The sequence below is a fragment of the Thermococcus barophilus MP genome (assembly GCF_000151105.2).
GTDB lineage: Archaea > Methanobacteriota_B > Thermococci > Thermococcales > Thermococcaceae > Thermococcus_B > Thermococcus_B barophilus.
Genome location: NC_014804.1, coordinates 944171 through 1000678 on the forward strand (window position 1 = coordinate 944171; position 56508 = coordinate 1000678).

Annotated in this window: 57 protein-coding genes, 1 rRNA gene and 1 pseudogene (2 of these 59 only partly in view); 27 read left to right on the forward strand and 32 right to left on the reverse strand. The window is 42.3% G+C overall.

Annotated elements, in window-relative coordinates; genetic code table 11:
• Together TERMP_RS05390 and TERMP_RS05395 are read left to right on the forward strand one after the other, a co-directional pair.
• On the forward strand, window positions 1-712 hold the 3' portion of the coding sequence (locus TERMP_RS05390) for a hypothetical protein (RefSeq protein ID WP_013467356.1). It extends 221 nt beyond the left edge of the window; the window shows 712 of its 933 coding nt (coding positions 222-933); its start codon lies off the left edge, out of view; the stop codon is at window positions 710-712.
• Complete coding sequence (locus TERMP_RS05395) at window positions 712-1506, forward strand: DUF5700 domain-containing putative Zn-dependent protease (protein ID WP_013467357.1); 795 nt, start codon at window positions 712-714, stop codon at window positions 1504-1506. Before TERMP_RS05390 ends, TERMP_RS05395 begins: the two co-directional genes overlap by 1 nt.
• Here TERMP_RS05395 and TERMP_RS05400 read toward each other — a convergent pair.
• A complete protein-coding gene (locus tag TERMP_RS05400) occupies window positions 1503-2522 on the reverse strand; it encodes an adenylosuccinate synthetase (RefSeq protein ID WP_013467358.1) in 1020 nt (339 codons plus the stop codon). The genes TERMP_RS05395 and TERMP_RS05400 overlap by 4 nt on opposite strands.
• Before the next feature lie 80 nt (window positions 2523-2602).
• Window positions 2603-4243, reverse strand: coding sequence for a DUF4932 domain-containing protein (locus TERMP_RS05405; protein WP_081452205.1), 1641 nt, complete (start codon window positions 4241-4243; stop codon window positions 2603-2605).
• A gap of 87 nt (window positions 4244-4330) precedes the next feature.
• Between TERMP_RS05405 and TERMP_RS05410 the strand changes: the two genes are divergently transcribed.
• Both TERMP_RS05410 and TERMP_RS05415 read left to right on the forward strand, forming a co-directional pair.
• A complete protein-coding gene (locus tag TERMP_RS05410; RefSeq protein ID WP_013467360.1) occupies window positions 4331-5257 on the forward strand; it encodes an SDR family oxidoreductase in 927 nt (308 codons plus the stop codon).
• Between the two features lie 54 nt (window positions 5258-5311).
• Window positions 5312-6028 (forward strand): hypothetical protein, encoded by a 717-nt coding sequence (locus TERMP_RS05415; protein WP_013467361.1) that lies wholly within the window; start codon window positions 5312-5314, stop codon window positions 6026-6028.
• Here TERMP_RS05415 and pfdA read toward each other — a convergent pair.
• The 6 genes and pseudogenes from pfdA to TERMP_RS05445 form a co-directional block, all read right to left on the reverse strand.
• Entirely contained in the window at window positions 6018-6464 is a 447-nt protein-coding gene (gene pfdA / locus TERMP_RS05420; RefSeq protein ID WP_013467362.1) for a prefoldin subunit alpha, read from the reverse strand. The two genes, TERMP_RS05415 and pfdA, sit on opposite strands and share 11 nt — an antisense overlap.
• Window positions 6465-6544: 80 nt before the next feature.
• Entirely contained in the window at window positions 6545-6781 is a 237-nt protein-coding gene (gene rpl18a, locus TERMP_RS05425; RefSeq protein ID WP_013467363.1) for a 50S ribosomal protein L18Ae, read from the reverse strand.
• A gap of 6 nt (window positions 6782-6787) precedes the next feature.
• Window positions 6788-7474 (reverse strand): translation initiation factor IF-6, encoded by a 687-nt coding sequence (locus TERMP_RS05430; protein WP_013467364.1) that lies wholly within the window; start codon window positions 7472-7474, stop codon window positions 6788-6790.
• 142 nt (window positions 7475-7616) lie between these two features.
• A pseudogene (locus TERMP_RS05435) lies at window positions 7617-7886 on the reverse strand (50S ribosomal protein L31e); the annotation flags it as partial.
• 6 nt (window positions 7887-7892) lie between these two features.
• Window positions 7893-8048 carry a 50S ribosomal protein L39e gene (locus TERMP_RS05440; RefSeq protein ID WP_013467366.1) on the reverse strand — a complete coding sequence of 52 codons (156 nt, stop codon included), beginning with the start codon at window positions 8046-8048 and terminating at the stop codon, window positions 7893-7895.
• A 103-nt stretch (window positions 8049-8151) separates the two neighbouring features.
• The gene (locus TERMP_RS05445) at window positions 8152-8757 is read right to left on the reverse strand and encodes a DUF7411 family protein (RefSeq protein WP_013467367.1); all 606 of its coding nucleotides are present in this window, start codon (window positions 8755-8757) and stop codon (window positions 8152-8154) included.
• Window positions 8758-8840: 83 nt separating this feature from the next.
• On the opposite strand from TERMP_RS05445, the gene TERMP_RS05450 reads away from it, so the two are divergent.
• The gene (locus TERMP_RS05450; protein WP_013467368.1) at window positions 8841-9257 is read left to right on the forward strand and encodes a YhbY family RNA-binding protein; all 417 of its coding nucleotides are present in this window, start codon (window positions 8841-8843) and stop codon (window positions 9255-9257) included.
• 2 nt (window positions 9258-9259) lie between these two features.
• On the forward strand, window positions 9260-9712 hold the full coding sequence (locus TERMP_RS05455) for a 30S ribosomal protein S19e (protein WP_013467369.1): 453 nt from the start codon (window positions 9260-9262) through the stop codon (window positions 9710-9712).
• 46 nt (window positions 9713-9758) lie between these two features.
• Here TERMP_RS05455 and TERMP_RS05460 read toward each other — a convergent pair whose 3' ends face one another.
• The gene (locus tag TERMP_RS05460; RefSeq protein WP_013467370.1) at window positions 9759-11447 is read right to left on the reverse strand and encodes a hypothetical protein; all 1689 of its coding nucleotides are present in this window, start codon (window positions 11445-11447) and stop codon (window positions 9759-9761) included.
• Window positions 11448-11551: 104 nt separating this feature from the next.
• Here TERMP_RS05460 and TERMP_RS05465 point away from each other — a divergent pair, with 104 nt between their 5' ends.
• The 3 genes from TERMP_RS05465 (at window position 11552) to TERMP_RS05475 (ending at window position 13203) form a co-directional block, all read left to right on the forward strand.
• Window positions 11552-11890 carry a DNA-binding protein gene (locus TERMP_RS05465; RefSeq protein WP_013467371.1) on the forward strand — a complete coding sequence of 113 codons (339 nt, stop codon included), beginning with the start codon at window positions 11552-11554 and terminating at the stop codon, window positions 11888-11890.
• 83 nt (window positions 11891-11973) lie between these two features.
• Window positions 11974-12252 (forward strand): hypothetical protein, encoded by a 279-nt coding sequence (locus TERMP_RS05470; protein ID WP_013467372.1) that lies wholly within the window; start codon window positions 11974-11976, stop codon window positions 12250-12252.
• Between the two features lie 51 nt (window positions 12253-12303).
• Window positions 12304-13203 carry a transcription initiation factor IIB gene (locus TERMP_RS05475; RefSeq protein WP_013467373.1) on the forward strand — a complete coding sequence of 300 codons (900 nt, stop codon included), beginning with the start codon at window positions 12304-12306 and terminating at the stop codon, window positions 13201-13203.
• Window positions 13204-13286: 83 nt separating this feature from the next.
• Here the strand turns inward: TERMP_RS05475 and fen are convergent, their stop codons facing one another.
• Together fen and TERMP_RS05485 are read right to left on the reverse strand one after the other, a co-directional pair.
• Complete coding sequence (fen, locus tag TERMP_RS05480) at window positions 13287-14315, reverse strand: flap endonuclease-1 (RefSeq protein WP_013467374.1); 1029 nt, start codon at window positions 14313-14315, stop codon at window positions 13287-13289.
• On the reverse strand, window positions 14315-14734 hold the full coding sequence (locus TERMP_RS05485) for a phosphate-starvation-inducible PsiE family protein (RefSeq protein ID WP_013467375.1): 420 nt from the start codon (window positions 14732-14734) through the stop codon (window positions 14315-14317). The genes fen and TERMP_RS05485 overlap by 1 nt, the downstream gene beginning before the upstream one ends.
• A gap of 229 nt (window positions 14735-14963) precedes the next feature.
• Between TERMP_RS05485 and acs the strand changes: the two genes are divergently transcribed.
• From acs to TERMP_RS05500, 3 genes are all read left to right on the forward strand, one after another.
• Window positions 14964-16352 carry an acetate--CoA ligase alpha subunit gene (gene acs, locus TERMP_RS05490; protein ID WP_013467376.1) on the forward strand — a complete coding sequence of 463 codons (1389 nt, stop codon included), beginning with the start codon at window positions 14964-14966 and terminating at the stop codon, window positions 16350-16352.
• A 136-nt stretch (window positions 16353-16488) separates the two neighbouring features.
• Window positions 16489-17529, forward strand: a complete 1041-nt coding sequence (locus TERMP_RS05495; RefSeq protein WP_013467377.1) for a hypothetical protein — start codon at window positions 16489-16491, stop codon at window positions 17527-17529.
• Window positions 17530-17532: 3 nt separating this feature from the next.
• A complete protein-coding gene (locus TERMP_RS05500) occupies window positions 17533-17970 on the forward strand; it encodes a hypothetical protein (protein ID WP_013467378.1) in 438 nt (145 codons plus the stop codon).
• A gap of 24 nt (window positions 17971-17994) precedes the next feature.
• On the opposite strand, the gene TERMP_RS05505 is transcribed toward TERMP_RS05500, so the two are convergent.
• Window positions 17995-19950, reverse strand: a complete 1956-nt coding sequence (locus TERMP_RS05505) for a PEGA domain-containing protein (protein WP_013467379.1) — start codon at window positions 19948-19950, stop codon at window positions 17995-17997.
• A 1-nt stretch (window position 19951) separates the two neighbouring features.
• Window positions 19952-21223 (reverse strand): PEGA domain-containing protein, encoded by a 1272-nt coding sequence (locus tag TERMP_RS05510; RefSeq protein WP_013467380.1) that lies wholly within the window; start codon window positions 21221-21223, stop codon window positions 19952-19954.
• Window positions 21224-21357: 134 nt separating this feature from the next.
• On the opposite strand from TERMP_RS05510, the gene TERMP_RS05515 reads away from it, so the two are divergent.
• Complete coding sequence (locus tag TERMP_RS05515) at window positions 21358-22281, forward strand: hypothetical protein (RefSeq protein ID WP_013467381.1); 924 nt, start codon at window positions 21358-21360, stop codon at window positions 22279-22281.
• On the opposite strand, the gene TERMP_RS05520 is transcribed toward TERMP_RS05515, so the two are convergent.
• On the reverse strand, window positions 22243-22713 hold the full coding sequence (locus tag TERMP_RS05520) for a hypothetical protein (protein ID WP_013467382.1): 471 nt from the start codon (window positions 22711-22713) through the stop codon (window positions 22243-22245). The genes TERMP_RS05515 and TERMP_RS05520 overlap by 39 nt on opposite strands.
• On the reverse strand, window positions 22703-23221 hold the full coding sequence (locus tag TERMP_RS05525) for a hypothetical protein (RefSeq protein WP_052296225.1): 519 nt from the start codon (window positions 23219-23221) through the stop codon (window positions 22703-22705). The genes TERMP_RS05520 and TERMP_RS05525 overlap by 11 nt, the downstream gene beginning before the upstream one ends.
• A 59-nt stretch (window positions 23222-23280) precedes the next feature.
• On the opposite strand from TERMP_RS05525, the gene TERMP_RS05530 reads away from it, so the two are divergent.
• Complete coding sequence (locus tag TERMP_RS05530; protein WP_013467384.1) at window positions 23281-23979, forward strand: metallophosphoesterase family protein; 699 nt, start codon at window positions 23281-23283, stop codon at window positions 23977-23979.
• A 12-nt stretch (window positions 23980-23991) separates the two neighbouring features.
• Here the strand turns inward: TERMP_RS05530 and TERMP_RS05535 are convergent, their stop codons facing one another.
• From TERMP_RS05535 to TERMP_RS05545, 3 genes are all read right to left on the reverse strand, one after another.
• Window positions 23992-24297, reverse strand: a complete 306-nt coding sequence (locus TERMP_RS05535; protein WP_013467385.1) for a PRC-barrel domain-containing protein — start codon at window positions 24295-24297, stop codon at window positions 23992-23994.
• Window positions 24298-24411: 114 nt separating this feature from the next.
• Window positions 24412-26916 carry a CDC48 family AAA ATPase gene (locus TERMP_RS05540; protein ID WP_013467386.1) on the reverse strand — a complete coding sequence of 835 codons (2505 nt, stop codon included), beginning with the start codon at window positions 26914-26916 and terminating at the stop codon, window positions 24412-24414.
• Window positions 26894-27679, reverse strand: a complete 786-nt coding sequence (locus TERMP_RS05545; RefSeq protein WP_013467387.1) for a RuvC family protein — start codon at window positions 27677-27679, stop codon at window positions 26894-26896. The genes TERMP_RS05540 and TERMP_RS05545 overlap by 23 nt, the downstream gene beginning before the upstream one ends.
• A 114-nt stretch (window positions 27680-27793) precedes the next feature.
• On the opposite strand from TERMP_RS05545, the gene TERMP_RS05550 reads away from it, so the two are divergent.
• Both TERMP_RS05550 and serS read left to right on the forward strand, forming a co-directional pair.
• On the forward strand, window positions 27794-28996 hold the full coding sequence (locus TERMP_RS05550) for a molybdenum cofactor synthesis domain-containing protein (RefSeq protein ID WP_013467388.1): 1203 nt from the start codon (window positions 27794-27796) through the stop codon (window positions 28994-28996).
• 82 nt (window positions 28997-29078) lie between these two features.
• Window positions 29079-30446, forward strand: coding sequence for a serine--tRNA ligase (serS, locus tag TERMP_RS05555; protein WP_013467389.1), 1368 nt, complete (start codon window positions 29079-29081; stop codon window positions 30444-30446).
• On the opposite strand, the gene TERMP_RS05560 is transcribed toward serS, so the two are convergent.
• Window positions 30443-30826 (reverse strand): ribonuclease P protein component 4, encoded by a 384-nt coding sequence (locus tag TERMP_RS05560; protein ID WP_013467390.1) that lies wholly within the window; start codon window positions 30824-30826, stop codon window positions 30443-30445. The two genes, serS and TERMP_RS05560, sit on opposite strands and share 4 nt — an antisense overlap.
• 9 nt (window positions 30827-30835) lie before the next feature.
• Window positions 30836-32350 carry a hypothetical protein gene (locus tag TERMP_RS05565; protein ID WP_013467391.1) on the reverse strand — a complete coding sequence of 505 codons (1515 nt, stop codon included), beginning with the start codon at window positions 32348-32350 and terminating at the stop codon, window positions 30836-30838.
• A gap of 55 nt (window positions 32351-32405) precedes the next feature.
• Here TERMP_RS05565 and rrf point away from each other — a divergent pair.
• From rrf to infB, 7 genes are all read left to right on the forward strand, one after another.
• A 5S ribosomal RNA gene (rrf, locus tag TERMP_RS05570) occupies window positions 32406-32527 on the forward strand.
• Between the two features lie 165 nt (window positions 32528-32692).
• Window positions 32693-33064, forward strand: coding sequence for a 50S ribosomal protein L7Ae (rpl7ae, locus tag TERMP_RS05575; RefSeq protein WP_048159770.1), 372 nt, complete (start codon window positions 32693-32695; stop codon window positions 33062-33064).
• Between the two features lie 92 nt (window positions 33065-33156).
• A complete protein-coding gene (locus TERMP_RS05580) occupies window positions 33157-33366 on the forward strand; it encodes a 30S ribosomal protein S28e (protein WP_013467393.1) in 210 nt (69 codons plus the stop codon).
• Window positions 33367-33371: 5 nt separating this feature from the next.
• On the forward strand, window positions 33372-33581 hold the full coding sequence (locus TERMP_RS05585; RefSeq protein WP_013467394.1) for a 50S ribosomal protein L24e: 210 nt from the start codon (window positions 33372-33374) through the stop codon (window positions 33579-33581).
• A 163-nt stretch (window positions 33582-33744) separates the two neighbouring features.
• Window positions 33745-34569 carry a hypothetical protein gene (locus TERMP_RS05590; RefSeq protein WP_013467395.1) on the forward strand — a complete coding sequence of 275 codons (825 nt, stop codon included), beginning with the start codon at window positions 33745-33747 and terminating at the stop codon, window positions 34567-34569.
• A 118-nt stretch (window positions 34570-34687) separates the two neighbouring features.
• Window positions 34688-35194: a nucleoside-diphosphate kinase gene (gene ndk / locus TERMP_RS05595; protein WP_013467396.1), complete on the forward strand. Its 507-nt coding sequence runs from the start codon at window positions 34688-34690 to the stop codon at window positions 35192-35194.
• Between the two features lie 109 nt (window positions 35195-35303).
• On the forward strand, window positions 35304-38738 hold the full coding sequence (gene infB / locus TERMP_RS11390; protein WP_013467397.1) for an intein-containing translation initiation factor aIF-2: 3435 nt from the start codon (window positions 35304-35306) through the stop codon (window positions 38736-38738).
• Window positions 38739-38741: 3 nt separating this feature from the next.
• Here infB and TERMP_RS05605 read toward each other — a convergent pair whose 3' ends face one another.
• The 3 genes from TERMP_RS05605 to TERMP_RS05615 are packed head-to-tail and all read right to left on the reverse strand — an operon-like array spanning window position 38742 to window position 42670.
• Window positions 38742-40121 carry an ATP-binding protein gene (locus TERMP_RS05605; protein WP_013467398.1) on the reverse strand — a complete coding sequence of 460 codons (1380 nt, stop codon included), beginning with the start codon at window positions 40119-40121 and terminating at the stop codon, window positions 38742-38744.
• A gap of 26 nt (window positions 40122-40147) precedes the next feature.
• On the reverse strand, window positions 40148-41410 hold the full coding sequence (gene rlmD / locus TERMP_RS05610; RefSeq protein WP_013467399.1) for a 23S rRNA (uracil(1939)-C(5))-methyltransferase RlmD: 1263 nt from the start codon (window positions 41408-41410) through the stop codon (window positions 40148-40150).
• Window positions 41411-41452: 42 nt separating this feature from the next.
• A complete protein-coding gene (locus tag TERMP_RS05615) occupies window positions 41453-42670 on the reverse strand; it encodes an aminotransferase-like domain-containing protein (protein ID WP_013467400.1) in 1218 nt (405 codons plus the stop codon).
• A gap of 91 nt (window positions 42671-42761) precedes the next feature.
• Between TERMP_RS05615 and gyaR the strand changes: the two genes are divergently transcribed.
• Window positions 42762-43772 (forward strand): glyoxylate reductase, encoded by a 1011-nt coding sequence (gene gyaR, locus TERMP_RS05620; RefSeq protein WP_013467401.1) that lies wholly within the window; start codon window positions 42762-42764, stop codon window positions 43770-43772.
• Window positions 43773-43873: 101 nt separating this feature from the next.
• Here gyaR and TERMP_RS05625 read toward each other — a convergent pair whose 3' ends face one another.
• Both TERMP_RS05625 and TERMP_RS05630 read right to left on the reverse strand, forming a co-directional pair.
• Entirely contained in the window at window positions 43874-44584 is a 711-nt protein-coding gene (locus tag TERMP_RS05625) for a DUF72 domain-containing protein (RefSeq protein WP_013467402.1), read from the reverse strand.
• Between the two features lie 57 nt (window positions 44585-44641).
• A complete protein-coding gene (locus TERMP_RS05630; RefSeq protein ID WP_013467403.1) occupies window positions 44642-45319 on the reverse strand; it encodes a diphthine--ammonia ligase in 678 nt (225 codons plus the stop codon).
• 99 nt (window positions 45320-45418) lie between these two features.
• On the opposite strand from TERMP_RS05630, the gene TERMP_RS05635 reads away from it, so the two are divergent.
• Window positions 45419-46705 carry a bifunctional L-myo-inositol-1-phosphate cytidylyltransferase/CDP-L-myo-inositol myo-inositolphosphotransferase gene (locus tag TERMP_RS05635; protein WP_013467404.1) on the forward strand — a complete coding sequence of 429 codons (1287 nt, stop codon included), beginning with the start codon at window positions 45419-45421 and terminating at the stop codon, window positions 46703-46705.
• Here TERMP_RS05635 and TERMP_RS05640 read toward each other — a convergent pair.
• Genes TERMP_RS05640 through TERMP_RS05655 form a run of 4 tightly spaced genes read right to left on the reverse strand, consistent with a single transcriptional unit; the run spans window position 46702 to window position 51249 of the window.
• On the reverse strand, window positions 46702-47784 hold the full coding sequence (locus TERMP_RS05640; protein ID WP_013467405.1) for an ABC transporter ATP-binding protein: 1083 nt from the start codon (window positions 47782-47784) through the stop codon (window positions 46702-46704). The two genes, TERMP_RS05635 and TERMP_RS05640, sit on opposite strands and share 4 nt — an antisense overlap.
• Window positions 47785-47794: 10 nt before the next feature.
• A complete protein-coding gene (locus TERMP_RS05645) occupies window positions 47795-48664 on the reverse strand; it encodes a carbohydrate ABC transporter permease (RefSeq protein WP_013467406.1) in 870 nt (289 codons plus the stop codon).
• Window positions 48664-49611, reverse strand: coding sequence for a carbohydrate ABC transporter permease (locus TERMP_RS05650; protein WP_013467407.1), 948 nt, complete (start codon window positions 49609-49611; stop codon window positions 48664-48666). Before TERMP_RS05650 ends, TERMP_RS05645 begins: the two co-directional genes overlap by 1 nt.
• Before the next feature lie 12 nt (window positions 49612-49623).
• Window positions 49624-51249, reverse strand: coding sequence for an extracellular solute-binding protein (locus TERMP_RS05655; RefSeq protein ID WP_013467408.1), 1626 nt, complete (start codon window positions 51247-51249; stop codon window positions 49624-49626).
• 393 nt (window positions 51250-51642) lie between these two features.
• Here TERMP_RS05655 and TERMP_RS05660 point away from each other — a divergent pair, with 393 nt between their 5' ends.
• A complete protein-coding gene (locus tag TERMP_RS05660) occupies window positions 51643-52794 on the forward strand; it encodes an inositol-3-phosphate synthase (protein ID WP_013467409.1) in 1152 nt (383 codons plus the stop codon).
• 8 nt (window positions 52795-52802) lie between these two features.
• Here the strand turns inward: TERMP_RS05660 and TERMP_RS05665 are convergent, their stop codons facing one another.
• Window positions 52803-54731: a helicase C-terminal domain-containing protein gene (locus TERMP_RS05665; protein ID WP_013467410.1), complete on the reverse strand. Its 1929-nt coding sequence runs from the start codon at window positions 54729-54731 to the stop codon at window positions 52803-52805.
• 71 nt (window positions 54732-54802) lie between these two features.
• Here TERMP_RS05665 and TERMP_RS05670 point away from each other — a divergent pair, with 71 nt between their 5' ends.
• The gene (locus TERMP_RS05670; RefSeq protein WP_013467411.1) at window positions 54803-55087 is read left to right on the forward strand and encodes a hypothetical protein; all 285 of its coding nucleotides are present in this window, start codon (window positions 54803-54805) and stop codon (window positions 55085-55087) included.
• Here the strand turns inward: TERMP_RS05670 and TERMP_RS05675 are convergent.
• Window positions 55077-56123 (reverse strand): M42 family metallopeptidase, encoded by a 1047-nt coding sequence (locus TERMP_RS05675; protein WP_013467412.1) that lies wholly within the window; start codon window positions 56121-56123, stop codon window positions 55077-55079. The genes TERMP_RS05670 and TERMP_RS05675 overlap by 11 nt on opposite strands.
• Before the next feature lie 124 nt (window positions 56124-56247).
• A protein-coding gene (locus TERMP_RS05680; RefSeq protein ID WP_013467413.1) for a proton-conducting transporter transmembrane domain-containing protein crosses the window boundary here: on the reverse strand, window positions 56248-56508 show its end. Its footprint extends 1302 nt past the window's final position; 261 of the gene's 1563 nt are visible here — the last part of the coding sequence; its start codon lies off the right edge, out of view — the gene reads right to left on this strand; it ends in the stop codon at window positions 56248-56250.

The window sequence follows — 56508 nt, forward strand, 5'->3', positions numbered from 1 at the left end:
ATTCTCAATAGTGAGCATCTCAGAAAGTGGGATTTCATTCCCGGAAGAACTCGAATTTGAGTATGGGATTTTAAACATGAAAGCATGGTGGAGCAGCAGCGGGAAGAGTAGAAGCTACCATGTATCGAGAGAATTTATTTCAGCTGGGACTGCAAGGGCTTCAAATATTCCGTTCATAAATGCCGAATTCAAAATGCTGATAACCGCAGATGGTTCGGGCTTTGTAAGTGCTCCTGCAGTGAAAATTCTCAGCGAGCCCTACAAGGATGTTGTCTTCTTATTCTTAACTGAGAAAGGAAAAGTAGATGCGAATGGAACCTTAGTTTTATCAACAGACAATGACTCCGCTCAAATAATAGTTAAAGGTGTTGAGGAAAACATAGCCGGTAGAGTGTACTCCACACTCAACAAAGCAAGAAAGGTCAAGATTGCAATTTCTGCTCCAGAGAGCACTTATGAAATCCCTATTGCAGAGGGAGACAACTTTGAGTTCTCTTACAGGATGCTCCCAGAAGAGAAAATACTTATCGCTGGGGGTTACAGTGTGGTTGACCCAAACAGGATCAGAAAATACCTGAACAAGAGAGAGGTAGCAATGGGTCACGGGGAGTTCATCTTAACGGGGACGCTTGATCTGCCATTAAGAAGGGATGTCTCAGAAAGCATCACATTTAACGTCTCCCTCGAAGAGAGAGATGAGTGGGGATTCTAATGCTCATTGACACTTTTCCAACTTTCCTTAAGCATTGGGATGGCACTGAAGAAAGCTGGCTACGGTATATTCAAGAGTATCCGGAGCTTCTTGAGAAAATTAAGTGGGACTATGAGCGCTATAAGATGGACTGGAGGGAATATCTAAAGCTCCTCACCAAGAGAAATACCGATGAGCTTAAGCTTGCATATGAGAATCTGCTGAAAGTTCTCCCGGAGGTAGAGAGTGAGATTAGGGCACGCTTTGACATCAAAGACTACAACATTGTAATCTATGTTGGTCTTGAGAACGGAGCCGGATGGGTAACCGAATTCATGGGAAAGCCCTCAATTCTTTTCGGCCTTGAAGCTATAGCAGAACTTAAATGGTACGACAGGCTTAAGGGGCTGATTGCCCATGAGTTTGGACACTTGGTTCACTGGATTTTACGAGGAGAGGACATAGAAAAGCTTGAAGATGAGCAGATAATGTGGCTCTACACGGAAGGATTCGCCCAGAGGATTGAAGATTTAATTACTGGCAGACCTTGGGAGGTCGAGAGTGAAGGCTGGTTTGAATGGTGCGAAGAACATGAAAAGCTCCTTAAAGAAGAGTTCTTGAGGAGGGTTAAAAAGGGAGAAGCTTTGAATCCATTTTTCGGCTCATGGTATCAGCTCTTTGGAAAACAGTTTTTGGGCTACTATCTTGGCTATAAGTTTATCCTAAAGCTTGAAGAAAAGTTTTCACTTGAAGAAATAGCAAAACTTGAAAAGGAGAAAATTAAAGGAGAAATCCTAAAGTTTTTGGAAGATTAGATGTTCTCCCTCAGGTCAATTATGTGCTCAAGCTCTGGACCCGTCCGTATCAAGCCAACTGGAACGCCAACTTTGTCTTCAATCTCCTCTATGAACTCCTTAGCCCTCATGGGTAGCTTATCATAATCTGTTACGCCAAAGGCTTCTTTGTCATATTTGTCAAGCATCGTTATTGCAAGCATCGTAGCGCCGTTAATCTTTGCAGAATAGCGTGCAAATTCAAAGTCAAACCAACCAACTCTTCTCCTTCTTCCTGTCACTGTGCCATATTCAACCAACCCCATTTTCTCTGCCTCTTCCATTGGCATCTCCGTTGGGAACGGTCCAGCCCCTACTCTCGTTGGAAAGCTTTTGAAGACCACTATGACATCATCAACCCTTGTCGGCCCAATTCCAACGTCACTTGCTATTGCTGAAGCCGAAGTGTCTTTTGAGGTTACATAAGGATACGTGCCAAAATACAAGCTCAGCCCAAAGCCCTGTGTGCCTTCAACCAGAACAAGCTTTCCTTCATCCAAGGCATCATTAACTTCCTGTGCAACATCTGTCAAATAAGGCTCAAGCTCTTTGATGTCTTTAGCTTGTCTTGCCTTCCTTAAAGCTCTGTCAGCGTTTGCCGGACCGCACCCACTTCCTGTTGTGCCTATCTTCCCATGCAAATAACCGTTTTTCCTGTCCATCTCCTTGTGGTGTGGCTCAATTATTGAACACCTGTAATCTATGCCAACCCTCCTGGCAACATCAAAATCTTTAAGATGCTCAAGCTCATGGAAGAAAACCTCTGGGTCAACTAAAACTCCAGCTCCAACCAAAAGTCTTGCTTCCCTGTTCATAAAACCTGTGGGCAGCTGTCTAACTGCGTATTTTTTTTCGTTTATAAAAACGCTGTGTCCTGCGTTTGTTCCCACGCCTCCGCGTGCAATGATATCTGGTTTGTCATGCAGAGCGAGATAGGCAATTACAGAACCTTTTCCCTCATCTCCCCATTGTCCACCAACAACAATAACACTTGGCATGGCTCTTACCCATAGATAAGTCAATAACACCCTTAAAACAGTTTCGGAAGGAGGAAAAATTAACAAGAAAATGTTAAAGTTCATCCAGCTTGGAAATAAAATCCCTCTTCGAAAAAAGTTCTCCCTTTGATCAGATAGCTGCTGTTGTAGTTAAAATATCGGAGCATTTTTCTTGTGCAGTACCTATCAACGCCAGCAATTACAATCATGAACTTTTCCTTGTTCCATGGGTTTCTTAAGGTCTGAACAACTCCTAAAGGATATTCTTGAGAGATCGGAGTATTCAGCTTAGCCATTCTAATACTGCCGTTTGAAAAGATGAACGAAATTGGATTTTCAACAGCTGTAAAGTTTTTTACAAGTCTCCACTCATCGTTAAAAGAAAATCTCACTACGAGCTCTTTGGTTAGGTTCTTAGTTAATTCATTTGCTGCAGGCCCTCCGATTACTATTAAATTACTCTTCAAATCTTCATTTGTGAGTTCTTTATCACTCTTAACTTCAACCGATATTCCAACACTTCTCAACCAATCAGCAAGCATTAGTGCAGACTCTTTATCGTATTCATTTCCCCTCTCATCAGGATTCTGCGTTCCGTAAACTATGATGACCTTCTTATCTTTGTAAATTTTATTTGTTGCCCAAAACCCATTTACAGGCATTTTTGAATTAAAGTATCTGCTTAGGTTATCTTTCGTTACCAGCTTTCCCACAACTTCCGGTATCTGTTCAAAAGAGATGTTCTCTTGAAATGCTTTAGCCAAATCCCCAACAAGAATATAGCCGATAGTTGCATCTTTTAGGATAGAGTATTCTGCGATGATATCGTTGTAGTGTTCCCCAAGATAATAATGGGTGAAAGCCTCAACCAAGTTTTCGTTTAGATATGCTCCACTTGTGGAAAAATCCCGCTCATATGCCATTAGGGGAAGCTCTTCCAAGATTTTTTGATATATGAAGCGGTACTCTGATGATATGCCAAGCCTATCAGAATCCAGAAAAGCGTGGGCAAACTCGTGGATGAAGAATGCTCTAAACGTGTAATTGATGATTGCTTGAACATTTGGCAAGCCAGTATATCGCAGATTTTCCAGATAAATCCTCGGTATAGATCCAATCATGTATGCTTTGGTCACCGTTTGACGTGAGTGAAGGTGAATGAGTAGGGAATATGAAAGTTCAACTCGGTATTCGGCATATTTCTCTCCAGAACGATTCTCAAGCTCCTCAATAAAATTCAACTCTTTGAAAATATCCTCAATTGGAGTAAGTGCTCTCTCATATTCCTCTCTGTGAGCGTTGTAGAACTCCATGAAGTTACTCTCCCTGGCAAAGTCTGAAAGCTCAGCATAAAAATCTGGCAAGTTCCCCTGATCTCCAAGATAATCTCTAACAGCCAAACTGCTTGCCCAGTTCCAGATGTTTTCATCTTTGATATAATTAGGGAGGTCTTTGGGAAACATTTGTTGCATCGATTTCACTGCTACATGACCTTTATAAGGTGCAAAGTAAGTCAAAACATTCCTAACATAATCCTGAGGGGCGGTTATGAAGTCATCACTCCCATTAAAGGCTAAAATGTAAACCACAGCGAACAGTTCTAGGTTTGGATTGACTTCTACCACAACCTGGGGCTGCTCTTCGGCTTTGATAAGAGGTGTTTGAGAGATGAGCAAGAGAAAGCACAAAATTAATGAAGCTCTCTTCACATTTACCACCATATCAAGTTTGGAAAGTTAAGAATAAAAGTTTTATTGCAAAGGGTAAAGGATAAAACTCGAAAATACAAATGCCCTTAGGTGTTTAACATGATAAAAAACAAGCTCATTGTGGTTACTGGTGGGGCTGGTTTCATAGGCTCACACATTGCCGAAGAGCTCAGCGAAGACAACGAAGTTGTTGTTATTGACAACCTCTATTCTGGAAAAGTTGAGAATGTACCAGAAAACGTAAAATTCATCCAAGCCGATATCAGGGACTATGAAAGCATAGCCGAGATAATAAGCCAAGCTGATTACGTATTTCATGAGGCAGCACTCGTGAGTGTTGTCGAAAGCGTAGAGAAGCCAATTTTAACCGAAGAAATTAATGTTCTGGGAACGCTGAACATCTTGAAAGCTTTAAGCGAAGGACATGGCAAACTTATCTTTGCCTCATCTGCCGCTGTATATGGCGACAATCAAAATCTGCCTCTGAAAGAGGACGAGAAGCCCAAACCCTTATCGCCCTATGGAGTAACAAAAGTCTCTGGAGAATATTATTGCAGAGTCTTTTACGAGCTCTATGGAGTCCCAACAGTGACTTTGAGGTATTTCAACGTCTTTGGTGAAAGACAGGGATACAACCAGTATGCCGGAGTTATAAGCATCTTCATCAACCGTGCTTTGAAAAATGAGCCGCTGATAATTTTTGGAGACGGAAAGCAGACGAGAGACTTCATTTATGTTAAAGATGTCGTTAAGGCAAACATTTTAGTTGCAGAAAAGGAGAAAGCAAACGGAGAAGTGTTCAATGTTGCTCGCGGTGAGAGAACGACAATCCTTGAGCTGGCTATGAAGATCATTGATGCAACAAATTCATCAAGCTCAATAATTTTTGATAAGCCGAGACCCGGCGATATAAAACACAGCCAAGCTGATATAAGTAAAATAAAGAAGCTTGGATTCAAACCAGATTACTCTCTTAAGGAAGGACTTTTGAGGACGATTGAGTGGTACAGGGGGCAAAAAGCATGAAAGTTTTGACCATAACCCCAAGCTTCAAACTGTCGTCCTTTCTAAGGAGGAAGCTTGTTAAAGCTGTTGAAGGGTTTTTCAAGCAAAATTGAGACTGAAGAAAATCTGATTATTCTGCCAAAGGAAGAAAAAGCCGAATTTGGAACATTCCTATGCTCAAGCACCATAATAATGGGAAAGCATATGAGAGGAACTTACCACGAGGGATTAGTGTTTTCCACATCGCGGAGATTTGAAAAGGAAGGGAAGATTACGGTAAAGGAACTGCTCCTTGAACCAAAAGAATGCAGGGTGGAGGTTGATGTAAGCGGAGTAGGAGCCTTAAAATTGCCTGGCTTCAGGTTGGAAAACGGCATTTTAATCCTTTACATACTGCCTAAATATATTTTTGAATTCTCACATGAGAACCTAACGCTGGCAACTCAAGAAGATTACGCCCAGATAACGTTTTTCCCGCTGGAATACGGATTTGGAGGGGAAGTTTCTCTGAGTCTGAATAAGGCGAAAGAGGTTAGAGTTCTTCTCAGGGGGAATAAAGCCGAGGAATTTCTGTTCTGGGATCATGAAGATGGCTCATTCGCTTACAATTTTATAGATGAATCGCTGGTGATTATCTCACATGAGAAGTTCATAACACCAAAAGAATTTGCCAGAAGTCTTGGAAGAGTCTCAATAATCAGCGGGCACGGAGAATTTGAGATTGTAGGAGAAATGGTGCTGTCCCTAAAGAAAGAGGTAAGGGAAAGCATAAAGCTGGCGGTTACTTTTTAGGAACCTTGAACCCCATTGCCTGCTCCTGCTGTATCTTTTGAGCTTTCTGTGCCAAATCTTGGAGCTTTTCTTGTATTTGTTGCAATGCCTCTTGAGTTCTCTTTATAGCATCTTCATATTCCTTGATTCTTGCATCCAAGTAAGCAACTGCATCCTCTAAGCTTTTCTCAACTGCATAGCCTGACCCTACGCTGATGATTGCATGCTCCTTATCGACTATCATGCCCTTGAGAAATGAGCCTGCCCCTACTGGAACAAGTATCTCAGGTTTCTCTTCTTCAACCTTTTTAAGCTCTTCAAGGGTTTCCTTTACTGCTCTAAACTCGTTCATTCCAAGAGTTAGGAGTTCTAAATTCTGAGCTAAAAGTTGAGCCTGAGCCTGTAAGAGCTGATACTCATAAGCCAACCTTTCAAGCTGCTCTTGATTCTGCGCCATTTTCACCACCAAAGAAAAATTGGAGAGTTGCCTTTTAAGAGTTTGCATGGATAGAACTATACAAAAAAGAGGAACAGAAGTTAAGCAAGTTCCAAGCTGAGCCTCCTAACCACTGGGTTTTCGGCTTCCTCGGGTTTTATTTCCTCAATTTTCTCAATCCATATTTTTGTTCTCTTTACCCTGTGCTTGCTTCCGATTTCTGAATAAACGAGCTCAACAACGTCTTCCGGCTTCACTGCCCTGTACTCCTTAGTGAACTTCTGCTTCTTTCCGTTCCTTTCAAAAATCCCCTTAACGCGATAAACCTTAACCTCCATCTTGCCTCACCCCAAAAAGCCCAGTGCTTCCTCAATCTTAACAATCTCAGGACCAGTGGTGAGATGTCCAACAACAACCCCAAAGGAATTGGCTAACATGCATGAGCCGACAAACGGAACACCCTGATTTGCTGTGCCAAGATAAATATCCACTTTAAACAGATCTCTCAGCCATTCAAGTTCTTCTTCAGTTGTTTCAGGGTGGACTAAACCACCTTTATTTGTAACAACGCCGACGCTTCCAACAGCGTGGAACTCAGCTATAATACCTCTCTCCACTTCCACTCCTAAGATATCCTCAAGTTGCTTTGCTTCCTCCCTTGTGAACTTCGCACTCACGAGAGCTGCTTTGTCGTTGGCTAAAATTAAGTTACCCAAGGCGGTCAGCTTGCTCAGGAAGGGTTCAATTCTAATATCGAGGTCGTATTCCCTTAAGGCGGCATTTATTCTCTCAAGCTCAGTGTCCCAAATGTAGTAGGGCACAACAATTGCATTCGAGTTTCCAGCAGCAAAGATACCAACTATCCTGGATTTCATAATGCTCGTTTCGATAATTGGGACTTTTAGAACCTCCCTCAAAACATTGAGTTTCTTTTCTTGAAGGCCCTCTCTAACCAGGAGTACTTTATCGGTAGCGACACCAAACACACCCAGATACGGGGAATTTTCAAAGTCAAGTCTTTCTATGTGCATTTTTCACCACTCACGAGAAATAAAAATTGAGAGATCAGCTCTCCGTTGCCTGTGCTTCGGGTTCCTTTTCTTCTTCCTTCTTTTCCTCAGTCTTCTTTTCTTCTTTTACTGTCTTCTTTGCCCCTGGGGGGAGCTCAACGTAGGCAACCCTGACCTTGCCTTTTCCTTCAACTTCCTCCTCGACCACCTTGACTTTAACTCTAAGCTTGCTTGGGGGCTTCTCAATTCCTCTTTCCCAGATCTTCTCGTTGACTTCCGGAGCTATGACAACCTCTTCAGCTTTTGCATGCCTTGCAATGAACTCCCTAACGAACTTAGCTGCTCTTGGTGCTCTCTTCCACCTTGGAACGATCTTTTTGATCTTCCTTATTGGGACAGTGAAAATAACCTCATCTCCGACCTTAATCGCCATTTTTCATCACTCCTTAAGCTTTGTCCTTCTCCAGTATCTTCTCTTGGGGTGAGTTATAACTCTTCTGTTTGTCTTAACAATAACCCACACAGGAACTCTTCTATTCTGTTTAGCAGCCTTTGCCAAGCGGAGCTTCTTTGCAAGAGGCTTGTACCTTGCCATTCTTATCCCTCCCAAAAGTTATCGTAATAAGTCCTAACCAAGCTTCAAGATTAAGCTTATTTAAATCTTCCCATTACTTCAGAGCTAACATTTCAGTTTCATTTTATAAATCTTGCTTCTTCCATCCCAAAACTCTCGACTGATAGTGCCTCTTTGGGAATATTGTCAGTGGATCTATTCCCCTAAGCCTTAAGAGGTGTCTCAGCTCAACTTCATAATCACTCTTTTCTAGTTTTTCGCTTTCCCTAATTTCAATGATGAAGAGTTTTTCTGCAAGCTCCCTTATTGTTTTGTAGCCCAATCCAAGCAAAGGACGTATATACTGAACGTTAAATCTATCTTCAAGGCTCCTTGTCCTTCTCAAATCTAAAAAAGGAACCCTGTCATCTCTCCTTGTGCCGTCGCTTATTCTCTCAACATCTTTACGGCTTGCGATCTCTTCGAGAGCCTTTTCGTGGATAAACTGGATTGCATTACTTGGATGTCCATCCCTAATGCACATCTCAGCAGCTTCTTCTAAAATTTCTCTACCTAAAACCACAACTTCGTGATTAAATCCCAACCTATCAGCAGTTTCCTTTGCATACTTCCAATTATCGAGAAGACCAAAGCTTATCGTGACTAACTTCACCTCATACCCCAATTTTTGCAGAATCCAAGCAGCTAAAGATGAATCTTTGCCTCCGCTGTAGAGGTGATAGACTTCCATCTTCCCCACGGCAACCTTTAAAAGCCAAACCCTTATAAACTCTTTTGCCTCTTTGCGAGAGGTTGAGATTTGAGGTGAGAGATATGGAAAAACGCCTACCTGGAAAGGTGAGAAGGGCTATAAGAGCCAAATATTACGATATTCAACCTAAAGCATGGATTGGAAAGAAAGGGTTAGAGGAGGGTGTGATTAACGAAATCAACACCCAGCTCAAGAAAGACGGTATTCTCAAGGTGGAAATAAGAAAAGGGGCACTTATTGCAACGGGAATGGACAGAAAGCGGATAGCTGAGAAGGTTGCCGAACTAACTGACAGCGAGCTGATTGAAGTAAGAGGCAAAAGATTTATATTATTCCGTCCGAGAGAGGGATGGGAAAAGTATTTAAGGAAGCTTAAGCTTAAGGAACTCTCAAAGGAGAAGCGGGAGGAGAAGCCCGTTAAAAAGGTCAGGCTCGATATCGCTCAATTCAGAAAGAAGTTCAAGAAAGGGAGGGATTAAGGATGGCGACAGTTTATGATGTTCCCGGTGATTTGCTCGTTGAGAGGGTTGCTCAAAAGTTGAAGGAGATACCTGAGATTAAACCACCAGAGTGGGCTCCATTTGTCAAAACAGGAAGACACAAGGAAAGACTTCCAGAGCAAGAGGACTGGTGGTATTATAGAGTTGCTTCAGTCTTTAGAAAGATATACATCGATGGCCCTGTTGGCATTGAGAGGCTCAGGACTTGGTATGGAGGAAGAAAGAACAGAGGACACGCTCCAGAGAAGTTTTACAAGGGGAGTGGAAGCATAATCAGAAAGGCTCTCCAGCAGTTAGAAGCAGCAGGATTCATTGAGAAGGTTCCAGGTAAGGGAAGAATCGTCACACCTAAGGGAAGAAGCTTCCTTGACAAAGCGGCAACCGAACTTAAAAAGGAGCTTGAGGAAGTCATCCCAGAGCTTAAGAAGTACTGAACTTTTTGAATCTTTTTATGTCTATGAATTTTTCACCGCAAAATCCTCACTCCTTTTTCTTCCAAAACCTCCAGAGTGTTACAAAAATTACAATTGTGGCAATTCCTGTAAGAAATGTGATGCTTTTTGTTGTCCCGTTTGAAACCTTGGTTTCCTCTTCTAAACATTTTCTATCCATCTCGCGATACAACTCTAGCATTCTATTCACATTTACCGGCTTTATCCATGGAGGCAGAATGAATGCTTCGTAGTATGTTATAAACAGGAAAGTACTATTTCCAACGACGACACTTTCAGTTTTCTTAGCTACAGTAAAGTTCACTGGGATTTTCTCCTTATCTGTTATGAGAAAAGCCGTTTTGTTTGGAATGTCAACTATAAGCGTTCCTGTTACGTTGTTCCATTTGCCCATGAGCACGCTTGAGGGAATTAGATTTTTACCCAATTCTTTCTTGTCAGTCGTGTTAATTATTACAAAGCCCCTTTCAGTAATCTCATAAGCAAAGTATCCTTTTTTCGCTTTCCGAGTCTGATTGTGCCATATTTCCCAAGGAAACACTATCACCGGGTGTCCATTCTTCTGATAAAGTTCCAGCGAAACATACCCTTTACGCCATGGATAATTCGTATTGTGCCCAAAATACATCCTCATTGGCGTTTTTACAGTGTAGTTTTTCCAGCTTAGCGTCCCATTGCCAAGGACAACATAATATCCCAGATAGCTGGCAAGGGGCAAATAATCAATCTCAAGAGGCACTGTGCAGTTTCCTTTGACTTCATAAGCCAGAGGAAGCCCGTAGAGATCATAGACAACAACCCATTCCTTCTCGTCCTCATTCCAGAAGCCTATAAGTGAATACAGGGGCTCAACGCTTTCAGCAAGCTTCTTTATCTCATCTGTAACGTCCTTCCTTCTATCATTTTCTATAAGGATGTAGCGAGTCGGAACGTACACAGGAGGAAATTTTGGAAGATAATACATTAAGCCCCTCTGAATTTCAATTTTAAATGGTCCGTTCGGCGGCTCATATGGGTGAAGCTTTGGTGTTTCGTTGGTCATGACGAAATTTGTCCCATCGTAAAGATAGTAAACGGTTGTGTTTGGAAATATCATATCAACCTTTGCCCACAACTTCCCGTTATCATCCAATCCAAGATGGACCCAAGCATAGGGAGTATTACCAGCGTTCTCTGGAGCTATGGTATTTCTAGCGTTCCAGGCAAGACTCCACGTTTTCTCAACTTTGAGTGTTCTTGGGTTCAACTGAAAAACCGAATCGCTTGCATAATGAGGTCCGCTGCCTGTTTCAGCCACAAAGAAAACACTGCCACTGTAGAATACAAAATCTCTTGGCTTCCAAGAATACCACCCTACAACAGGCTTCATCCTAATCGGAATACTGCCGTTATAAATTCCCATGTATATGGAATCGTGGTAATTGGAATAGACTAAAACCACATCCCCAACAGTAGTAACTCCTAAGTTTGAAATGAACTCTCGAATGTCCAAAGGATCACTTATTCCAGCTTCCAAGTGCCACGTTAAATCTATAAAATCACTACCATTGTAAGCAAAGAGTCCTTCATTTGCAACGAGAACCTGATGGCAGTCTTCACACCATGCCGTTGAATGCGCACTCACTGGTGACAGCAATAACATGGAAAGCAAAATCACTGTCATACATTTCTCTACTACTTTTCTATTTTCCATAATTACCTCTTTAAACTTTTTCATTTTTACCCTAACATATAGTGTGCACCAACAGTTTAAATCTTTTGCAATCTCTGCAATAACTTTTTAACCATCTTATCATAAATCCTCTTGGCGAGGTGATAGAAATGGCTGAGGACATTGAAGAGATTAGAAAGAGAAAGCTCATGGAGCTACAGAGAAGGCTTGCCGAGCAGCAAAAAGCTCAAGAAGAAGCCGCAAGACAGCAAGCTGAACTTGAAGCCCAAATACAGGCAATTCTAAGGAGAATCCTTACTCCAGAAGCAAGGGAAAGGCTTTCAAGAGTTAAACTTGTCAGACCAGAACTTGCACAGCAGGTTGAGCTTATACTGGTTCAGCTTTATCAAGCTGGACAGATCAGGGAAAAAATAGATGATGCAAAGCTCAAGAAAATTTTGGCTCAGATTGATGCGAGAACAAGGAGAGAATTTAGGATTAAATGGTAGTGAGAGACATACTTTCCCAATTTGACATCCTTAAAATTTATATACCTTTTGTGTGTAAATAAACAAAGGCGAGTGGGAAGAGCATGGATATCAAGAGGGTCATAAAAGAGCTGAACGAAAAAGGTGAGATTAGCTTAGAGACCTGGAAACCGCTCTCCGCCAAGAAGAATGGTGACGGTACTGTTGATATTCTATACCGCAATCTACTGCTTGGAGATGAAAACGATCCCGTATTCCTCTGGGTTTATGTTAACATTATAGAGGAAGATGAAGAGGATACAGAAGTTAGAATTTTGGAAAGGATGACATTTAAAAAAGAGGACCTTGCATGGGTGGCAAAGTTCGTATCAAAGTTTGGTTAATTTTATATAGTATGAATTTATTAACCGTAACCCGCAGATGGGGGTGTCAAAGTGGAAAAGCGTAGGGTCTGCCCAGTTTGTGGTTCAACTGAATTCATTTATGATCCCGAGCATGGAGAAATTGTTTGTTCCAAATGCGGATTCGTCATAGAAGAAAATATAGTTGATATGGGACCGGAATGGCGTGCTTTTGATGCTTCTCAGAGGGAAAAGCGTTCAAGAACTGGCGCACCTGAGAGCATTCTGCTCCACGATAAAGGTTTATCCACAGACATCGGGAGCGACAGGAATATTACCGGCTTGATGAGAGAAAAGATGTACCGTTTGAGAAAGTGGCAGTCTCGCTTGAGAGTCAGTGATGCCGCCGAGCGTAATCTCGCCTTCGCTCTCAGCGAGCTTGACAGAATTGCCTCACAACTCAAGCTTCCGAAGCATGTTGAGGAAGAAGCGGCAAGACTTTATAGAGAGGCTGTGAGGAGGGGACTTATCAGGGGGAGATCCATTGAGAGTGTTATTGCTGCCTGCGTTTATGCCGCCTGCAGGCTCTTAAAGATTCCGAGGACGCTTGATGAGATTGCCGACATTGCAAGAGTTGATAAAAAGGAAATTGGAAGAAGCTTCAGATTCATTGCAAGGAATCTTAACTTGACTCCAAAGAAGCTCTTTGTTAAGCCAACTGATTACGTGAACAAGTTTGCTGACGAGCTTGGCTTAAGTGAAAAAGTAAGAAGAAGGGCAATTGAGCTTTTGGAAGAGGCTTATAATAGAGGACTAACGAGTGGCAAAAGTCCAGCTGGATTAGTTGCTGCCGCATTGTACATTGCTTCTCTGCTTGAAGGTGAGAAGAGAACCCAGAGGGAAGTTGCTGAAGTTGCAAGGGTTACTGAAGTAACCGTTAGAAACAGATACAAAGAATTAGTAGAAAAGCTTGGACTGAAAATAACACTCTGAGTACTTTTTACTTTTTTGAGCTTACAAGTCGATTAAATGCTCAAATACTAAACCGGTATTATGATTCAAAGAATAAAGGGAAATCATTTCTTTCTCATGAACCAGCTCTCCAAAGTTGACTGTTTTCCGGCTCTTATTGCTTTCTTCAGCCTTTCGAGACCGTTCTTTACTCTTTCCTCGCTGAAATCGTGCTCATCACATAAGAACTTTAAAATGCCTTCTTCATCTGGCATCTTCCAGACGAGCTTGTAATCATCCGTAACAGGGGGATTTAGGAAGAACTCCTTGATTGCATATAAATCAACGTCGCTCATCTTCTGATACTTCTTTAGGGGATCTTTTGAATATCTGACAATCTCCAGAGCTTTCTTTGGACCAACTCCCTTAATGCCACCTGGATTATAATCCGTTCCAACCAGAATAGCAAGTTCTATGAGCTTTTCCCTGTCAATTTTCAGTTCTTTTAGAACTTCTTCCAAAACAATTAGCTCTGGCTTTACTTCAACATAAACATCTTTTCCGGGAAGCTTTCTTCTGCCCGTTATTGTCAAATTCCTAACAAGCCTTGGTGCTCCAAACAAAAGTGAGTCATAGTCCTGAGAAGCTGAAGCCCAGACTTTACCCTTTGATGCCATATAAGCCGCTTGAGCCTCACCTTCACTCGGAGCCTGCACCCATGGAATGCCCATAAGCTCTAACAATTTTTTAGCATCCTCTATCAGCTGCTCATTCACCCTTGAAGCTCTCTGGGCATATTTCTTTGCCTCCTCCAGATCACCTCTTGCTAAAGCCTCCTGCCACTTTTCCTCAGCTTCTTCCCTTGCTTCCGCTCTTTTTTCAAGCTCCTTCTTCTTGAATTCTGGCGGCTTTCCATCAAAGACATAAGCTGGCTTTATTCCTGCTTCCATGAGGTTTATCGTCCTGTAGAACAGCCCAGAAAGATGTGAAGTTATCCTCCCCTTAGAGTCCATGAGAGGTGTTCCATCTCTTTGTCTGATAATGGAGAGGAACTGATAAATTGCATTTAAAGCATCAATGGCTATCTTCCTTCCGTTTAGATTTTCAATCTCAATTTCTTTTCTTGGAACAAGCTCACCTATCTGAACTCCCATCACTCCTCACCTATCTTAATGTATAGATATCCTAACACAAATATAAGGCCTGCGATTGCAAAGAGCTTTATGGCATCCAGCTCTCTAAAATCGGAAGCAACAACAAGCTTTTGAATGAGAGCAACTATTCCAACTTCCAATATGTGGGTCAGGCTAACTCGGTGCTGTCTTAAGTAGATTATCAGAATTCTATAGGTTTCTATGAGGATTATCGTAACGAGGACATTTGCAATCAACAGCTTAGGCTCGGCAACTTTGTATGTGAGCTTGAAGTTCAAATAAATGGAGTACATGGTAAGATATAGTATGAAAAACAAGAATACCATAACCACCATATCAAAGCATATCTCAAGGGTCTTTCTGAAGGCTTTGTGAACCTGAGTATATTGGGCGACTTTCTCTTCTTCCATCTTTGCCATTTTCATCAGCCTACCGGTGTGCTCATCACCCCTCAGATGAGGGGAAGGATCATCATCACTTTTATTTTCTGTCTTTGACTTTAAAATCTTCTCCTCTTATTATCCAACAATCGTTCAAAACCATTAGTTCTTTTAACGAACGCCGATACACAAGTCGGCAAATCAATAAGAGAAAAGTTATAACTGATTTTTCAGATTAACCTTTGTAAAGTTTATTGGGGTGAAGGAAATGAGTATTGAGGCACTATTCAAGCCAAAGAGCGTTGCCGTCATTGGAGCTTCTGGAAAGCCAGGAAAGATAGGCTATGCAATCATGAAGAACCTCATCGAGTACGGTTACGAAGGGAAAATCTATGCAGTTAACATCAAAGGGGGAGAAATTGAGATAAGCGGGAGAAAGTTCAAGGTCTACAAGAGTATTCTTGATGTTCCCGATGAGGTTGATATGGCAGTTATCGTTGTTCCTGCCAAGTTTGTTCCACAGGTTGTCGAGGAATGTGGAAAGAAAGGGGTTAAAGTATTACCAATCATAAGCTCAGGATTTGGTGAACTTGGGCCAGAAGGCAAGAAAGTCGAAGAACAGCTTGTAGAGACAGCTCATAAGTATGGAATGAGGATTCTCGGTCCAAACATTTTTGGTGTCGTTTACACACCAGCAAAGCTCAACGCAACCTTCGGTCCAACAGATGTCATGCCAGGCAGCTTAGCGTTAATCAGCCAGAGCGGTGCTCTCGGTATAGCCCTTATGGGATGGACAATTCTTGAGAAAGTTGGTCTCTCAGCAGTTGTCAGTATTGGAAACAAGAGCGATATTGACGATGCTGACCTCTTGGAGTACTTTAAGGATGATGAAAACACAAAGGCAATCCTCATCTACATGGAAGGCGTCAAAGACGGTAGGAAGTTCATGAAGGCTGCAAAAGAGGTCAGCATGAAAAAGCCAATTATAGTCATCAAGGCTGGAAGAAGTGAGAGAGGTGCAAAGGCGGCAGCATCACACACTGGTTCATTGGCAGGTGCTGATAGCATTTACACCGCAGCATTCAAGCAGAGTGGTGTTCTGAGAGCATTAACAATTGGCGAAGCTTTCGACTGGGCAAGAACACTCAGCAACTTACCAGAACCACCAGGGGAGAATGTCGTCATCATCACGAACGGCGGTGGAATTGGAGTCATGGCAACAGATGCAGCCGAAGAGGAAGGATTAAAGCTCTACGACAACCTTGAGGAGCTTAAGGTCTTTGCAAATCACATGCCACCATTCGGAAGCTACAAGAACCCGGTTGACTTGACCGGTATGGCAGATGCAAAGGCTTATGAAGGTGCTGTTAGAGATGCTTTAGCTCATCCAGAGATGCATGCAATAGCTGTTCTCTACTGTCAGACCGCTGTTTTAGATCCAAGAGATTTAGCAAGAATAGTAATTGATGAGTACGAAAAGAGCGGAAAGAAGAAGCCAATAGTTGTTGCAATCGTGGGTGGAATTGAGGCAAAGGAAGCAATTGACATTCTCAACGAGAACGGAATCCCGGCATATCCAGAACCGGAGAGGGCCATCAAGTCATTAGCCGCTCTGTACAGATGGAGCAGATGGAAGGCAAGCAAGAGGAAAGAGTGATTTCCTTTTTCTTACTTCCTGTTTTCTGCTTCTCAGATATCCGATCAATATTCTTTTTGTTTATCCTTTTGGGACTTTAATTTTGACATAAAGTTTTAATAGGATAACGAACATATGTTGTATGGGGAATCAATAAATGGGTAGAGCTCTCAAAGCTCTATCTATCCTTGCAGCTTTTGCGGCTGTCTCATTCCTCCTCTTAAAGCCTAACAACATATACCTCGAGGTGTACTACCCCGGAAGTTTAGAATACCTCGGCTACAAACACGGATCTTTTGAATTCGAGTTAGTAGAGAGAAGTGATGAGATTAATATAATAACAGTTAAGGATAGGATATGGACACTCATAGATGAAGACTTGAAAAATAATCCAATGTATGTGAGAGTTAATGGAGATAAATTTAGAGCTGTTCTTCGCTTCTGGCATGAGTTACCGATAAAGGGAGAAGATTTGATTTACATTGCATCTCCATACAACTTCACAGAGCTTGCGGTTGTTCATCTTCCTGAAAATTACACTCTCAAAGGCTGGGAATTCGAGAAAGGAGCATTAATCCTTGAGATTGAACCGGCAGATAGAAATGAAGGAAGAGTCATTATACACAATGAAAAACTTAGAGAAGTACAGGCAAAAATAAAGTACCAGTACGCTCCAGTATTCTACACATACAGGGGTAGAATAATCGCGAGAGGAGAAGTTCACGAAAGAGTCCCGGGAGTTCCTCTTTACATATATCCCGGAGAAATAACACAAGGAATTTTCCCTCAACATGACCTTTATGATTTAATAAACGTTAAAAACATCCTTCTGAGCCACTATGAGGTCAGATTAAAGCAAAATGAAACGATAACAGTTGAAGGAAGAATTCTCCCTGCTCCATGGAAGTTTAACTATACAAGAGGCGTAAATGCCGGCAAAGTAAGGCTTGAAGCTTATTGTGGACCGGATAGAGAAGAGTGGGAGTGGTCGTACTTAAGGAGAAGCCTTTATGAACCAGAAGGTCTGAAAATCCAGATTACACCAGAAGTATTCGAAATTCCAGTTAATGGAAGTGCAGAGTTTAAAGTTCAAATAACAGCAGAGAAGGATTCTTTGTTCTGCCCGCTCTTCATAATAGCCTTTGCAGATGAAGGCTGGAAGAGCTGGGAAAGGGTTAGGATTATAGTTGGGGGGTAAATAATGAACTGGGAAAAGACTTTAAGAGATTATGAAAGGACAAATCGGAGAATAGGACGAATTTTTATTTTACTGGGAATTGTAATTGCCGTATTTGGAATTATAAACGTCTACCTGAATTTTGAGTACCTCTGCATTCAAGCGTTTGGGACGGTGTATCCAAACACCAGCAGTGCTTTAGCTTTTACAGCATTTCTGCTTCCCTATCTTTTTACAGGCACTGGGCTTGGATTGTTAGGAATAACAATTGAGAGAAAACTGAATTTAAAGAATGCAGAAGTTCCTTTAGTTGTGTTGATACTTCTCCCCATAATGTATTCCACGACAAAATTTCTGCTGAGCTCTCTAATGGAAACATACTACTCCCCAATTAGTATGATTGAAAGCGTTCTGATCAGTGTGTTTTTGATTGCTGGATATTTGTTCACAAAAAAGATGTAAGTTAAAAACTGACTAATCCAGAGGTTATTGTTTCTCCCTCATAACTTCCCTAAAAACCAGAAGTGCAAGGAACAAAGCAAGCACAACTTCAAACCCAAAAACCCTTTGAAGTTCTGAAGCTCTCGTTATGGCTACCGTTGTGGTATATGTCCTTCTTGAACGGTCAAGCTTAAGGACAAGAACTTCATTCTCCTTGAGGCTCACTCTAAGAGCTCTCCCGTAAAGTTCTATCTCATGCTCCCCTGCACTTAATGGCAGCATAAAGATGTTTCGCAAAGGTTTACCATCAATGGCCACTTCTGTTATATTACAGGGAAGCATCAGGTATCCAATTGGGTTTTTCAGGATAGAGGTGTTGATAAAGATCATGGTGGTCTCATTTTCTTTTATTCTGACCCCATAATACAGCTCTCCGAAATAAGACATCCTGCCAAGACATCCGAAGCAGTAAAAAGTTATGTTGTAATTTCCGGGGGGAAGATAAAACTCACCCGGACCTTTCCCCAAAGACTTGTTGTCTGTTTTCAGCCAAGCCTCTACAGCTGAAGAAACATTCAGAACACCGGCGGCGAACTTAAAAGTTATGTTCATGTCATAATCATTAACATCAATGACTTTGCTCTTCATTTTTCCAAAAGCTACAACCGTTATGTTATGCCTGCCCCTTTCAAGTCCCGTCCTTAGGGGAGTTTCTCCTGCAAACTTTCCATCAATATACACCTTTCCTTCGAGATTTGAAGTGATGTTTATATAACCTCCAGGAGCTTTCTTCAGGAGCACAACACGGTAATCCGGAATATAAGCAAAGTCCCTGGTTGGAGTGTCCAGCCTCTCTTGGAGATAGCCTATTGTTATGACAACCAGATTTCCCCTGAAAAATCCAGCAAATCCAACTGGGCCGGGAAATTCAATCAGTTCACTTCTGTTATCTTTTAACAGCAGTACAAACCCGTAAGGCTTCTCTATCGGAAATCCAACACTTGGAGAACCCCCATAAACTAAAACTGTGCCATTATACACTTGGGCTCCGAAGATCTGTCCTTTTCCAACGCTTATGCTTAAATTTTTTATAAGCCTACCATCGTTTGAATAGACTTCGACTCTATCATTCCAGACCATGATTATCCCTTTTTCCGTTATCTCATAGCTTGTTGGACTTGCACCCAGCAGATTAATCCTCGAAATCCTCAAATTGGCCAAAAGGTTTCCGTTCAAATCAAAAATCATGAGCACATCATTTGTCCAGTCCGACACATATATTCTGTTTGAGACTGCATGAACCCTTATGTAAGGCTTACCAAAATCCTTAATCCACCTTAGAGTCCCGTTCAGAGAATAGGACATCACCCGTGAGACTGAGCGGTTTCTCTCCAAGATTATCAGACTGTTTCCAGCACATTCTGCCCCATCAACAAATTCATCAAACCTTAATCTCAGCTCTGAAGAGTTGTCAAAAACAACAACCTGCGATCCATTGCCAGCAAATCCATATACGACAAGCTTCCCTGAACATGCAGTAATCCACTGTGCATACCTAAATTCTCTGCTCCACAACAGACTTCCATTGGTATCAAAAACCTTAACTTTTCCGTTTCGGCTTAAGGTTACCGGATTATTGCCCAGAAATGTAACACCCATTATGTATCTCTCGTGGACGAGTGTCTTTCTTACGATTCTTTTGGAGAAATTGAAGAGAACAGCGGAATCATAAAAGCTTATGAGCAATAAATCGTCTTTCTTCACAACCCTGGCAATGGAGAGGAATTTATTTTCGTAAACAACGCCACTCTCATTGAAGATATAAAAACCCGCGATAATGCGGAGAGGTATGAAGTAGTTTCCAACTGCAATTATTTCTGGCATAATCATGGGAAAGCCGCCCTCGATGCCATCAACTTTCTTTTCCCACATTTCCACATAAACAGCGCCTGCTTGGGATGAGCATACCAGCAACAGCAGGAGCAAAGCAAGCTTTTTCATGTTACCTCCTCCTGAGAAGTAAATAAATTCCAAGTTCCACTAAAATAACCACAGCAAAAAGTGTAATAAGCTTTGAATACATTCTGTTCTCTTGCGGTTGTGTTTGAGTTAATGTAACTGTCATTGTAGGGTTATCACTTTCAATTTGAATTATGCTCGTGATGTAAGATAACTTTCGTGTATTCTTACTCTCAGGGGTTCCTATCCCAAGCATCTCTTTCGCGATCTCCAGCCTTGTTGTTTTTCCAGCTTTAACCGCCACCTGAAAGTTCGCTTTTATGCCGCTGTATTTCTCGTCAGGGCATCCGATGCAGAAAATCGTAACGGTATGATTGCCAGCTGGAAGCTCTATTCTCTGGCTGGAGTCGCCTATGACTATCCCATCCACTTTAACCCATGCATGAACCGGCAGGAAAACTTCCAAGTAGCCGGTCTGATACGTGACGTTTAGTGCCGTGGTTTTGTTCTCCTCTATCTCTACGCGGTATTCTTTTGGAACTCCAAAGGATACAACCCTAACATCATGTTCTCCAGCAGGCAACGGAACTACAGCGGGAGCCCATCCTTTATCTTTTCCATCAACAAAAACTTTAGCTTTGACGTTGGACTTTATGGACAAATATCCTCCGGGAACGTCTTTAAAGAAGTAGACTATCCCAACATATGCATAAAATGGTCCCATTTCGCCCCACGTTCCGGCGCGGTTGAAATATTCATAGCCCTTTGTCCCAATGAAGATGCCGTTTTTTATCAAAGCAACAGCACCAACCGGATATGGGAGCGTTATTCTCTGAGTATCTCCATGTTCTGTGGTTATCTCAACATAGCCACTTGGCTGACCGAGCGGCAGTTCAACTATCCCTGAACCCCCATAGCTAACTTTCAGATTTGGAGGATTAACGTTTTTGACATTCAAAGTTATTGTAAAATTTGCCCATGTTTCATTACCGTAAAGCACGGAAAGGGTACCATTTCGGTAAGCAAAGGATATGCTGTTACATTCCTCCTGAGACCTCACACGTATTGGGTTTTGAAGCTGAAATTCAGCCACCAGACCGCTTTCATTGAACACCCACACTTTATCAAACTCAAAGAGCCTACAGGCAACTGGAAGGGCATAATTACCAAGCAATACAATTTTTGAAACCTCCCTTTCAGGCCATCTTAATCCACTGTTTAAGTCATAACTCCACATTTCCACATACACGGCACTTGCATAATTTGCAAAGATGACGATCATGAGGAAGAATGCGAGCGCATAACGTTTCTTCATCAGTTTCACCCATTATTACTAAGTTCCTGAATTATAATAAACCTTTTGCTCCAAAGTAATAATTGGAAAGTTACAAACAGAAAAAGCGACATAAACTTTTTAATCCCAAGTAGAGTTTTAACTTTGGTGAGTAAATGAAAAAGGCTGCTGGTGTTATCTTCGTGCTCCTCGGTGCATTCATGCTTTATGCAGATCATATGTACTTCAGGCCACCATACAGATGTGTCTCCGCCTATGTTTTACCCTTGCCAGTTCTTGAAGTTGGAGTTAAAAACATCACAAATGGAGAAGAAGTTTACACGATTATTCTGGCGCTGGGAATCGATTCAAACAAAAGCGAAATCATGGTCCATGATTCAGAGCAGAATTTGAGTGTTCCCTTCATCCGAAAAGGGGAGTTATATTATCCTCCCGAACCCCGCTATATTAACAAAATCACAATTAACGAAAATGCCTCCACAATAACGGTTTATTATCTCAATTATTATAACTCAAGCTCAACAAATGTAGAGAACATTTCGCTGAAGATTTCGCCTTCAGCTTTCACACTCAACACTACCCTAAGAATAAAGCCAACAAAGGATGGCTTTTATCTCAACATTACCCTGCCAACGGGAAACATAAGCATAAATGGAAATCCAGAGACATTTATCTTCTTTGGCAACAATATTACAGAAGTCCCCATACTCAATGAAATATTTATAGGAAAAGTTCTTAACGCCACTTTGGCATACGACACCCATGATCCTGTCGTCAGAGAGAAGCTCTGGCTTCTCATGGATATCAAAGTATACAGGGGAGGTTTTGAATTTCATACTCATGGATTGAATGTTCAAAACATTAAAAGAGTTGAACTCCAAAAAGGCTTTTCATTCAAAAATTTGATACTTTACGACAATTACACGGCAATTGAAAGAATGTATGACGTTAAGTCAGGCAGATACCAAGAAGAGTGTTATGAATACTTCCCAGGACTTCTCGCTTATGTTGGGGGCTTAGTGACTTTGCTGGGCATTACACTATTTGCCGATGCCGTGAAACATGGCAAAGTAAATTAAGGCGGCGTAAACGATACCTGAAAGGAACACTCCAAAGGTAAGCTTTTTCTTCTCAATTTTTCCGTAATTCACAAAGAGAAACGCTAAAGAGCCAACCAAAAAATTAACTAAAGATAAGCTGCCTCTCCTTGGGAAGAACAGTATTGAATCAATCATGATTATGAGAAAGTAAAGCGGAATGAAAAGGAACTGTGTCAGAGCAAATGCCCTGATTATGCTCATCTTGTTCCTTGAAATTAGTGCCGGTAGCGAGGTCAGGATGGATAATACTATGGATGCCTCAAAGAAAGGCCAAAAGAATTCAAGCACACTAATGCCAAGTTTAATGTTTGTGGCATAATCAAACTCGTAAAACATTGAAGCAACGCCCAACTGCATCAAAATGCCAGCAATCAAGAAAAAGACATAAAGTCCCTTTTCATCATCCTCCATTTTTCATCAACTCCTCTGAAAGCTTAAAAAATTCATCAGCCAGCTCATCCGGAATTTCCCAGGGAGTATTGTACTTAGAAAGCTCCTTAAAGAGATCATCAAACCTCTTTAAAGTTTCAAGATTTTTCTTCAGGTCCTCTTGAAGCTCTCCGGGTGGCTTACGCATATGATTTAAGGCAACCGATAAATCCACCAGTGCGGCATTCAACTTTCTGAACTTCTGCTCATTAGTATAAGCTGCCAATATACCGAAAGTCCAGTACAAATTCCGCACATGGAAATAGTAAATGTCGAGATAGAGCAAAAGAACTTCATAGGAAGCATTATTTCTAAGCAGGTATTCAAAAGTTCCTCCCATGTAGCTGAGCTCTATGCTGCTTGTTTGAAACTTCCAATAAAACTCAGCTAAAACCTCCTTCTTCTCCTTCTCGGCTTTCCACCAAGAGTAGGTTGAAAAGACTGAGATCAAGAGCAACACCATTAAGATAAATGAGCCACTCTTTTTCATTTCACTCCCCATAAAAACTTTATAACACCACATTATATTAAAAATTCCTGGTGAAACAAATGCTTATCGGTTTAATCTCCGATATCCACTCCAATTGGGAAGCTCTTCAGGCTGTATGGAGGGAAGTGAAGAAGGCAGATGTAATATTCTGCATGGGTGATTTAGTTGGTTATGGGGCAAACCCCAATGAAGTCGTTGAATTCTTCAGGGAGCAGATGAAAAAGAGAGAAGTTCTCTGTGTGAGAGGAAATCATGACAACGCTGTTGCTTTTGGCATGGATTGGGGATTTAATCCATATGCAAGAGCGGCTGTGAGATGGCATCAACAGGTTATGAGCATTGAGAACCTTGAGTTTTTAAGGAGATTGCCGATAAGGCAACTCTTTACTGATGACACTGGAAGGAGCTATCTCATAATCCACGGTTCGCCAAGAGCACCTTTGGACGAGTATTTGTTTCCCTGGTTCCCAGACAGCGAGCTCAAAGATGTTCTGAGCTATGTGAAGCAAGATGATCTTATTGTGGGGCATACCCATATGCCGATGCTAAGGGAAATTGACGGAAGGAGAATAATAAACCCGGGAGGAGTTGGACAGCCAAGAGACGGAGATTGGAGGGCTGCTTATGCCTTCATTGATACAGAGACCCGAGAGGTTATTTTTGAGAGGGTTGAGTATGACATTGACAAAGCTGTTAGAAAAATAATTGAAGCTGGGCTACCCAAGTTTCTGGCTTACAGACTTTACGAAGGATATTAAACAGAAGAAGAATCAAGGAGACTGAACCCTTTCTTTTACAGTCCTCAACCTTCTGAGCTTAGACTTTACTGCCAGCTTTGAGGAGTCAATTATTATCACTTCTCCAATGCTTTTAACTGCACTTATTGGGATTAAAAGCAATCCCTCATGATCAGTAACGAATTCACTTGTATCTAAATCTTCATCCGGTTCAGCTACAATTACAAGCAGATCACCAGTTTCTTCATCAAAGCTCAAATCGTAAACCCATCCAAGTCTTATTCCCGTGTCTGTAATGAGCTCAACATCCCTAAGCTTTGACGCCTTTATCTTTACCATCTTTGCCACCTCAGAACTTTAAACTATACTATTAGTCGGGTTTTTTGTATAAAAATCTTTTCTGCATGAGCAAAAACCGAAAAGTGAGATGAAAAATAAAAGGCAAATCCCCATTCAGCCTGTGAAGTAATCCATCTCCTTTCTCTCTTTAGGTGCCTTTCTGCTCTCTTCGAACTGTTTGTAGTACTCAATCATGTATTTTGTAACACTCGGCCTTATCTTCTTCATAGCTTCTTCAAAGTCCTTCCGTGAAACTTTGAGTTTTTCAAGGAACTCTTCACTTTGCTCTTCAATGAGCTCTCTGGGTATTTTTGCAACAGTTCTTCTTAAAGCGTTCATTGCCGCTTCTCTTACAAGAGCTGCTATATCCGCTCCTGTATAACCTTCAAGTCTCTTGGCAAGCTCTTTTAAGTTTACATCTTCCGCTAAGGGCACTCTTCTCGTGTGGACTTTTAGAATTTCATATCTTGCTTTCTCGTCTGGTGCTGGAACTAAAATCAGGCGGTCAAACCTTCCCGGTCTAAGCAGGGCTGGATCTAAAATGTCCGGTCTGTTGGTTGCTGCAATAACAACAACCCCACTATTCTCTTCCAGTCCATCCATTTCTGTCAACAGTTGGTTAATTATCCTATCGGTTACTCTGTTTACATCGCTTCCCCTCATTGGAGCAATTGCGTCAATTTCATCGATGAACACCACTGTTGGTGCCGCTTGTCTCGCTTTCCTGAAGATTTCTCTAATTCTCTTTTCGCTTTCTCCCACCCACTTGCTTAAAACTTCTGGGCCTCTGATTCCAATGAAGTTAGCCTCGCTCTCCGTTGCCACAGCTTTAGCGAGCATGGTTTTGCCTGTTCCCGGTGGTCCGTAGAGGAGAATTCCCTTCGGAGGATTAATTCCCAAACGCTGAAACGCTTTTGGGTATTTGAGCGGCCACTCAACTGCCTCTCTGAGTGCCTGCTTCACATCTTCCAATCCTCCAATGTCCTCCCAGTGAACGTTTGGAACCTCAAGCATCACTTCTCTCAAAGCTGAAGGTTCAACCATTTTCAATGCTTCGTAGAAGTCTCTCTTAGTGACTTTGAGCTCCTGAAGGACTTCTGGTGCAATCTTTTCCTCTTCTGGATTAATCTTTCCTTCTTGGATTAGCCTCCTCAGAACGACCATTGCAGCTTCTCTCGCTAAAGCTGCCAGATCCGCTCCAACAAATCCGTGCGTCTTTTCGGCTAACTCATCAAGCATCTTGTCAATCAGCTTCGCCTTAACTTCGCGGTAAATTTCCCCATCACTCTTGAGGATTTCTTTTATCTCATCTTCATCTTTGGCTTTCTCAACTTTCTTGATGATCTCCTCAAGCTTCTTTTTATCGAAGCGCTCTTCTTTAAGGAATTCTTTAAGAACTTTCAAAACTGACGGTTTATCGTAGTCCGGCTCGAGAGGCATCCCCCTTGTGTGAATCTGGAGGATTTCTTTTCTTCCCTGCTTGTCTGGAACGCCAACTTCAATCTCTCTGTCGAATCTTCCTGGTCTTCTTAAAGCCGGATCAATTGCATCAGGTCTGTTTGTTGCGGCTATAACTATGACCTTCCCCCTCTTCTTCAGTCCATCCATTAAAGTTAAGAGCTGACTAACAACTCTCTTTTCAACTTCTCCGGTAACCTCTTCTCTCTTTGGTGCAATCGCATCAATCTCGTCAATGAAGATTATGCTCGGAGCGTTTTCCTCAGCCTCCTTGAAGACTTCCCTCAAACGCTCTTCACTCTCACCGTAGAATTTGCTCATAATTTCTGGACCGTTGATGGCTATAAAATGAGCATTTGTCTCGTTAGCTACAGCCTTTGCGAGCAAAGTTTTACCGGTTCCCGGTGGACCATAAAGCAAAACTCCCTTAGGCGGCTCAATTCCAAGACGTTCAAAGAGCTCTGGATGCTTCAAAGGCAGCTCAACCATCTCCCTGATCTTCTGAATCGCATCCTTGAGACCACCTATGTCTTCATATGTAACCTCTGGAACCTTCTCTTCTCTAACTTCGACCGCTTGAGGAAGAACTTCAATTTCGGTGTTGTATGTTATCTGAACTATTCCCTTGGGATTTGTGTTCACGACAATGAACTTTAATTCACCAAATGCTAATGGAAGTGCTTCAAAGAACCCCCTAAAGAACTCATCGAAAGGAGAACCTGTGTAGAATTCCTCCCTTCCACTTGCAACTATAATGTCGCCTTTCACAACTGGTCTGCCAAGAAGGTTCTGCTTGATCATATCGCCAGGAATCTGAATTAGGACTCCTCTCTGGGCAGGTGCAAGAACAACTTTTTTTGCTTCTTTGACTTCAGCTCTCCTAACAGTCACATAATCCCCGATGCTGACCTTAGCATTTCTCCTGATGTAGCCGTCCATCCTGATTATGTCCAGCCCTCTGTCGTCTGGATGGGCATTTGCAACAATTGCTGCTGTACTCCTCTCTCCCTCAAGCTCAACTATGTCCCCCGGTTCAACACCCAACTCCCGCTGATATTTTCTGTCAAATCTGACTATCCCTCTCCCAACGTCCCTTTTCAAAGCTTCGGCGACTCTGAGTTTAATCTCATCTTTAACCTCATCTCTTTTTCCTAAAATCATCTTTATCCCTCCTTTGGTAAATCTCAATTGCTTCCTCCAACGTTAAATTACCCTTAGCAACTTCACGTGCAAGCTCAGATGAAATTGTAATCCTTCCTCCACTCATAATTCTACTTTTGCTTTTTATATGCTCAATCTCCCTTTTAGTCGGCTCGTTTGTGTAAATCAATTCTCCAATTTTAACTTCTCTCCCTTCCCTTAAAGCTATGTTGATTGATGCAACTATATCTTGAACCTGAGAGCCTTCAATACCGCCGACTTTAGGTGTCGTCCCTCTCTCGTTTACAATGATCACTGGATAGCTCTCACCTAAAACCCTTGCAAGTGCTTTAAGCATTAATATGCGGTGCCTCTTTGCTCCGTGCCCAATCTTAATCCTCGCTTTTGGATACTTTTCAAGAAGATCAAGAATCACATCCACGTCTTTGGGGCTCTTCAGATGGTAGACCTCAACCACCCTGTTATCTCCAACGACTGCAACTCCGGGCCTCTCTCCAGGATCTATTGCAATGAAGACCTTTTTGAATCTCTTCCTTCCCTCAAGTCTCGCTAAAAGTTCATCTATGAAGTTCTCGTTCTTAACAATTATCTTGACTGGAAAGTTTATTTTATCGTAATCTTCTTCACCTGTCAGAACAACCTCAACGTCAAAAGGGATCTTCTCATCTAAGCGGAGGCTGTAAAAAGGGATTCTATACTCTTTAAGCACCTTTGAAGCGATATAGTACACGCGAGCATTTCTTGTTACAATTGCAACTCTCATGGTTTGTGATACGCAGTTAGGTATTAAAAAGGTTGAGGCTTGGAATGACGAGGTAAATTAAAGTGCTTACCTAAAGCTTTTTTATTAAAGTGATGAGCTTTTTAAGGTGGTGACATGGCATTCCTGAAGGTTGTTCCACTCGAAGAGGCTTTGAAGGTTATTAATTCATTTTCCTTAAAGCCCAAAATTGAAGAGATCAAGCTTGAAGAAGCCTTGGGAAGAGTGCTGGCTGAGGACATAGAAAGTCCAATGGATGTTCCTCCGTTTGATAGGTCGACTGTTGATGGATACGCCGTAAAAAGCAAAGATACATGGGGTGCAGGTGAAACAAATCCTGTAAAATTAAAAGTCGTTGGGGAAATAAACGCTGGAGATATGCCAAAGATAGAGCTGAAAGATGGAGAAAGCGCTTACATTTCGACAGGTGCACCTCTGCCAAAGGGAGCAGATGCCGTCATTCCTTTTGAGGAAGTTGACAGAGAAAATGAATGGGTAGTCATATACAAACCAGTGTATCCTGATTATGGAGTTATGAAGGCGGGAGCAGATGTACCAAAAGGAAAGCTTCTGCTGAAGAAAGGAACAAAGCTGAGCTTCAAAGAAACTGCCCTGCTTTCTGCTGTCGGTTTTGAAAAAGTCAAGGTTTTTGCAAAGCCCAAAGTTGCCGTGATAAGCACGGGAAATGAGATTATTTTGCCGGGCAAAGATCTGAAATACGGTCAGATTTATGACATAAACGGCAGGGCGATAAGTGATGCCATAAGAGAGCTTGGTGGAGAAGCATATTTCTTGGGAATAGCAAGAGATGACAGAGAGAGCTTAAAAGAGAAAATACTTGAGGGACTAAAGTACGATATGATAATCCTTTCAGGAGGGGCAAGCGGAGGAATTAGGGATTTAACAGCATCAATAATTGAAGAACTCGGCGAGATAAAAGTTCACGGCATAGCTATTCAGCCGGGCAAACCAACAATAATCGGACTCATAGAGGGAAAACCAATCTTTGGTCTGCCGGGTTATCCAACAAGCTGTCTAACAAACTTCACTCTGCTTGTAGCACCGCTCATCAAGAAACTTCTCGGTCAGAGTCAGGAATACAGAAAAGTCAAGAAAAAGCTTGCTCACAAAGTTTTCTCGGTAAAAGGAAGAAGACAGTTCTTGCCGGTGAGGATTGAAGATGATAAAGCCGTGCCAATACTAAAGGGAAGCGGTGCTGTTACGAGCTTCATTGATGCAGATGGGTTCATAGAGGTGCCAGAGAACGTTGAGATACTCGACGAAGGAGAAGAAGTTGAGGTGATATTGTTTGGTGTCTGAATTTTTGCTTTATCATTTTATCAATCCCACTAACAAATGATTTTTAAACTTCTCCTTCGCTTTAAATTCTTAGGTGAATGCTATGCTCGACATAAAGCTCATTCGTGAAAACCCCGACATTGTTAAAGGTGACCTTATAAAGCGCGGTGAACTTGAAAAGCTCAAATGGATTGATGAAATTCTTGAGCTTGACAAGAAATGGAGAGAAAACCTCAGAAAGATTAACCAGCTGAGAAGAGAGAGGAACAGAATAGCTGTCGAGATAGGCAAAAGAAAGAAAGCGGGAGAAAGCGTGGATGACCTCCTTACAAAGAGCAAAGAGATAGTCAAGCAGATTGAAATACTGGAGAAGGAAAACGAAGAAATAAGGAAGAAAATCGACTTCTACCTCTGGAGATTGCCAAACATAACCCATGAAAGTGTCCCAATTGGAAAGGACGATACCGAAAATGTTCCGATAAAATTCTGGGGCAAGGCAAGAGTCTGGAAAGGTCACCTTGAGAGCTTTCTTGAGCAGAGTCAAGGAAAGATGGAGTACGAGGTTTTAGAGTGGAAGCCAAAACTTCATGTTGATTTGCTCGAGATTTTGAGAGGTGCAGATTTTGAAAGAGCTGCAAAGGTCAGCGGTTCAAGATTTTATTACCTTCTCAATGAGATTGTTATCCTTGACTTAGCACTAATCCGCTTTGCTCTTGACAGGCTGATTGAGAAAGGATTCACACCAGTTATTCCTCCCTATATGGTCAGGAGATACGTTGAAGAGGGTGTTACAACTTTTGACGACTTTGAAAACGTCATTTACAAGGTTGAAGGCGAGGACTTGTATCTGATCCCGACAGCAGAGCACCCATTAGCTGGAATGCATGCCAACGAGATCATTGATGGAAAAGATTTGCCACTCCTCTATGTTGGAGTCTCACCGTGCTTCCGTAAAGAAGCGGGAACTGCAGGAAAAGATACAAAGGGGATTTTCAGGGTCCACCAGTTCCACAAGGTTGAGCAGTTCGTCTATTCAAGACCAGAAGAGAGCTGGGAGTGGCATGAAAAGCTCCTCCAGAACGCTGAAGAGCTGTTCCAAGAACTTGAGATTCCGTATAGAGTGGTCAATATCTGTACTGGAGATTTGGGCTATGTTGCAGCTAAGAAATACGACATTGAAGCATGGATGCCGGGCCAAGGAAAGTTCAGAGAGGTTGTCAGCTGTTCAAACTGTACCGACTGGCAGGCAAGGAGGTTGAACATCAGATTCCGAGACAAGACTCATGAGAAGCCGAAGTTCGTACACACCTTAAATTCAACAGCGATAGCAACCTCAAGAGCAATAGTTGCCATTTTGGAGAACTTCCAGGAAGAGGATGGAACGGTTAGGATACCAAAGGCACTGTGGAAGTACACAGGATTCAAGGAAATTGTACCAGCAGATAAAAAAGAGAAGTGCTGTCAAAGTTAACTCTTATTTTTAACCCTCTCTTCAAGTCTTCTCCTACGCCTTTCTTTCTGCTCTCTTAGATATGGATACCTCATAATATGTCCGCATTCAAGACACTTGATAACAACATGCGGCATCCTCTTCTGCCTCAGCCTAACTTGAGCATTAACCCCCGGCAGTAAAAAGGAATGACATTTTTTGCAATACCGCCGCTTCCACTTTCTTGGCATCCTCACTTTAGCCTTCTGCTGCACAGCCAAGGCGATTTCAACATATCTATTAGCCAACTCCTTATCATAAGGAAAAACTCTCTCAGCTAATGTAAAGAGTATGTTAATTCTCTCCAGAGCAATTTTCCTCTTCTCTCTCTGCTCCTTCTTCCTCAAAAACTTCTTTGACATTTCAACCACTCACTCTGGCTTTATCATTTTAAGCTTTCCAAAGAAAGGTTCATAAAGGTGCCCTTCTGCAATTAAACGCTCTATGATCTCTTTAGCATATGCCTCTTTAAATCCATATTCAAGCAACGCTGTGTAGAACTCCTCTCTACTAACAGTTCCGTCAAGAGATGTTGCCTCCAAGTCCATAAAAATATTCAGTGCAGTGTTTGCCCTTTTATCCCCACTAATATATCTCTCGTAAGTTTCCACGGCACTCAATATGACTTTCTCTGGCAGTTCATTCATCCATAAGTCAAGAATTTCTTGGTTTATAAGCAAGACATCATGGATAATGCCCGTATCAATTTTCCCCTTAAATCTACCAATCGAACCCAAAATATGAGCGCTCAGCAGATATCTTGTATTTGTTTCAAATATCATGCCTTTGATCATCAATGCGTCAAATTTCTCACCATATTCATGGCGATTTTTCATTATCCACCGCTCAAATCTGTCCCTGAATTTCTGCATAATCTCATCCCCAGCACTAAGCGATGCTATTTTCTCCCTTTCTTTGAAGATTGTTATGATAACATTTGGAATCAGCTCTTCAAGTTCCTTATTCCTCTCATAACCAATAGGTTCACTAAGGATGAACGGAGTTTCAGAAGAGTAAGCCAGTGGATCGTCTGGTGATAACAGGCTGTATCTCTTTGGCGTCAAAAACACAGCATTTTTGTTCTCAAAATATTCAACAGCCCAATTTGGAGCCGGAATTTCTTTGCTGAGGATCTTCTTGTTGTATGGGACATAGTATTTCAGGTTTGTATTATTGGGATTAAATAGGACGAAATCTAAATCAAGCTCTGGATCAACAAAAGAGTCCTTGTTGTCCTTTCTTAAGTGCAGTTCCATAGGGAAGAGTGAATAAAGATAGCGAACAGTTTCCCAGACTGATAGGATAATTTTCTGCTCATTCTTGAATACGGAAAAAGTAACCCCTTCCCCCCAGTTCTTTTTTGTGCCCACAATTATTGGAGAGGCAAAGAGGGAGTAAATTACAGCTTTCTCAAGGTCGTAATTGGCATATATTGTTTTCATAAATAAGTCCTCAAATTCTTTCTTGCTCAATGCCATTTCCTCATATTCGAGCCAATAATCAGAGTAGTTTGCACTCTCAAGAGATTCAACATGGATCATACGCAAGTTTCCATATGGGTAGCTGTCGATAATTCCACTGACTTTTACGTATTCTCCGCTCCTAAATCTAGCATTAACTTTGCTGTTTTCGGTGATTCTGAGAATAAGATACGCTCTCAGCCCAGCTTTTTTAAGCTCGCTTGGAGAGAGGGGCGAAAGGATGTAGTAGAGAGCATCCTTTGGAGCATAAGGGGGCTGTCTGAGGAGTAAAAAGCCCTGAACTTCAACAGGCTCACCATTCTTTGAATTCTGGATCTTACTCTGGAAATCCCTAACCCTTTTAGCTGGTGTAAGCTTTTCTCGCCTTCCTGCAAATCTCAGAAGTTTAAACACGTAATCCTCCATCAAACATAGCATCTACCGAAATGTTTATAAATCCTCCTTTAAAGGTATGTACTGGTACGGCGGTCATAGCGGCGGGGCTACACCCGGTCTCGTTTCGATCCCGGAAGTTAAGCCCGCCAGCGATCCCGGTTGTACTGCCCTCCGAGAGGGGGCGGGAAGCCGGGGACGCCGCCGGCCACTCAAACTGTTTTTCTGTTGAGATTTTAAGAAATCAGTACACTTTAGTTGGTGAAGATTTTTAGTTTCGAGCAAACAGCGTCTGTTAGGGAAAGGTTTAAAAACTAAATTCTCCTTTGCTATCTTGACAGCTCGATGAACGATGAAGTTTTGGAGGGATGTGAAATGGCAAAGCCAAGTTACGTAAAATTTGAGGTTCCAAAAGAGCTGGCTGAGAAAGCCCTTGAGGCTGTTGAGATTGCAAGAGACACTGGAAGAATAAGGAAAGGCACAAACGAGACAACAAAAGCCGTTGAAAGGGGACAGGCAAAGCTTGTCATAATCGCAGAAGATGTTGATCCAGAGGAGATTGTCGCACACTTACCACCACTCTGTGAGGAAAAGGAGATTCCATACATCTATGTTCCAAGCAAGAAGGAGCTTGGGGCTGCTGCTGGTATTGAGGTTTCAGCTGCAAGCGTTGCTATAATCGAGCCGGGTAAGGCTCGTGAGCTTGTTGAGGAAATCGCTATGAAGGTTAGGGAGCTTATGAAGTGAGCTCCCTCTTCCTCCCCTTTACATTCACACTCATCGAAAGATTTAAAGGTCATTGAGTGAGGTTTTTTATAGCTATAATAGAGGTGTGAGGAATGAGCGACGAAGGATACGCTGCTGAGGTTATTGAAATCGTTGGAAGGACTGGAGTTACAGGTGGCGTTACTCAGGTTAAGGTTAGGGTTTTAGAGGGCAGAGATAAGGGAAGAGTCATCAGAAGGAACATTAAGGGCCCAGTGAGAGTTGGCGACATTGTCATTCTCAGAGAGACTGAGAGAGAAGCAAGAGAGATTAAGGCAAGGTGATGTAAATGGCAAGGTGGAACGTCTGCTCATATTGTGGAAAGGAATTCGAGCCAGGAACAGGAAAGATGTTCGTCAGAAACGATGGCAGAGTTTTCTTCTTCTGCTCAAGCAAGTGCGAAAAGTACTTCCTCATGGGCAGAAACCCAAGAAAGCTTAAGTGGACAAAGGCATTCCAAGAGGCAAGGCTCCAGAGAGCAAGGAGCAGAAGAAGGTGAACTTTCTGTTCTTTATTTTTTGAATCGTTAGCGGGATTACTTTTATCGATAGTTTCAAAATTCTGCAGTTATACTATGGCTTTGTTGTCTAATAACCAGCCGAAAATCTTAAATATTATCAGTGGTTTATAAAGTTTTGAAATACCCCTTGGGGAGGGGGCGAATGAAGCAGAAGATTGTATGGTTTATATTTGGGATATTATTGGGTAGTATGTTTCTTGTATATGCAGACAGTGGATTTAGGAACAACTCTTGTAAATGCAGTACAAACATTGAAGAATTACACGCAAGTGGGACTCTCAATTATACTATTAAGGGACCTTACAATCTGACTCCAAGGGAAGTTATGCTCTCACTACCTTTAGAGGGAGCAAAAATACTAAACAAAAAAATTCAAGGAGCAAAACATATAGCAACATTTCCAGTAAAAGGGGCATATTATTCTATATTCCAGAAATCGTCTAATCCCTTAACAGACTCATTTTACGTCATTTGGGATAAGAATGGAATCAAAGAAATTGACAAATTAAAATTCAAAATACTGGAAGAAAAGACAGAAACAAAAGCATCTGGTAAAGAAACATTCTATTATATTAAAGCTCAGGTATCTAATGTAGAAGCACTAAGCACAGTTTATGTAATTACTGCAGAATATACTTACACTTGGAGCATAGGTGATGCTGTTTGGTCAAAAACAGTTGCTAAAGGTACTTTTTGGGTAGATTATGGAAATAAGATTCTTAGTGTTAATGATCTTTCATATGAATATCACCCATGGGGAGTTATCAAGTGCTCATTCAGCTCCCATACCAGTGGAGTTGGTACAGTTTCTGCTGGAGTTTATGCAGACGCCAGCTATATGTTCTGGGATCTATTATCCCCAGTTGCTGCCCATTGGGACGCACACTCTAGAGTTTTTGTAGACGCATGGACAAATATTAACGGCTATGGCTGGGGTAATAAGTGGATTGGTGGACCATGGTGCTGATTTCCAAATTTTTCTTTTAGCTTTAGCGTCTTCAGCTCTTTCAACTGCCTTACTGAATGAAATATTTATGACCAAAAAGCATTTTAACACTTCATGCTAAGCTCTTCTGGTGTTGCCAATGGCTGACAATAAGGTTGAGCGCACATTGGTTATAATAAAGCCAGATGCCGTTGTTAGGGGATTAATAGGAGAAATCATCTCAAGATTTGAAAAGAAAGGCCTTAAAATCGTTGGAATGAAGATGATTCACATTGATAGAGAGCTGGCGGAGAGACACTATGAGGAGCACAAAGGGAAGCCGTTCTTCAATGCCCTCATTGACTACATAACAAAGGCTCCAAGCGTTGTCATGGTGGTTGAGGGTCGTTACGCCATCAGCGTCGTGAGAAAGATGGCTGGTGCAACTGATCCAAAAGACGCAGAGCCGGGAACAATAAGGGGAGATTTAGGTTTGGATGTTGGGGATGCAATCTATAATGTTGTCCATGCAAGCGACAGCCCGGAGAGCGCTGAGCGTGAGATAAACCTCTACTTCAAGCCCGAAGAAATCTTTGAATATTCAAAAGCCGCTGACTGGTTCTACAAGACGCACTGGGATAAGGAAAAGGGCGAGTGGATTGAGTAGTTTTTCTTTTCTACCAAACTTTTAAAAGTCAATTTTTTAAATTAGCTTGGAGCTTGCATTAAGTTGACGCTCATTTAATAATTTGACAAACGACAAGAAGGTGGGAAAAATGAAAAGAATTAGACAGCCAATTATAGCTGTTCTTGGTCATGTTGATCATGGAAAGTGCCTCTTACCAGATGAAAAGATAATAGTTCCAGAGCTTGGTGAAGTTACATTAAAAGAGCTGTTTGAGCTTGGAGGAGAAGTTATTGCTAAAGATTGGGAAAAAGAAATCAGAAAACTTAACATTGAGGTTCATGTTGTAAGTCAAGACGGGACTATTCGGAGAGCTAAAAGTCCCTATATCTGGCGGTTGAAGCACAGGGGCAAAATCCTTAGGGTGAAGCTAAAAAACTGGCACTCTATTAGTGTAACCCCGGAGCATCCGTTTCTAACGAACAAAGGATGGAAACGAGCCGACCAGCTTAAGCCAGGAGACTATGTTGCAGTTCCAAAGAGAATCGAGGGGAATGAGAGCTACGAGCGTTTTATGGAGTTCGTTTACTCGAAAATTCTAACGAAAGAACTAATTGTAAAGATAGGTGAGGATAAGCTCGAAAAAATTAGGAAGCACTTTAGAGAATATAAGATATACAAGGTCCAAAAAAATGTCTTCAGAAAAGAGGACATTGAAAAATTGAATCTCAACGATAGCATTGAAAAAATAGCTTTTACTCCCCGGGTTCATCGCTCTGGAAAGCCTCTATACTATCTGGAAATGCCAAAAAGTATGGGCGAGTGGAAGGCTGTGTTCTACTTTGCTGGAGTCATGTTCGGTGATGGAAGTCAAGAAAAAATAGCAAACAACGATGAGGAAGTCTTCGAGAGGCTCAAAGGTCTTGAATCCCTTGGTGTAGAGCTTGTTAGAGTCAAGAGGAGAACTTCCTACGAAATAGAACTGAGAAAAGCGAAAAATGCCCTGCTTAGATTGATAAAAGTGCTTTTCGAGTATCCGGAAGAGAAAAAGGCTCATAACATCAAGGTTCCAAAAGTCCTCTTCATTGCTCCAAAGGGGCTCGTGGCTGAATTCGTTAGGGGCTACTTTGATGCAGACGCTTATGTCAGCTTGAAGGATGCAAGAATTGAAGTAACGAGTGCATCAAAGGAGTTCATTGAAAAGCTAACTCTCGTGCTTCTCAGGTTTGGAATCCTGTCGAAAATTTATGAGAATAAAGGATACTGGACACTGATAATCTCAGGAAGAAGGAACCTTATTGAATTTAGGAGACATATCGGATTCACAGTAAGAGCCAAGGCTGAGAGGCTTGATGAGATAATTAAGAAGAGTAAAAAGAGCGAGCTTTATCCAATTCAGGAAGAGCTCAAAAGGCTGAGGCTTTTATTTGGATTTACAAAAAGCGAACTCAACAGCGAAGTTTCTTATTACTCAAAATATGAAAGCTCAGAGCTTCCGAGTTATGAAATCCTCAAGAAGATTCTTGCTGCAATCAGGCGGGGCTCAAAAAACCTTGATACAAAGCTCAGTACCCTTGAAGGCTCAAAAATAGATCACAACTACATTAAGGCTTTTGAAGCAGACGGTTTAATCAAAAACGGAAAGCTTACAGAACTCGGCAAAGAGCTCGTCGAAGTCTGGAAGAACAAAGAGTTCGATTCAAAGGACGTGGACTACATTGAGAACATAATTGAGAACCTTGCCTTTATACCTGTGGAAAGTGTTGAAGAAATAGAATATGACGGCTATGTCTATGACCTCACAACCGAAACTCACAACTTCATAGCCAACGGAATCTTAGTCCACAACACCACTCTGCTTGACAAAATCCGTAAAACAAATGTCGCCGCTAAAGAAGCCGGGGGGATAACCCAGCACATAGGTGCAACTGAAGTCCCTATCGATGTTGTTAAGCAAATTGCTGGGCCTCTCCTAAAGCTCTGGAAAGGCGAGATAAAGCTTCCTGGCTTGCTGTTTATTGACACTCCAGGTCACGAGGCATTCACAAGTTTGAGAGCGAGAGGAGGCAGTTTGGCTGATTTGGCCATTCTCATTGTTGACATAAATGAAGGCTTTCAGCCCCAGACAATTGAGAGTATTGAAATCCTGAGAAGATATAAAACACCGTTCATAGTTGCTGCAAACAAGATTGACCGTATAAAGGGCTGGAAAATCCAGGAATGGGAGCCTTTCTTGGTGAACATTAAAAAACAGGATCAAAGAGCTGTGCAAGAGCTTGAGACAAAGCTCTGGGAGCTTATTGGAAAGTTCTATGAGATGGGCTTCCAAGCGAACAGGTTTGATAGAGTTCAAGACTTTACACGTGAGCTGGCTATCGTTCCAATTTCAGCCAAGTATGGGATAGGTGTTCCGGAGCTTTTAGTCCTCATAGCTGGTTTATCTCAGAAGTATTTGGAGAAAAAGCTCAAGATTGAGGTTGAAGGTCCAGCGAGGGGTACGATCCTTGAGGTTAGGGAAGAGCCGGGATTGGGGACAACTATTGATGTCATAATCTACGATGGAACACTCCACAAGGATGACATCATAGTCGTCGGTGGAAAGGACAAAGCAATAGTAACGAAGATCAGAGCTTTGCTCAAGCCGAAGCCCTTGGATGAGATTAGAGACCCAAGGTTCAGGTTTGACCAAGTTGATGAAGTCGTTGCAGCGGCGGGTGTTAAGATAGCCGCACCCGATTTGGAGGAGGCCTTAGCAGGTTCACCGGTGATAGCGTGCAGGAGTGAAGAGGAAATCGAAAAAGCAAGGCAGGAAATTCTTAACCAGATTAAAAGCGTTGTGATAAGCACGGACAAGGTTGGGGTAATAGTTAAGGCTGACACTCTTGGAAGCCTTGAAGCGTTAAGCAAGGAGCTCCAGGAGAAAAACATCCCCATTAGAAAAGCTGATGTCGGAAACATAAGCAAAACCGATGTCATGGAGGCTCTAAGCGTAAAAGAAGAAAAGCCTCTCTACGGTGTCGTTCTTGGATTCAACGTCAAAGTCAACGAAGATGCGGAGGAAATTGCAAAGGCCAAGGGGGTGCCAATATTCGTCGGGAACATCATCTATAAGATAATTGAGGACTACGAAGCATGGGTAAAAGCGGAAGAAGAGAAGAAGAAAAAGGAGCTGTTAGCTAAGACAACTTTCCCCGGCGTTATAAGACTGTTCCCAGATGAACGTTACGTCTTCAGGAGAAGTCATCCAGCAATAGTTGGTGTTGAAGTCCTTGAGGGAAGAATTAAGCCTGGCTACACTCTAATAAAGCAAAACGGACAGAAGGTCGGAACAATAAAGTCCATTAAGTCCAAAAATGACTTTCTCCAAGAAGCCAAAAAAGGTGAAGCCGTTGCCATTGCCATTGATGGCCCAATAGTTGGAAGGCACATCCATCCAGGAGAAATTCTCTACGTTGATTTGAGCAGAGACGATGCAATAAGGCTTGTGAAAGAGCTTAGAGATATGCTTGACGAGACCGATATAAAGGCTTTGAAGATGATTGCAAAAGTTAAGGCAAGAGAAGATCCGTTCTGGGCGGCTCTTTGATTTTTATTTTCTCACATCTTTCTTTTCAATAAGCCTTTCGAAATCCTCCAAATCCCAGACCAGCCAGCCTTTGCTCCTCAACTTTTCTTTTCCTTCTAAGCTCTTGGCCACCAGTCCGTAAGCCTTTGTCCAGCCGTCCAGCCCAACGAGTTCTGCCTTCCGCTCAAGATCTTTGAGAACTCCACGAGCTTCCCTATCTTTCAAATCCTTCCACTTGACCTCAACGAAGAGCGCCTTCTTTTCCCGCTCGTTCAAAGCCACAAGATCAATCTCCTCATTCTTGTGCCACCACTTCCCGATCTTCGTGAACTTAAATGGGAGCTTTTCTCTCCTGTTCAGCTCCCTGAGGAACTGCTCGACAACCTTTTCGAAAACGAAGCCCAAATACTGGTTATACTCCTCCTCAAAGTTCTCAATATATCCGAACTCAAGAAGCTGAGAGCGGTTGGGGTAGACAAAGCGGAACCAGAAGTTAAAGTAGAGGTCGCTGAGGTAGTAGCGTGCGTTCCTCCTCCGTTCGGGTTCCCCAACAGGATGCTTCTCTTCAACTATGTGAAGGGTCTGGAGGTTACTGAGATATTGGGAGACCGTCGAACTTGGCAAACCCGTAAAGCTCACTATATCGCCGAACTTTGTCTTGCCAAAGGCTATTGCCTTGAGTATTGCGAAGTAGCGCGCCGGCTCTCTCAGTTCTGTTCTAAGCAAAAATTCCGCCTCATCAAAGAGGGGTTTATTTGGCTGGAATACCCCTTCAAGCTTCTCTCCAGCGCTCAGCCTGAACTGAACCTCCTTTATATAAGCCGGGATGCCATCTGTTATGCCGTAAATTCTAACGAGTTCTTCCCAGCTTTTTTCAGGGAAAAACTCGCGCAGATGGAAGAATTTTAAGGGTTCAAGCTTTATTGAGAGAGTTCTCCTTCCATAGAGCGGACTTTTGTATCCGAGAACTTGGCTTTCCATGATGCTTATTGAAGAACCTGTGAGGACGAGCTTAAGGTTTTTTGAACTGTCCCAAATCTTTTGAAACTTTGAGATTATTGCCCTGTTGGACTTAATAAGGTTCGGAAACTCATCTATTATCACAATGACATTTGAACCATCAAGAAGCTCGAAAAGCTCCTCCCACGAGAGTTCTGCCTTTGCTATGATGGGATTTCCAAGAACTTCAGCAGTTAATTTCCTGAACATCAGAAGATTTTCTTCTTCAAGTGTTTCTTCGGCGAAAAAATAAATATGGTTAAGACTCTTCACGGATTTTTGAACGAGAGCGGTTTTTCCCACTCTTCTGCGTCCGTAAACAATTATAAGCTCCTTTCTTTTGCTGATGTATGCTTTTCTCAATGCCTCAAGCTCATTTTCACGGTTCACAAATTGTTCATACATGATTATGATAATTAAGCCTGAACTATTTAAACTTTTCTCACCAGCTTAACAACAGCCTCAACGTGCGGCGTATGCGGGAACATATCAATTAAAAGGGCATCTTCAATCTGGTAAGCCTTTTTCAAGTGATTCTCATAGTCAAGCTTGAAAGCCTTTGGATTGCAGGAAACATAAATAATGTTCTCAACGTTACTCTTTGCCAAGAGTTCTGCCGTCTCTTTCAGCCCTTTTCTTGGAGGGTCAACTACAGCAGTATCGTAATCTCCGATTGCCGTTTCTTCTGCCTTCCCAAGTCTAAAAACTGCATCAACACCGTTGAGCTTGGCGTTTTTATTTGCCATCTCAACTGCAAATGGATTAGCTTCAACCCCCTCAACCTTAAAACCCCTCTTAGCCAGCCAAATTCCAAAAGTCCCGAGTCCTGAATATAAGTCCAGGATTTTCTCACCTTCCGTGAAGCCCTCAGCGGCTTTCAACAACAGAGGCAGGGCATAAGAATTTGCTTGGAAAAAACTGTTTGGGTGAATTAGATAAACCACATCCCCGATCCTTTCGCTGATGTAGGGTTTCCCAGCTATGAGCTTAGGCTCTCCTTTTGGGTCGTCTCTTTTGTCAGCTTTAAAGCTCCAGTAGAGGGAATCTGCAAAGTAGAAGTAGTCCCTAAAAGCTTCTGCAAGCTTTTCATTCGGCTTAATGTGGGCTATAAGGCTTATCATGACTTCGTCTGTAGATTTGCCCTCTCTAACGCTCAAGTAGTGGACATCCCCTCTCTTTCTTTTTAAATCCCAAGCTTTAAGATTCTCTTCCTTCATAAACTCCTTTAAAGTCTTTAGATAGTCCCAAGTTTTGTTTGAGAAGACAGGGCACTCTTTGACATCAACGATGCTTAAGGGTCTGGCATATTCCTTAAATCCAATCCCTTGAGTTGTCACGATGAAGTTGCTCGAATTCCTAAATCCAAAGAGCTTTGGTGAACCTTTGATATCGGTTGCAATGCCTGTAATTTTCCTAAAATTTTCTTGCTTAAGCTTCAGCTGTTCTTTATACCTTATATGCTGCCACAAGCAGCCTCCACACTTTCCAAAATGCATGCATCTTGGAGATTGCCTGAGTTGAGAAAACTCAACAACTTCAAATTTCTCAGCAATATATCTTCCAAATCTTCTCCTCGTTGTATACACTCTCACAAAGTCTCCAGCAACAGTATATGGGACATAGATCGGCTTTTCAGCCTTTAAAACACCTAACCCTTCATCGCTCATCTCTTCAATGTAGCCTTGAGCTTTCATGGAGAAAAAGTTGAAAGGAAAGCTTAAAAGAATATCGAAACCTTAGAATTTCTCATTATAGAGTTCTGCAAGCCTCTTTATTCCCTCTTCGATCTCCTCTTTGCTTGGTCTTGAGAAGTTGAGCCTTATTGTATTTCTTCCACTCTCATCTGTGTAGAACGGCTTTCCCGGAACCACAACAACGCCTTTTCTCTCCATCAGCTCATTCGCAAATGCCATCCCATCAGCATTTTCTGGAAGGAACAGCATAACGAACATTCCGGCTATCGGCTTCGTGAATTCTGCATTAGGCAGATGCTCCTGGAGAGCATTTACCATGGCATCTCGCTTTTCTTTATAACCTGGGAGGGCTCTTTTTAGGTGATATTCCTCAAAATATCCTCTCTTCAAATATTCGAGAGCAATGTATTGAGAAATTGTTGGAGCACAGAAGTCTATTGGAGACTTCTCCATCAGGACTTTATCCCTGATCTCTCCTTTCGCTACTACCCACCCAATCCTAAAGCCTGTTCCAAGAACTTTGCTCAGTGTTCCAGCCACAATGACTCTTCCCTCCTTATCAAGCGCTTTCAATGATCTTATTTCCCTGTCTTCGTATTTCATAAAATTATATGCTGTATCCTCAACTATCAAAAGGTCATGCTCACTTGCAATTTCAAGGAGTGCTTTTCTTCTCTCCTCACTCATTGTTACTCCCATGGGATTCTGACCTGTTGGAATTGTGTAGATGAACTTTATCTTCTGACCCTTTGACTTAAGCTCTCTAATCTTTTCTTGGAGAGCGTCTGGTTTCATTCCTTTGCTATCAATAGGAACCCCTTCCACTTTTGCTCCAAGCTGCTCAAACGCCAGTATTGTATTGATGTAGCTTGGATTCTCAGTGATTACAACATCTCCGGGATCTATAAGAATCCTCCCAAGCAAATCAAGAGCCCCAGTGCCCCCTACAGTTATTACTATCTCCTCCGGAGAAACCTCCACGTGTTCATACTTTTTGAGGAATTTAGCAACCTCCTCTCTGAGCTCAGGAATTCCATTTGCTGGCGTGTACATTACAGAGCTTGGAATATTGGCTAAAACGTCCTTTGCAAGCTTCCCTAAGACTTCTCTTGGAATTAAATTAGGATCCGGATCTCCAGCGGCTAAAGAGATAAGGTTTTTCCCTTTGCTCTGGAGCTCTGCAGCTTTTTTCATAACTTCTGCCAGTGCTGATCCTTTAATCCAGTTAGCCCTTCCAGCCAAAAATTTATTATAGTCCATGGGATCCCCTCCAATGAGAATCTTAGCATTAAGATATACATCGTCATGATATTAATATTTTGTTCACACCAAGGTATAAGATGGTGATACTATGAGGAAACCCAAAGTGTTCATTACAAGACAGATTCCGGAGACCGCGATCAATGTTATCAGAGAGTACTATGAGGTAGAAGTCTGGAGAGATGAAAAAGAACCCCCGAGAGAAGTACTGCTTGAGAAGGTTAGAGACGTTGATGCCTTAGTAACTCTGCTGAGCGACAAAATTGACAGGGAAATCCTTGACAATGCCCCAAGACTTAGAATCATCGCTCAATATGCAGTCGGCTACGACAATATTGACATTGAAGAGGCTACGAGAAGAGGAATCTATGTAACCAACACGCCAGACGTTTTAACCGAAGCCACAGCAGATTTCGCTTGGGCTCTGCTTTTAGCAACAGCGAGGCAGTTAGTTGATGCTGATAAATTTGTGAGGAGTGGGGAATGGAAGAGAAAAGGCGTTGCATGGCATCCGCTCATGTACCTCGGCTATGATGTCTATGGAAAGACAATCGGAATAATAGGCTTTGGAAGAATAGGACAGGCGATAGCAAGAAGAGCCAGGGGATTTAACATGAAGATTCTCTATTATTCTCGCACAAGAAAGCCTGAAAAAGAGGAAGAACTTGGAGCTGAGTTTAAACCGTTAAATGAGCTGCTTAGGGAGAGCGACTTCGTGGTTTTAGCAGTTCCATTGACAAAGGAAACCTACTATATGATAAACGAGAAGAGGCTTAAGCTCATGAAGCCAATGGCAATACTTATCAATATCGCAAGAGGAAAGGTTGTTGATACAAAAGCCTTGATTAAAGCTCTCGAAGAGGGCTGGATTGCCGGAGCGGGCTTAGACGTCTTTGAAGAAGAACCCTACTATAACAAGGAGCTCTTTAAACTGAAGAACGTGACCTTGGCACCACATATAGGTAGTGCAACTTACGGAGCAAGATATGCAATGGCAGAGCTTGTTGCGAGGAATTTGATAGCCTTCGCTAAAGGTGAAGTTCCGCCAACACTTGTGAATAGAGAAGTCCTGAATGTTAGGAAGCCTGGGTTCAGCCGATGAGGAGCTGGATCCGACCTGAAGGGTGATGATCCAAAGATTCCGAGGCTTCAGATGATGATCCCACCCTTGGCTGATGTGATGATGAAGCCTCGTGGTTCTGATTAAATCAGCCTCTTAAACCTTTTTGCATCGTCACACATATAGACATTGTTAAAGTAAATGTAGCTTTCCTTTTTGTTCCACTCTTTTACCCGTTCTGCAATCTTTTCAAGCTCTTCATCAGTATATTTGTGCTTGTAAATTATCCTCCCGTTCTCGTATGCCCCATGAAGGCGATAGTAATTGATGTTCCCTTTGTGAAGAGGCTTTCTGGCGAGAGGGTCTGTTACATCAATGACATCAAATTCTCTCACGAATTTCTTTATCCCCTTTTCGCTCCAGCCTCTAAGCTCAACAGCTATCTCAATGTCCCTGCTTATCTTCGAGAAGAACCCTTCAGCGTTGGCAAAGTTTTCCTCGGTTTCCTTAAAACTTTTGGGAAGCTGGATTAAGATAAAACTTGCGTTCAAAATTCTTGCTTCGTTGAGTGTTATCTCCCAGTACTTAAAGACCTCATTGGTAGGCTTCAAAAATCCAACATCTCTGCTTGGCTTAACGTTGCTCCTCTTCCATGTTGGACTATTGGCTGGATGTGTTATTCCCTGAAAAGCCTTGATTGAGAATATAAAGTCCTCGGGTGCTTCGCTCTGCCATTTTTTAAGGGTCTTTTCTTTCAAAATTCGGTAAAAAGTCTGCTGAATTTCAACTGTCTTGAAATTTTGGAAATATCTTTTGCGGGCTTCACAAAAGCCACAGGTACCAACAAAGATCATGGAGTCTCACCAAAATTAGAATTAGCATTCCAAGAAATAAAGCTATTGACAAACCCCCTATTTCCACTCCAAATGCGCTCTTTTAACGACCAAAACTCCCGAATAGGTGTATTCATCCCAAATTTTTTCAACTTCATCAAAAACTATTCTTGCTTTAAAAAACGGCGCATCCTTAACGAAGGTCTCAAATTCCCCGCCCTCTCCTCCAATGTGAATGCCATATTTTCTGTTCAGCTCTTTAAGATCCTCAATGGCTTTTTCATCAACAATTCTTCCAAGCCACTTCTTATCCAGACCGTAAGCAGACACTCCAACTATCACAATCTCAAAGCCAGCATGCAGCATATCCCTCAAAAGCATCTCTGGGTTCTTGTGCCACAGCGGAGTGTAGCTTCTCAGCCCAAGCTCATGACAAACCCTCTCAATCCTCACTCTCTGATATTCGCTCTCCAAAGCCCCAGCAACGACCCCATCAATGTCCAACCCTTCAAGAACCCTCTTTAAGTCCTCAACTTCCTTTTCTTTTTCCCCAGTGGTATATCCTTTAATTAGGGGAATCCCTATCGCCTCAGCCTGCAAATCTGTTAGATGAATGTTCGGGACATGGTACATATAGCTCTCTTCACTCTTAGAGTGAATGCTAACCAGATATTTCACATCAAATCCCTGCTGCATTGCCCAGTATAAGGCGTATGTTGAGTCCTTCCCTCCCGAAAACAAAGTTGCTATTTTCATGTTCCCACCCGAAAGCTTTAAATTAACCTTTAGTAAATTTAATATTGGTCTCAAAATAGGATTCTCAATACATCTTAAAAAAGCTTGGGGGTGAAGTTAATGACCCCAAAGAGGGCAGTGATTCTTGCGGCTGGACTTGGAACAAGGCTGAGAAAGCTGACTGAAGAAACCCCCAAAGGTCTTCTAAAAGTTGCTGGTAGAGAAATCCTCTATAGAACCATGAAAGTTCTCCAAGAGCTTGGTGTTGAAGAGTTTATAATCGTTACAAATCCAAAATACGAGACTAAATTTAGAGAATTCGCTAAGAAGAATAGTTTTAAGGTTCAGATTGTAATAAACGAACATCCAGAGAAGGGCAATGGGTATTCTCTTTACTTAGCCAAGGATTTAGTTGGCGAAAAGTTCATCCTTGTCATGAGTGATCATATCTATGGAAAAGCTTTTCTTGAGAGAGCTGTGAAAGGGAAAGGTCTCATTGTTGATAAAGCCCCAAAGTATACCAGCGTTGAGGAAGCAACAAAGGTTAGAATCAAAGATAGCTGCGTGGAGGACATTGGAAAGCACCTTAAAGATTTTGACGCCATTGATACTGGATTCTTCGTCTTGACTCCCGAGATATTTGATGTTGCTGATGAGATTCTATCAGAAAAAGGAAAAGCTGAGCTGAGCGAGATCGTGAAAAGAGCAAAGCTTAAAGTAACTTCTGTGAGCGGATTTTTCTGGATGGACATTGACACTCCAGAGGATATCAAGAAAGCAAGAAAGCTTGTAATCCAGAGTTCTGTAAAGGGGAGTGGAGATGGTGTCATATCAAGACATTTGAACAGAAAAATCTCCACGAGAATAAGCTCTTTCTTAGTTGATTACGTTACTCCCAACCAGATGACAGTTGTAACTTTCTTGCTTGGCATTCTCTCAGCTTTACTGAATTTTGTCAGCATTCCCCTAGCCGGGATTCTGTATCAAATAAGCTCTATTCTTGACGGTGTTGATGGAGAGATTGCACGTGCGAGCATGAAGACGAGCAGATTTGGTGGTTATGTGGACTCAATTCTTGACAGATACGTGGACTTTGCATTTCTGCTCACATTGGCTTATGTTACAATTAAAGAACCACTCTGGTGGGCAATAGCTGTGACAGCAATCTTTGGCTCAGCGATGGTAAGCTATTCAACGGAGCGTTATAAGGCAGCGTATGGAAGCGACATTTACAGGGAAATATATACAATGCGATACCTTATCGGAAAGAGGGACGAAAGGATATTCCTAACAATGTTATTCTGCTTAGCCGGGCAAATAAAAGCTCTCTTTGCTCTATTAGCAGTCTTAACAAATCTTAGAATAGCGGCGACAGTTTGGCTGGTATGGAAAAATAAGAAAGACTAAACCAAAAACTCCAGAGCTTTTTCTGTCTTTTTATCAAACAGAACAATTCTATCTTCCCTAATTTTCACCGTCACTTTCTCTCCAAATGTGAAGTGTTCCCCTTCTGGTGCAAACACTTTAACAAATGCCTTATCAACGGAAACAGTGACTATCTGCTCTCTTCCAAGAGGTTCGAAAGAGTATACCTCTCCAACCAATCCTTCACTGATGCCCTTTACAACCTCTGCATCATGCGGTCTAAATCCAAGGAGCACTTCCTTTATGCCGAGCTTTTCAATCAGCCCCCTATACTGACCAGGGACTGGTATTCTGCTTTCATAAACCCTTAAGTAGTCATTTTCAACTTCCGCTTCAACAAAATTCATGGGTGGATTTCCAAGGAATCCCCCAACAAACTTGTATTTTGGCTTGTAGTAAACTTCATCCGGAGTCCCCACCTGAAGTATCTTCCCTTCCCTAATCACAGCTATTCTGTCAGCCATTGCCAATGCCTCAGCTTGGTCATGAGTAACGTAAACTGCTGTAATGCCTAACTCCTTCTGCAGTCTCTTCAGCTCAGCTCTAACTTCAATTCTAAGCAGAGCATCTAAGTTGCTCAGAGGCTCATCCAAGAGCAGGACATCAGGTTCTTTGACTAAAGCTCTTGCTATTGCAACTCTCTGCTGCTGACCACCGCTGAGCTGCCATGGATATCTGTCAAGCAGGTTTTCAATGTGGAGCATCTTTGCAACTTCTATAACCTTCTTCTCAATTTCCTGCTTGGGAGCTTTTCTCAGCTCAAGAGGAAACGCTATATTGTCAAAAACTTTCATGTGAGGATAAAGTGCCCAGTTCTGGAAAACCAATCCCACGTTTCTGTCCTTTGGAGGAACTTCTGTAACATCTCTATCATCAAAATAAATTCTCCCACTTGTCGGTTTATAAATCCCGGCTATCGTGTAAAGCAAAGTGGATTTTCCACTTCCTGAAGGACCTAACAATGCCATGAACTCTCTATCATCAATTTTTAGATTAATATTGTCCAGAGCCGTGAAGTCTCCAAATTTTTTGGTTATATTTTCAAGGGTAATCTTAACCATTTCAACCACCTCACCCTTTGATTCCACCTGAATAGCCCTGCAGTAATATCTGCTGAGCCGTAAGGAAGAATATTATTGTTGGAAGCAGGTAAAGGGTTCCAGCCGCAGCTATCAGCGGCATGTGTGTGTATTCAGCTTCGATGTTTGCCTCAATAAATGTCGCTAAGGTCTGGTCAATGAGGAAAGTTCTTACGTAGATTATGTCCTGCCAGCCAGCCAAGAATGCAAAAAGTGCGACAGCCAAGATTCCCGGCTTAATTAAAGGCAGCATGATTTTCCGCCAGACTTTTATCCTTGATGCTCCGTCAATTATGCCCGACCACTCAAACTCCCAAGGTATCGTGTCAAAGAAGCCCTTCATCAACCAGACGGACATCGGAATCTCAAGAGCCGCCCTTGCCAGTATCACGTAGAAGAATGAGTAAAGCCTTATCAAATCTGGGCTCTGTGGAAATGTCAAACGGTAGAGCAGGTAAACACCAACGATTAGTGCAACTCCCGGGAAGGCGTGAAGAATTAAGAGCAGAATCATCATATGCTTTCTCCCTTTAAAGTCAATTCTTGAAAGTGAGTATCCAGCCAAGGCACTTATGAATGTTACAACCCCTGAAACTCCAAGAGCGACCACAAGAGTATGGAAGGTAACTTTCAGTATGTTTGTTCTGATTCCACCTGTCGTTGCCAGTTTTCCTTGAAACACATTAATCCAGTTCTCTAAAGTGAAGTGGAATGATTTTAGATCCAAATTGGTGACCATCTCTTTGCTGAAGCTTGAAAGCACTAACAGAGAAAAGCCGAGGATCAAAGGCAAGCTTGCGAAGAGGATTGCAAGAATGATTACCCACTCATATCTGCTCGGTCTCGTTTCTACGTCTTTCATCAGAAGTCACCCCTCGGTCTTTTCATCATTTTCTCAAATTGTAGAACTTTCAAGGTTACAAATCCCCCAATCACGCCAATTATTGACAATATCACTGCTGCCGCTGCCGCTAATCCTTGATCCTGCTCCCCTCTACCAAAGGCTGTGTTGAATACATACAATGCGAGGGTTGTTCCGTAGTCCCTGTTCACCAAGTCCCACTGAACAAGAAGGAAGATGTGCGGATACGTCGTGAGTAGGCTTAGGAACTGCCATGTTAAAACATAGAGAAAGTGCCACTTTGTAAGGGGAATTAAGATTTTTCTTGAAATTTCCCACGCAGATGCTCCATCAACTCTCGCCGCTATTACAAGCTCCCTCGGAATCTGGTTCAAAGCTGATGTGAAGACTATCATGCCAAAGCTCACACCAACAAGACCGTTCACAAAAATAATTATGCTCCATGCTCCCCAAGGTACAGTTTGACCCCATGGAATTGGCTGAGAAATCACTCCAAGCTTCATTAAAATTGAATTCAATGTCCCAATTTCACTTCCATGGAAGAAATAATACCAGACAAGACTGTAAACAGCTATTGGAGACATTCTCGGCAGAAGCCAGAGAAGCCTAAAACTTGAAGCTGGCTTTTCGCTTATGAAGAAAGTAGCTAAAGCTAACGCTAAACCTCCAAAAACGTTAATGATGAGCGTGATTCCAACGAAAACCACAGTTGTTAAAATCACAGCCTTAAAAGTTGGATCATGCTGGAACATATAAAACAATCGCTCATAATTGTAAAGCCCAACAAAGTCTTTAAGATACCTTTCAACATTCCAGTTCCGCATCTGGGTGAAGCTTATATAGACCGTCATAATAAGCGGAATCAAATAGAACAGCACAACCATCAGAAGCATTGGAGAAAGAAAAAAGGAAAGGGCTGTAAACTTCTCCTTATTAATTTTATTCATGCTCCCACCTCTTCACTGTGGAAACTTCCAGTTCTTTGGAATCTCTCCCTGTATCTCAACATTCTCCTTGAGCTCTGGATCAGCGTTAACCTTCTGGATAATGTAATTAACGGCATCTTCTGGTGTCATTTCACCTCTAAGGACCTTATCAACTGCTTCCTTGAAGATATCTGCCAGTGCTGGATACTTTGGATGTGCTGGGGCTAAGTGCGTGTATTCAAGCATGTAGCTGACATCTGCCAAGAACTGTGCGTTGATTGGATTGACAGTCGCTTGGACAATGTTCTTGATGTTATCCTTAACTGTTGGATCCAGATCAAGGTTGAGATTCTTCAAGTCATTGAGCCACTTTTCGTCTTTAATAAGCTTTGCAGCCTCCTTTCTCACGGGCAGGTGAGCTGAGATAACGCTGTGAATTGCATTGATGTCTGGATCGCTCGCCTTTATGACCATGAGGAATGCAAGCATGTGGTAAACATCTTTAAGCTCATCATACTTCGGATTCTGGGCACCGGCTTTTGAGTTTATCATCCAAATGAAGGGCTGGCTGAGTGTCACTGGCTTGTCTCCCTTTTCTCCAGCTGGGAATAAAGTGTAGGCGAACCATTCTTTAACTTCCTCAGGTTTCAGACCCCTGCCGTGATAGTACTGCTTTGTCTGCCACTCTGTCCAGTACCATGTACCACCTATGTCGAAGAGGGTTTTTCCTTCAACAATTGTTGGGTGAATCTGCTTAGCCCAATCCCAGCTCATTATGTCTTTTGGAAGCAGGCCATCTTGGGCAAACTTCCACTCAACGTAGAGCCACTTGTACACAGCTGGAACATCAACGACGAGCTTTCCAGTGTTTGGATCGTAAAGCTTTCCGCCAAAGGCGAAGATGAACTGTATTAGGTCTGGGTGAGCTGAACCCTTTCTGTGGATCAATCCCCATTCAGCAGCGCCGCTCTCTTTTGCCTTCTTTGCCCAGTAGTAGACATCGCTCCATGTGAACTCCCCACTTTTCACCTTTTCGGGAAGGGTGTTCACGTCAAGTCCAATCTTTGCGGCAACATCTTTTCTAACGTAGAGAGGTCTTGCCTCTGTATCTTGGGGTAGACCATAAAGCCTTCCCTTGTACTTTGAAGCCTCTATGAGTGATGGGTAAAAATCATCAATGACGCTCTTGTAGGCGTTTGCATAGTCCGTTATATCAAGAATGTAGCCTTCATCTGCCAGTGTTGGGAGGAATGCATAAGAGTTCACGAAGAAATCTCCAGCTTGTCCAAGTGGCTGCTTGCTGAGGTATTCCTTATAGGCATCTTGGAAAGATGCAACGTAGTGCGTGTCTGTAATCACAATTTTCACTTTAATCCCATTATCTTCCCAGATTTTGTTTATCCTTCTCGCTGCTTCGACAATACCATAGACTCTCATGACACTGTTTGGATCACCTGAACCCCATGCAGAGAACTTGACCTCATTAATCCCGTTCTGCTCAAGAACCTTACCTATTGCCACCACATCTTTTGTAAAGTCTCCAGTAAGCTGAACTTTACCCGCTGTCTGAGTGGCTGTTTCCTTCTCACCACCAATACAACCGCTGGCAATCACTCCGAGAAGCAATATTGCAACCAACCATACGGCTTTTGCCTTCATTGTCCCCACCTACTATCGGTTTTTAAAAGTCAGAGCCGAAGAGGCTCTAAAGAAGGTTATTTAAGAAAGCAAATCAGAGTCATATTTTAGTTAGCTTTTGTTATTTATAAAATTTGTGGACCCTATGAGGTTAAAAAGGAGTTATGCCCACTTTTGTGAGTGGTATTGAGAGTAGAACGTTCGAAATCTTTAAAAATCGAACTAATATTAATAAATATTTGGAAGTTTTTCCTCGCTGTATTGCGGCCATACCCTGTGCAATTCCGAGTTTTAAGGTTCCCAGTACTTGCAACTCTGCCAGACGAAAGCTTCCCATATTATATTGCTATAAAAATTTTTATAAACAAAAAATATTTAATATGTATAAAACATATAAAAACGGAGGTGGCGACGATGGCGAGGGTTGTCATACTCGGTCAGGGATATGTCGGAAGCATATTTGCAATAGGAGTTGAGCGAATCAAAAGAGGAGATCTCGGCTATTATGGGATTCCATTGGCAAATGAGCTGCCAATAAAGGTAGAGGACATTGAGATTGTTGGTTCTTATGACGTCGACAAGAGCAAGATTGGGAGACCCCTTTACGAAGTTGTCAAGAGGTACTGGGAAGATGAAATCCCGGAGAGTCTCAAGAACGTTGTAGTGAGGAAAGGCATTCACTTAGGAAGCCTCCGCAACCTGCCAATTGAGGCTGAAGGTTTAGAGGACAGGATGACTCTCAAAGAGGCTGTAGAAAAGATTGTTGAAGAGTGGAAGGAGCTCAAGCCAGATGTCATTGTCAATGTCTGTACAACCGAGGCATTTAAGCCGTTCAACAGCAAAGAAGAGCTAATCAAAGCCATAGAAAATGACAACAGGGAGAGACTAACAGCAACACAAGTTTATGCTTATGCTGCTTCGCTGTATGCAAAAGAAGTTGGTGGAGCGGCTTTCGTAAATGCAATTCCAACATTGATAGCAAACGACAATGCATTCCTTGAACTTGCAAAGGAGAGCAACTTAGTCATCTTTGGAGACGACGGTGCAACTGGTGCAACACCGCTAACAGCTGATGTTTTGGCTCACTTAGCTCAGAGGAACAGATATGTCAAAGACATAGCACAGTTCAACATCGGCGGAAATACAGACTTCTTAGCTTTGACAGACAAAGACAGAAACAAGAGCAAAGAATACACAAAGTCAAGCGTTGTAAAGGATATTTTGGGCTACGATGCACCGCACTACATCAAGCCAACTGGATTCCTTGAGCCTCTTGGAGATAAGAAGTTCATCGCAATGCACATCGAGTACGTCAGCTTCAACGGTGCAATAGATGAGCTTGTCATAACTGGAAGAATCAACGACAGCCCAGCCTTGGCTGGATTGTTGGTTGACCTCGTCAGGTTAGGCAAGATTGCCGTTGAGAGGAAGGAGTGGGGAACAGTTTATGAAGTCAACGCATTCTACATGAAGAACCCAGGACCAGCAGAGAAGGGCAACATTCCAAGAATTATTGCTTATGAAAAGATGCGCCAGTGGGCAGGGCTTAAGCCGAGATGGCTGTGATTTTCCCTTCAAACCTTCTCTTCTTCCAAATTTCTGTAAAATCTCCGCAGATACAGCTTCATTCTCGGCAGATTAACGGGTTTCATAGTTTCGTTCATCCAGTCGGGTAAATCTTTTCGTATCGAGCTCCAAAGAACGCGATAGTCCAGAATAATTATTGCCCCTTTCTCTTCGGCACTTCTGTGAACCCTTCCAGCCGCTTGAACAAGCTTTCTGTGAGCAGGCAGATAATAACCGTAGTATCTCCCCTTTCTCGGGAACTTCTTTTCAAAATACCTTATTTGGGCTTGAACCCTCGGAGTAGGTCGTGCATATGGGATTCCAACCAGAACAACGCCGTTCATTTCATCTCCCGAATAATCCTGTCCTTCACTGTTCCTGCCACCCATAACACCTAACAAAACTCCACCTTCCCTCTTTGCCTCCTCTTTAAATGCTCTAACCAAGATGTCATTCTCCTTAGAGCTTGCATTTTTCTTCTCAATGAAAACTTTTTTGCCAACTTCTTCTTCAATTCTCAAATGAACGTTGGCAGACAAGAGACCTTGAAGAACTTCATATGAAGCTGTAAAAACACCAACATTTTTGGGAATGAGCTTTACCGCTTCAACAATGTATTCAGCCATTTTTCTGTATAATTCCAGATTTCTCTCCTCTCCTCTTGTTGAAACATCCTTAGCGACTAAGACAAGGGCATTTTCCTTCTTGACCATCCTCGGGAACTTTTTAAGCTTTGCATTCTCAATTCCCATAATGTCTTTAAAAGCTTCAAGGGGCGTCAGCGTGCCGGACATAAAAATAGCCGATTGAATATCGTTTATGAAATCCAAAGCCTTGGAAGGATCTAAAGCTACTAATTCGAGAGAAAAACCCCTGTCTTTGCTCATTATGAAGAGATAATCCTCCCTACCAATTACAGAAAGCCAGTTCAACAGAAACTCACCGACTCTTCCAACGTAAGAACGTGGAGGCTTGTTTTTCTCAATTTTGTCCTCTCTAATCGCATCTCCAACCTCAACAATTTCTCTCAAGATTCTCACCAAAAGTCTTTCACTGATGTTAAGAATATCAAAAACATGAGAAAATATGCTTTCTGGAAGAATGGGGATTTCCTCAACTTCTCTATCTTTTAAACGCTCATTGTAAAGATTCTCCAGTCCTTTTAAGAAGATGCTCAAAAAGTTTGCAATCTCATGCTCATTGTACTCCTCGGCTTCTTTTACTGCCCTGGTTATGCTGTTAAGGGTTATCTTATCGCTTAAAACATCAATGGCTTGATTCGGTAAGTTGTGAGCTTCATCAAAAATCACAATCAAGTCCTCATAATCAACTCCCAAGCTTTCAATGAATGCATTTCTAATGGCTGGGTTGAGCATGTAGAGATAGCTCGCAACAATCACGTTCGCCTTTTCTCCCACTTTCCTCGTAACTTCATAAGGACAGAGCTCTAAGAGGTTAGAATAGCTGAGAATCTCAATTGGCTGGGAAGGAGAGTTGAGGAAGTATTCAACAATCTCGCTAAATTCATCTTTCTTTTTCTTAACGTTCTCAAAATAATCACATTTGTGGAGCTTTTTGAGGTTTTTACACACAATCATGGCATTGTAGGCATCAGGAACAAAGTTTTGAATGTAGGAGTGAAGGCAAAGCTCTTTTCTGCTCCTGAACTCCACGCCACTGACGGGATTTATCTTATTTATCTCCTTGAGCTCCTCTATAACCCTGTCCATCTGCTTGTGTGTTCTTGCTAAGTAAACAACCTTAAAACCCATGCTCAGGGCATAAGGTAAAACCCCAGCAAGAACGCTTATTGTTTTTCCAAAACCAGTTGGGGCTTCAATTATCAAGTTCTCTCCTTTTCTAACCGCTTCATCGACTAAGCTAATGAACTCCTCTTGATTTGGACGCAGTGATTTATAAGGGAAGTAATCTCTCATTTTGACTCATCAAAAAAGTTATTAATGCTTCTTTTTAACTTTTCTCACAGAGATTAAAAGAGGGGGCTAAAATGGAAGAAAAAGATAAAAAGCTCATTGAAAGTGGCATTGAGGCGTTAATCCTTGGATGGCTGGCGTATCTGTTCTTTTACCAGAACTTCCTCCTCTATAAGTGGCACCGCGGGCTATTGCTACCTTCAAAAATTCCATTCTTGGTTGCAGGAATTCTTGTGGGTTTGGCATACTTCCTCTACAGATGGGAAAAGATAGAGAAGGAGATTCCCAAAGAAGTTCCAAAAGGAACTTCCGCTCCACAGGAGATTCCGGAGGAAAAAGAGAAAGAGCTCAAATCTTAAGCTCGTGGATGTGTTCAAGAACCTTAACCATCAGCTCAACGCCTGCATCGACATCTCTCTCATCAACGACTTCTGCATTTGAGTGAATGTATCTTGATGGAACACTAACGGCACCTGTTGGAACACCAGCCTTATTGAGATGGATTGCTCCTGCATCTGTTCCCCCGCCGAGGAGAATGTCCCACTGGTATGGGATTTCATACTTCTTGGCAAGCTCCTCCATCCATCTGACAATTGTTGGGTGGCAGATAACTGAGCGGTCCATTATTTTAATTGCGGTTCCTTTTCCGAGCTGTGTAACCTGCTTGTGCTCCGGAGTTCCTGGAACGTCAGCTGCGATGGTAACATCAATTGCAAAGCCGTAATCTGGGTCAATGCCAAAGGCACTTGTCCTCGCACCTCTAAGACCCACCTCTTCCTGAACTGTGGCGACGAAGTAAATGTCTGCATTAGTCTCGCTGAGCTTTCTTGCAGTTTCAACTAGAGTATAGACGGCAATTCTATCATCAAATGCAATGCTCACAAGTCTGTGCTTTCCTAATCTCTCCAAACGGCCGTCCCATGTAATGATTGTACCTATCCTAACACCCATCTCTTCTGCCTCTTCCTTGCTCTCAGCGCCAATGTCAATGAAAACCTGGTCCCAGTCTGGAGCTTTCTTCCTGTCCTCTGGCTTCTGAATATGTGGAGGAACTGAACCGCCAACACCGTAGATGAACTTATCCTTGCCAATCCAGACCTTGAAGCGCTGGGCAATTAAAGTCCTTGGGTCAACACCTCCAATTGGTGCAACCCTTAGAAATCCGTTCTTTTCAATGTGGGTAACCATGAGACCAATCTGATCCATATGTGCCGCAAGCATGACCTTTGGACCATCGCCTTTCTTGTGGGCGATAACGTTGCCAAGTTTGTCAACTTTTATCTCGTCAACATGATCTTTGAATGCCTCAATAACAACATCTCTGACCCCTAAGAACTCATATCCTGAAACACCTGGAGCTTCAACGATTTTCTTTAAAAGCTCGTAGTCAACCATTTCCATCGCCTCCGTTTAGATGTCCATCTTAATGATCTCAGCAGAGATATTTAAGGTTTTAGGTAACAAACATTTGGACTCTGGATTTTAATCATGCAGCAAAACTTGAAGAAAAAGGATAAAATCAGTGAAGAACTCTTGAGGCAAGGTTCAAAATTGCATTCACGTAGCTGTTGTAGTCCATTGTTTGAGTTGCTGCTGGGGTTATGAGCTTATCTGTGATGATCGGCGCCATCAGTCCAATGACAATCACCACCAGTGCCAGTAGCAGACAAACTAAGCTCATGCTCGTTGGCTCTTTGATTTCCAGGTTTTCTTTTGGTTTTCTCAGCCAGACGACGTAGAATACACGCATGTAAGCAATTAATGCAGTTGCTGAGCTGAG

Bases quoted from the DNA above. Each gene is read 5' to 3' on its own strand.
- TERMP_RS05470 (WP_013467372.1), top strand. From the start codon at position 11,974: ATGGATATCAAGAGGGTCATAAAAGAGCTGAACGAAAAAGGTGAGATT.
- fen (WP_013467374.1), bottom strand. From the start codon at position 14,315: ATGGGAGTTCAGATAGGTGAGCTTGTTCCAAGAAAAGAAATTGAGATT.
- TERMP_RS05485 (WP_013467375.1), bottom strand. From the start codon at position 14,734: ATGGCAAAGATGGAAGAAGAGAAAGTCGCCCAATATACTCAGGTTCAC.
- TERMP_RS05430 (WP_013467364.1), bottom strand. From the start codon at position 7,474: ATGCACATAGAAAGACTTGACTTTGAAAATTCCCCGTATCTGGGTGTG.
- acs (WP_013467376.1), top strand. From the start codon at position 14,964: ATGAGTATTGAGGCACTATTCAAGCCAAAGAGCGTTGCCGTCATTGGA.
- TERMP_RS05515 (WP_013467381.1), top strand. From the start codon at position 21,358: ATGAAAAAGGCTGCTGGTGTTATCTTCGTGCTCCTCGGTGCATTCATG.
- rpl7ae (WP_048159770.1), top strand. From the start codon at position 32,693: ATGGCAAAGCCAAGTTACGTAAAATTTGAGGTTCCAAAAGAGCTGGCT.
- TERMP_RS05615 (WP_013467400.1), bottom strand. From the start codon at position 42,670: ATGGACTATAATAAATTTTTGGCTGGAAGGGCTAACTGGATTAAAGGA.
- TERMP_RS05590 (WP_013467395.1), top strand. From the start codon at position 33,745: ATGAAGCAGAAGATTGTATGGTTTATATTTGGGATATTATTGGGTAGT.
- TERMP_RS05505 (WP_013467379.1), bottom strand. From the start codon at position 19,950: ATGAAAAAGCTTGCTTTGCTCCTGCTGTTGCTGGTATGCTCATCCCAA.
- TERMP_RS05605 (WP_013467398.1), bottom strand. From the start codon at position 40,121: ATGTATGAACAATTTGTGAACCGTGAAAATGAGCTTGAGGCATTGAGA.
- TERMP_RS05540 (WP_013467386.1), bottom strand. From the start codon at position 26,916: ATGATTTTAGGAAAAAGAGATGAGGTTAAAGATGAGATTAAACTCAGA.
- rlmD (WP_013467399.1), bottom strand. From the start codon at position 41,410: ATGAAAGCTCAAGGCTACATTGAAGAGATGAGCGATGAAGGGTTAGGT.
- TERMP_RS05535 (WP_013467385.1), bottom strand. From the start codon at position 24,297: ATGGTAAAGATAAAGGCGTCAAAGCTTAGGGATGTTGAGCTCATTACA.
- TERMP_RS05625 (WP_013467402.1), bottom strand. From the start codon at position 44,584: ATGATCTTTGTTGGTACCTGTGGCTTTTGTGAAGCCCGCAAAAGATAT.
- TERMP_RS05520 (WP_013467382.1), bottom strand. From the start codon at position 22,713: ATGGAGGATGATGAAAAGGGACTTTATGTCTTTTTCTTGATTGCTGGC.
- TERMP_RS05550 (WP_013467388.1), top strand. From the start codon at position 27,794: ATGGCATTCCTGAAGGTTGTTCCACTCGAAGAGGCTTTGAAGGTTATT.
- TERMP_RS05630 (WP_013467403.1), bottom strand. From the start codon at position 45,319: ATGAAAATAGCAACTTTGTTTTCGGGAGGGAAGGACTCAACATACGCC.
- TERMP_RS05500 (WP_013467378.1), top strand. From the start codon at position 17,533: ATGAACTGGGAAAAGACTTTAAGAGATTATGAAAGGACAAATCGGAGA.
- TERMP_RS05670 (WP_013467411.1), top strand. From the start codon at position 54,803: ATGGAAGAAAAAGATAAAAAGCTCATTGAAAGTGGCATTGAGGCGTTA.
- TERMP_RS05400 (WP_013467358.1), bottom strand. From the start codon at position 2,522: ATGCCAAGTGTTATTGTTGTTGGTGGACAATGGGGAGATGAGGGAAAA.
- TERMP_RS05410 (WP_013467360.1), top strand. From the start codon at position 4,331: ATGATAAAAAACAAGCTCATTGTGGTTACTGGTGGGGCTGGTTTCATA.
- TERMP_RS05585 (WP_013467394.1), top strand. From the start codon at position 33,372: ATGGCAAGGTGGAACGTCTGCTCATATTGTGGAAAGGAATTCGAGCCA.
- TERMP_RS05580 (WP_013467393.1), top strand. From the start codon at position 33,157: ATGAGCGACGAAGGATACGCTGCTGAGGTTATTGAAATCGTTGGAAGG.
- TERMP_RS05465 (WP_013467371.1), top strand. From the start codon at position 11,552: ATGGCTGAGGACATTGAAGAGATTAGAAAGAGAAAGCTCATGGAGCTA.
- pfdA (WP_013467362.1), bottom strand. From the start codon at position 6,464: ATGGCGCAGAATCAAGAGCAGCTTGAAAGGTTGGCTTATGAGTATCAG.
- TERMP_RS05665 (WP_013467410.1), bottom strand. From the start codon at position 54,731: ATGAGAGATTACTTCCCTTATAAATCACTGCGTCCAAATCAAGAGGAG.
- TERMP_RS05440 (WP_013467366.1), bottom strand. From the start codon at position 8,048: ATGGCAAGGTACAAGCCTCTTGCAAAGAAGCTCCGCTTGGCAAAGGCT.
- TERMP_RS05510 (WP_013467380.1), bottom strand. From the start codon at position 21,223: ATGAAGAAACGTTATGCGCTCGCATTCTTCCTCATGATCGTCATCTTT.
- rpl18a (WP_013467363.1), bottom strand. From the start codon at position 6,781: ATGGAGGTTAAGGTTTATCGCGTTAAGGGGATTTTTGAAAGGAACGGA.
- TERMP_RS05655 (WP_013467408.1), bottom strand. From the start codon at position 51,249: ATGAAGGCAAAAGCCGTATGGTTGGTTGCAATATTGCTTCTCGGAGTG.
- TERMP_RS05645 (WP_013467406.1), bottom strand. From the start codon at position 48,664: ATGAAAGACGTAGAAACGAGACCGAGCAGATATGAGTGGGTAATCATT.
- TERMP_RS05530 (WP_013467384.1), top strand. From the start codon at position 23,281: ATGCTTATCGGTTTAATCTCCGATATCCACTCCAATTGGGAAGCTCTT.
- TERMP_RS05650 (WP_013467407.1), bottom strand. From the start codon at position 49,611: ATGAATAAAATTAATAAGGAGAAGTTTACAGCCCTTTCCTTTTTTCTT.
- TERMP_RS05445 (WP_013467367.1), bottom strand. From the start codon at position 8,757: ATGGAAGTCTATCACCTCTACAGCGGAGGCAAAGATTCATCTTTAGCT.
- infB (WP_013467397.1), top strand. From the start codon at position 35,304: ATGAAAAGAATTAGACAGCCAATTATAGCTGTTCTTGGTCATGTTGAT.
- TERMP_RS05545 (WP_013467387.1), bottom strand. From the start codon at position 27,679: ATGAGAGTTGCAATTGTAACAAGAAATGCTCGCGTGTACTATATCGCT.
- TERMP_RS05675 (WP_013467412.1), bottom strand. From the start codon at position 56,123: ATGGTTGACTACGAGCTTTTAAAGAAAATCGTTGAAGCTCCAGGTGTT.
- TERMP_RS05660 (WP_013467409.1), top strand. From the start codon at position 51,643: ATGGCGAGGGTTGTCATACTCGGTCAGGGATATGTCGGAAGCATATTT.
- TERMP_RS05560 (WP_013467390.1), bottom strand. From the start codon at position 30,826: ATGTCAAAGAAGTTTTTGAGGAAGAAGGAGCAGAGAGAGAAGAGGAAA.
- TERMP_RS05455 (WP_013467369.1), top strand. From the start codon at position 9,260: ATGGCGACAGTTTATGATGTTCCCGGTGATTTGCTCGTTGAGAGGGTT.
- TERMP_RS05495 (WP_013467377.1), top strand. From the start codon at position 16,489: ATGGGTAGAGCTCTCAAAGCTCTATCTATCCTTGCAGCTTTTGCGGCT.
- TERMP_RS05565 (WP_013467391.1), bottom strand. From the start codon at position 32,350: ATGGAGGATTACGTGTTTAAACTTCTGAGATTTGCAGGAAGGCGAGAA.
- TERMP_RS05635 (WP_013467404.1), top strand. From the start codon at position 45,419: ATGACCCCAAAGAGGGCAGTGATTCTTGCGGCTGGACTTGGAACAAGG.
- TERMP_RS05525 (WP_052296225.1), bottom strand. From the start codon at position 23,221: ATGAAAAAGAGTGGCTCATTTATCTTAATGGTGTTGCTCTTGATCTCA.
- TERMP_RS05395 (WP_013467357.1), top strand. From the start codon at position 712: ATGCTCATTGACACTTTTCCAACTTTCCTTAAGCATTGGGATGGCACT.
- serS (WP_013467389.1), top strand. From the start codon at position 29,079: ATGCTCGACATAAAGCTCATTCGTGAAAACCCCGACATTGTTAAAGGT.
- TERMP_RS05640 (WP_013467405.1), bottom strand. From the start codon at position 47,784: ATGGTTAAGATTACCCTTGAAAATATAACCAAAAAATTTGGAGACTTC.
- TERMP_RS05450 (WP_013467368.1), top strand. From the start codon at position 8,841: ATGGAAAAACGCCTACCTGGAAAGGTGAGAAGGGCTATAAGAGCCAAA.
- ndk (WP_013467396.1), top strand. From the start codon at position 34,688: ATGGCTGACAATAAGGTTGAGCGCACATTGGTTATAATAAAGCCAGAT.
- gyaR (WP_013467401.1), top strand. From the start codon at position 42,762: ATGAGGAAACCCAAAGTGTTCATTACAAGACAGATTCCGGAGACCGCG.
- TERMP_RS05460 (WP_013467370.1), bottom strand. From the start codon at position 11,447: ATGAAAAAGTTTAAAGAGGTAATTATGGAAAATAGAAAAGTAGTAGAG.
- TERMP_RS05405 (WP_081452205.1), bottom strand. From the start codon at position 4,243: ATGGTGGTAAATGTGAAGAGAGCTTCATTAATTTTGTGCTTTCTCTTG.